Origin of the sequence: Streptomyces sp. NPDC048389 (assembly GCF_040706335.1) — a bacterium.
GTDB lineage: Bacteria > Actinomycetota > Actinomycetes > Streptomycetales > Streptomycetaceae > Streptomyces.
Genome location: NZ_JBEZKP010000005.1, coordinates 170,165 through 219,623, shown reverse-complemented (window position 1 = coordinate 219,623; position 49,459 = coordinate 170,165). Strand labels below are relative to the sequence as shown.

Genomic DNA, 49,459 nt, shown 5'->3' with positions numbered 1-49,459 from the left:
CTGTCCGTGCACAGCCCCGAAGACCTCGAACACGTCGCTCAGCAACTCAACGGCCGCCCACGCAAAACGCTCGGCTGGAAAACCCCAGCCGAGCGTCTGCGTGATCTACTGACGACCACGTAAGCCATCAGGTGTTGCGAGGACCCCGAGAATCCGCCCACTGGTGCCGGGCCCTTCCCCTGTGTACGGACGGTCAGCGGCTGTGCTGCGAGTCCGCCACCGTGACCTCGACGCGCTGGAACTCCTTGAGCTCGCTGTAGCCCGTCGTCGCCATCGCGCGGCGCAGGGCGCCGAAGATGTTCATCGAACCGTCGGGCGTGTGCGAGGGACCGATGAGGATCTCCTCCGTCGTGCCCTCGATGCCCAGGTCCACCAGCTTGCCGCGCGGCACGTCCTCGTGGACGGCCTCCATGCCCCAGTGGCGCCCCTTGCCCGGCGCGTCCGTGGCACGGGCCAGCGGCGAGCCGATCATGACCGCGTCGGCGCCGCAGGCGACCGCCTTCGGAAGGTCGCCGGACCAACCGACGCCGCCGTCCGCGATGACGTGGACGTACCGGCCGCCGGACTCGTCCATGTAGTCGCGGCGGGCCGCGGCCACATCGGCGACGGCGGTCGCCATCGGGACCTGGATGCCCAGCACGTTACGGGTGGTGTGCGCGGCGCCGCCGCCGAAGCCCACCAGCACACCCGCCGCGCCGGTGCGCATCAGGTGCAGGGCGGCGGTGTACGTGGCGCAGCCGCCGACGATGACCGGGACGTCGAGTTCGTAGATGAACTGCTTGAGGTTCAGCGGCTCGGCGGCGCCGGAGACGTGCTCGGCGGAGACGGTCGTGCCGCGGATGACGAAGATGTCGACGCCCGCGTCGACGACGGCCTTCGAGAACTGCGCGGTGCGCTGCGGGGAGAGCGCGGCGGCGGTGACGACACCGGAGTCGCGCACCTCCTTGATGCGCTGCCCGATCAGCTCCTCCTTGATGGGGGCCGCGTAGATCTCCTGCAGCCTGCGGGTGGCGTTCGCCTCGTCCATCTCGGCGATCTCGTCGAGCAGCGGCTGCGGGTCCTCGTAGCGGGTCCACAGGCCCTCGAGGTTCAGTACGCCCAGGCCGCCCATCTCGCCGATCCGGATGGCGGTCTGCGGGGAGACCACGGAGTCCATCGGAGCGGCCAGGAAGGGCAGCTCGAAGCGGTAGGCGTCGATCTGCCAGGCGATCGAGACCTCCTTCGGGTCCCGCGTACGCCGGCTCGGTACGACGGCGATGTCGTCGAACGCGTACGCCCGGCGGCCGCGCTTGCCGCGCCCGATCTCGATCTCAGTCACGTCTGTGGCCTTTCCTTCTGCATCTGCGCCAGGGCGCTACCAGTATCCCCGACGCACACGTGAGGGGCGGCCCCGGCAACCCCCGGGACCGCCCCTGGCACGCATGGGGCTACTTCCTGCTGTAGTTCGGCGCCTCGACCGTCATCTGGATGTCGTGCGGGTGGCTCTCCTTGAGACCCGCCGAGGTGATCCGCACGAAGCGGCCCTTGCTCTCCATCTCGTCGACGGCGGCCGCCCCGACGTAGCCCATGGTCTGGCGCAGGCCGCCGACCAGTTGGTGCAGCACGGCCGCGAGGGGACCGCGGTAGGGCACCTGGCCCTCGATGCCCTCGGGGACGAGCTTGTCGTCGGAGGCCACCTCCGCCTGGAAGTAGCGGTCCTTGGAGTACGAACGGCCCTGGCCGCGAGACTGCATCGCACCGAGCGAGCCCATGCCGCGGTAGGACTTGAACTGCTTGCCGTTGATGAAGAGCAGTTCACCGGGGGACTCCTCGCAGCCCGCGAGAAGGCTGCCCAGCATGACCGTGTCGGCACCTGCGGCGAGCGCCTTGCCGATGTCTCCGGAGTACTGCAGGCCGCCGTCGCCGATCACCGGGACGCCCGCGGCGCGGCAGGCCAGCGCGGCCTCGTAGATCGCGGTGACCTGGGGAACACCGATGCCGGCGACCACACGGGTGGTGCAGATGGAACCGGGTCCGACGCCGACCTTGACACCGTCCACGCCCGCGTCGATCAGGGCCTGGGCGCCGTCGCGCGTCGCCACGTTGCCGCCGATGACGTCGACGCCGACGCTCGACTTGATCTTCGCCATCCAGTTGAGGGCGTTGCTGTTGTGTCCGTGGGAGGTGTCGACGATCAGGAAGTCGACACCCGCACCGGCCAGCGCCTGGGCGCGCTCCAGCGCCTCCGGGCTCGCACCGACGGCTGCTCCGACGAGCAGACGGCCCTCCCCGTCCTTCGCCGCGTTCGGGTACTGCTCGGCCTTGACGAAGTCCTTGACCGTGATGAGGCCCTTGAGAATGCCGGCGTCGTCGACCAGCGGGAGCTTCTCGATCTTGTGGCGGCGCAGCAGCTCCATGGCGTCGACGCCCGAGATGCCGACCTTGCCGGTGACCAGCGGCATCGGGGTCATGACCTCGCGCACCTGGCGCGTGCGGACCGTCTCGAAGGCCATGTCACGGTTGGTGACGATGCCGAGCAGCTTGCCCGCGGCGTCGGTCACCGGCACACCGCTGATGCGGAACTTGGCGCACAGGGCGTCGGCCTCGGCGAGCGTGGCGTCCGGGTGCACCGTGATCGGGTCGGTCACCATGCCGGACTCGGAACGCTTGACCAGGTCGACCTGGTTCACCTGGTCCTCGATGGACAGATTGCGGTGCAGCACGCCCACACCGCCCTGGCGCGCCATCGCGATCGCCATGCGGGACTCGGTGACCTTGTCCATCGCCGCCGAGAGCAGCGGGATGTTCACCCGGACGTTCCTGGAGACACGGGACGAGGTGTCGACCGCGTTAGGAAGCACTTCCGACGCACCCGGCAGCAGAAGCACATCGTCGTAGGTCAGCCCGAGTGTCGCGAATTTCTCGGGCACTCCGTCGACGTTGGTCATGACACCTTCCCCAAATGGCCTTGATCCCTGCGAATGTCCATGCTAACGGCCCAAGGAGCCGTCTCATTCCACGATCAAGATCGATGAGCAGCTTTGGATGTTCACACGACAGGCGTCACGGGAGCCCTCGGTACTCATCAGCACTCACCGGGAGCCCTCGGGAATCACACGGAGGAGGCCGGCGACGGTGGGTCACTGCTCGGCCAGCGCCCGCAGCCGGCTGAGCGCACGGTGCTGTGCGACCCGGACGGCGCCCGGCGACATCCCCAGCATCTGGCCGGTCTCCTCCGCCGTCAGCCCGACGGCGACCCTGAGCACCAGCAGCTCCCGCTGGTTCTCCGGCAGATTGGCGAGCAGCCTCTTGGCCCACTCGGCGTCGTCGCTGAGCAGCGCCCGCTCCTCCGGACCGAGCGAGTCGTCGGGACGCTCGGGCATCTCGTCGGACGGCACGGCCGTCGAACCCGGATGGCGCATCGCCGCCCGCTGCAGATCGGCGACCTTGTGGGAGGCGATGGCGAAGACGAACGCCTCGAAGGGCCGCCCGGTGTCCTTGTAGCGCGGCAGGGCCATCAGCACCGCGACGCAGACCTCCTGAGCGAGATCCTCGACGAAGTGCCGTGCGTCACCGGGCAACCGGCTCAGACGCGAGCGGCAGAAACGCAGCGCGAGCGGATGCACATGCGCGAGCAGATCGTGCGTCGCCTGCTCGTCGCCGTCGACGGCACGGTGCACGAGTGCCCCGATGGCCCCCTGGGCGGTCACCGCCTCGTCGTCGCGCATCGGTCCATGGTGCCCTGGACCGCGATCATTTGCGGCACCGCGTCCCGTGTTGTGCACCGAAGCGTTATGAGCAGGTGCGCCGGAACTCATCTCCTGCGCCCTCCCCTCCCGCTCGACCGACTCGTCCCCGAGGAACTCCACACCCTCAAGGATGCGGCATCACGCGGGAAACGGATGCCCTCGGGCATCCGTCATCCCGCGCCGTCCCGTTCCTGCGGTCCTCAGCGGACCAGGCCCCAGCGGAATCCGAGCGCCACGGCGTGCGCCCGGTCCGAGGCGCCGAGCTTCTTGAACAGCCGCCTGGCGTGCGTCTTCACCGTGTCCTCCGAAAGGAAGAGCTCGCGCCCGATCTCCGCGTTGGAGCGGCCGTGGCTCATGCCCTCGAGGACCTGGATCTCCCGCGCGGTGAGCGTGGGCGCGGCGCCCATCTCGGCCGACCGGAGCCGGCGCGGCGCGAGCCGCCAGGTGGGGTCGGCGAGCGCCTGAGTGACCGTCGCGCGCAGCTCGGCACGCGACGCGTCCTTGTGCAGGTAGCCGCGGGCGCCCGCGGCGACTGCGAGCGCGACGCCGTCCAGATCCTCCGCGACGGTCAGCATGATGATCCGGGCGCCCGGGTCGGCGGAGAGCAGCCGGCGCACCGTCTCGACGCCGCCCAGTCCGGGCATGCGTACGTCCATCAGAATCAGGTCCGAACGATCGGCGCCCCAGCGGCGGAGGACTTCCTCGCCGTTGGCCGCGGTCGTCACGCGCTCGACACCGGGCACGGTCGCGACCGCGCGGCGGAGCGCCTCTCGAGCAAGCGGGGAGTCGTCGCAGACGAGGACGGATGTCATGGCCGCCCTCCGCAGCTGATGCGCGTCACCTTGAGCCTCCAGGCTGGGTACATTTCTTCACCTGTGCGGTTGAACGCTCTCGGACATGTGCCCGAGCGCTTGTTCCTTCAACCGCCTCCGCACTCTCAACGACGGTCACTCGAAAGAGTTACGGGTCACAGTCGGCACTTCCGCACGCTGCGTAAAGGGGCCGTTACGCGGGCGTGAGCACCGGTTCCACGGGGCTCGTGGGGTGGCGGGAGGTCCGCGAGGTTTCGTGGCCCACGGGCGGAGCACCCGTGCACCGGCTGACGCGGACCCTGCCCCATTCAGCGGCTTTTCTTCCCTTTTTCCGGTGTCTATGGCTAGATTCGCAATGAGTCATATTTACATCTACTTACACAGCAGATGTGCGGTCGTTGGCACGGTGCTGGTGCCGGATCCGGCGCACGTCCGGTCGGCGTCCCGCCCGTTTCCGACCCGGTCCTGTATCCGCCCAGCACGGTTTCAAGGGGACATGCGCCATGGCAGATTTCTCTCGCCTTCCCGGACCCAACGCCGATCTGTGGGACTGGCAGCTCCTCGCGGCATGCCGTGGGGTCGACAGCTCGCTCTTCTTCCACCCGGAAGGCGAGCGAGGCGCGGCGCGGAGCGCGCGCGAGAACTCGGCGAAGGAGGTCTGCATGAGATGCCCGGTGCGGGCGGAGTGCGCGGCGCATGCACTGGCCGTGCGGGAGCCCTACGGCGTCTGGGGCGGACTGACGGAGGACGAGCGCGAGGAGCTCATGGGACGAGCACGTCACCGGCTGATTCCCGCGACGAGTGCGGGGGGTGCGGCGCACGGCTGACACGCGTGCCGTGCACACCGATCGAAGAAACGTTCCTGCATCACTACGCGCCCTCCTGTCTCCTCGCGGCCGGTGACTCGACCCGACCGCCACCCGGTGGTACCGGCCCCCGGCCCACGAGGCCGGGGGGCGTGGCGGGTCGCAGCCCGTGACCCCGCTCGCCGGCTTCCACTTCGGACCCCCGGCGCCTCATGTGGCCACGGGGTCGGCTCTGCCCGCCGGCTGAGCGAAACCGCCGGCCCGGGGGCACGCGCGCCGCGCGGCACCGGCCCCGCCCCTCCCCGCACCGACCCTCGACGGGAGCTGAAGCCGCCGCCCCGGGGCAGGAGGACGCGCAGGACTCGGCCAGAGACGTAAGGCGGAGCAAGTCCTGGGCGGGGCAAGTACGGGCGAGCAGCGGACATGACCCCGCAGCGGCACCCGGACACCAACCGACACGGACCGGTCAGGTCGGACCAGGTGCACAACCCGGGCCCACCGGGATCAGCCGCCCCCGGCGCCGCCACACCCCGAGGCCGAGTGCCCGCGCGACTCCGCCCGCCCACCCCACCCGGCCATCACCGCACCCAGGCGCCAAGCGCCCGCGTAATCCCGCCCCACCGGGCCACCCCCGCACCGCCGCACCCGGAGGCCGAGCGCCCACGCCCGGGGGCACAACCCCCGCCCCAAGGGAGCGGCCGGAAACGTGGGGCCGGTCCGCCGCCCGCCCGAGGGCTACGCCGCCGCGCGGGAGAGTTCGGTCAGGGTCGCGGAGACCGCCGGTACATGGGCCAGGTCGGGCAGGGTGAGCGCCACGATCTCGCGGTCGACAACCGGTTCGACCGTCACCAGCCGGGCGCCCTTCGGCCGCACCGACTCCAGTGCCAGCTCGGGCAGTACCGCGACCCCGAGCCCCGCGCCCACCAGGCCGATCACCGCCGGGTAGTCGTCGGTGGCGAAGTCGATGCGAGGGGTGAAACCGGCTTCCTCGCAGGCATCCACGAGCTGGCGGCGGCAGCGCGGGCAGCCCGCGATCCACGATTCCCCCGCGAGATCGGCGATGGCGACCGATCCCGCGTCGGCGAGACGGTGCCCCTCCGGCACCAGCCCGACGAGCCGGTCGGTGAGCAGGGGCCGCACCTCCAGGTCGTCCCACTCCGACTCCGCGCCGGCCGTGCCGTACTGGAAGGCGAGTGCCACGTCGCAGTCGCCCTCGCGCAGCATCTCGACCGAACGCGGCGGCTCGGCGTCGACGAGGGAGACACGCGTGCCCGGGTGGGCCGCGCGCAGTGCGGCGAGCGCGGTGGGCACCAGGGTGGAGCTGCCGCTGGGGAACGAGACGAGGCGCACCCGGCCGGCCCGGAGCCCGGCGATCGCCGCGACCTCCTCCTCCGCGGCGGTGAGCCCGGCGAGGATGCCGGACGCGTGCCGGACGAGTGCTTCACCGGCCTGGGTGAGGCGCATCTCGCGGCCGGTCCGAATCAGCAGCGGGGTGCCCGCGGAGCTCTCGAGCGCCTTCATCTGCTGGCTGACCGCGGGCTGGGTGCAGCCCAGTTCGCGGGCGGCCGCGGAGAACGAGCCGGTGGCGGCGACGGCACGCAGGACGCGGAGGTGGCGGGCTTCGATCACCTTGCCAGCATAAGTGACACTTGGAGGCATCAGCGAGAATCCCGAGGAAACTTTGAGGGAGAGTCGATTAGCGTGCCGGTATGAAGCTCTTGACCGTGAACCTGGGGCGGCCCGAGGCCGTCGGCTATTCCGATGCGCCGGGAGGAACGACGGGGATCGACAAGCGCCCGGTCGACGGGCCCGTCCGGGTGGCGGATCCCGGTCCCAAGGGCCGGGGAGCGAGCGGCCTGGCGGGCGACGCGGTCTGCGACCTGCGCCACCACGGCGGGTCCGACCAGGCCGTCTACGCCTTCGCCCGTGAGGACCTCGACGCCTGGGAAAGGGAGTTGGGGCGCACCCTCACCAACGGCATGTTCGGCGAGAACCTGACCACCAGCGGCGTGGACATCACCGGCGCGAGGATCGGCGAGCGCTGGCGCGTCGGCGGTGCACTGGTGCTGGAGATCACCTCGGGCCGCATCCCGTGCCGTACGTTCGCGGGCCGGCTCGGCGAGCGCGGATGGGTCAGGCGCTTCACCGGGAACGGCGCCTCCGGCGCGTATCTGCGGGTGATCGAACCGGGCGAGATCCACTCGGGCGACCCCATCGAGATCGTGCACCGGCCTGCGCACGACGTCACGGTGGCGATGGCCTTCAGAGCGGTGACGACCGAGCGGACGCTGCTGCCCCGGGTACTCGCGGCCGGGGAGGCCCTCCACGGGGAACTGCTGAGTGACGCGCGCGCGTACGTCGCCGCATACGGCCCGGTGCCCGGAAGCGGGACGGTTCCGGGTAATACCTCCTGACCGCAGGCACGGGCCGGCGCACGGGGGGAAATCCCGTCGGGGCCGCGGACATCCTGCGCACCTCCCCCGAACTGTCCGCCGAACTCGGCGAGCTGGACCTTGCGGGCGCCTCCGGCCCCCGTAGGCGCCGGTTCTTCGGGCTGCGTACGTCGGGAATCAACAGCAGAGCCATGGCCATGGACCGGATCGACGGGACGGTCACCCGCGGTACGCCGGAGACCTGGGCCGTATGCAACGAGGACGGCGCTCCGCACAACTTCCAGGTGCAGGACGTGCAGTTCAGGGTGCTCGAGGCGGACGGCGGACGGCCGCCGCCGGAGCTGCGCGGCGCCAAGGACACGGTTCGCGTGCCCGTCGGGAGGACCGTGAAGCCCGCGACGCGGTACGCCGGGCCCGCCGATCCGGACACTCCGTACAGGTACTGCTGCCATCCGCCGTACCACGAGGACGGCGGCACGACAGGGCAGTTCGGGTCGTGGAGAAGGGGCGGCCGGCGGGGAAGGCCCGTACGCCGCACTCACACGCGGGGCATTAACGTGCCCGTATGACGACTGCACTGATCACGGGAGCGACCGCGGGCATCGGCGCCGCCTTCGCGCGGCGGCTCGCGGCCGACGGCCACAACCTGGTGCTGGTGGCCCGGGACACCGAACGGCTGCAGGCACAGGCCACCGAACTGCACGACGGCCACGGCATCGAGGCGGAGGTGCTGACGGCGGACCTGTCGGCGGAGGACGGCATCACCGCGGTCGAGCGCCGTCTCGCGGACCGCACCCACCCCGTCGACCTGCTGGTCAACAACGCGGGCTTCGGGAACAAGGGACAATTCCTGGACGTGTCCATGGCCGACGAACTGACGATGCTGAAGGTCCACTGCGAGGCGGTGCTGCGCCTGACGGCCGCCGCGGCGGAGCCGATGCGGGAGCGCGGCCGGGGCGGCGTGGTGAACGTGGCGTCGGTCGCCGCGTTCGTGCCCCGCGGCACCTACGGCGCGTCGAAGGCGTGGGTCGTGCAGTTCACGCAGGGCGCGGCCAGGGACCTGGCCGGGACGGGGGTGCGTCTGATGGCGCTGTGCCCCGGTTTCGTACGGACCGAGTTCCACCAGCGGGCGGGGATGGGCACGGACGGCATTCCCGGCTGGATGTGGCTGGACGCCGACAAGCTGGTGGCCTCGGCGCTGGCGGACCTGGCGAAGGGGAAGTCGCTCTCCGTCCCCGATCCTCGGTACAAGGCGCTGATGGGCGTGGTGAAGCTGACGCCGCGCGGACTGCTGGGCGGGCTCACGTCGAGGACGGGCCGGAAGTACGGCCCCCGGTAGTCCGGTCGTAGTCCGGTCGCCACGGCATCGCGCCGCACCGCACGGAGTGATGTGCGTCACTAAAATGGACGTATCTCGTCGGGGACCGCAGCGGCCCGGGAGGCGCCATGAAGTTCGTACAGATCATCGACTACAAGACCGACAGGTTCGACGACGTGAACGCGGTCATGGACCAGTGGGTCGAACAGACCAAGGGCAAGCGGACCACCGCCCACACCGTCACCGGAAAGGACCGCACCGAGAGCAACCACTACGTCGAGATCGTGGAGTTCCCCTCGTACGAAGAGGCGATGAGGAACTCGCGTCTGCCGGAGACGGACAAGATGTTCCAGGAGATGGTGGCGCTCTGCGACGGCATGCCGTCCTTCACCGACCTCGACGTGGTCCGTGAGGAGCAGATGAACTCGGCGACCGCCCGCCGCTTCTTCCACGAGATCGCCGGCGGCGGCAATCTGGAAGCCGTCCCGGAGGTGTTCGCGGCCGACTACATCGACCACGACATCGCCAACGAGGAGGACGCCGAGACCGGCATGGACGTCATCCGCCGGGACCTCACCATGTGGCGCGACGCCTTCGACTTCACCTTCGAGCTCGACCGGCAGATCACCGAAGGGGACGACGTGGTGACGCTGTGGACCTGGAGCGGGAGGCACAAGGGCGACTTCCAGGGCATCCCCGCCACCGGTGAGCAGTGCACCATGACCGGGACGACGATCTTCCGCTTCGAGGACGCGAAGATCAAGGAAGGCTGGTGGCACATGGACCTGCTGCGCCTGATGCGGCAGCTCGGCGCCGTGTGAGCCGCTGCCACGGCTGTGACACGGGAAGGTCCCCGTCCCGCGCTCGGCGGGACGGGGACCTCCTTGGCGCTTACCGCATCGGTCGACCGCGGATGCGTCAGTGGCTGTGGCCGTGACCGTGGCCGTGGCCCGCGTCACCCTCGTCCTCGGCCGGCTTCTCGACGACCAGGGTCTCGGTCGTGAGCAGCAGGGAGGCGATGGAGGCGGCGTTCTCCAGAGCGGAGCGCGTGACCTTGACCGGGTCGATGACGCCGGCCTTGACCAGGTCGCCGTACTCGCCGGTCGCGGCGTTGAAGCCGTTGCCCGCCTCGAGTTCGGCCACCTTGGCGGTGATGACGTAGCCCTCGAGGCCGGCGTTCTCCGCGATCCAGCGCAGCGGCTCGACGGCGGCGCGGCGGACGACGGCGACACCGGTGGCCTCGTCGCCCTCCTTGCCCAGGTTGCCCTCGAGCACCTTCACGGCGTGGACGAGCGCGGAGCCACCACCGGAGACGATGCCCTCCTCGACCGCGGCGCGGGTCGCGGAGATGGCGTCCTCCAGACGGTGCTTCTTCTCCTTCAGCTCCACCTCGGTGGCGGCGCCGACCTTGATCACGCACACGCCGCCGGCCAGCTTCGCGAGGCGCTCCTGGAGCTTCTCGCGGTCCCAGTCGGAGTCGGTGGACTCGATCTCGGCCTTGATCTGGTTGACGCGGCCGGCCACGTCCGCGGAGTTGCCGCCACCGTCGACGATGGTGGTGTCGTCCTTGGTGATGGTCACGCGGCGGGCGGTGCCCAGCACGTCGAGACCGGCCTGGTCGAGCTTGAGGCCGACCTCCTCGGCGATGACGGTGGCACCGGTGAGGGTGGCCATGTCGCCGAGCATCGCCTTGCGGCGGTCGCCGAAGCCGGGGGCCTTGACGGCCACCGCGTTGAAGGTGCCACGGATCTTGTTCACGACCAGGGTCGACAGGGCCTCGCCCTCGACGTCCTCGGCGATGATCAGCAGCGGCTTGGAGCCACCCGCCTGGATGACCTTCTCCAGCAGCGGCAGCATGTCCTGGATGGAGGCGATCTTGCCCTGGTGGATCAGGATGTACGGGTCGTCGAGGACGGCCTCCATACGCTCCTGGTCGGTCACCATGTACGGGGACAGGTAGCCCTTGTCGAAGGCCATGCCCTCGGTGAACTCCAGCTCCAGGCCGAAGGTGTTGGACTCCTCGACGGTGATGACACCGTCCTTGCCGACCTTGTCCATCGCCTCGGCGATGAGCTCGCCGACCTGCTGGTCCTGCGCGGAGAGCGCGGCCACGGCGGCGATGTCGGCCTTGTCCTCGATCGGCCGGGCGGTCGCGAGAAGCTCGTCGGAGACGGCCTTGACCGCGGCGTCGATGCCCTTCTTCAGGGCGGCCGGGGAGGCACCCGCGGCGACGTTGCGCAGACCCTCGCGGACCAGCGCCTGGGCCAGCACGGTGGCGGTGGTCGTACCGTCACCCGCGATGTCGTTGGTCTTGGTCGCCACCTCCTTCACCAGCTGGGCGCCCAGGTTCTCGTACGGGTCCTCGACCTCGACCTCGCGGGCGATGGTGACACCGTCGTTGGTGATGGTGGGAGCGCCGAACTTCTTGTCGATGACGACGTTGCGGCCGCGGGGGCCGATCGTCACCTTGACCGTGTCGGCAAGCTTGTTGACGCCGCGCTCGAGGGCGCGACGGGCGTCCTCGTCGAACTTCAGGATCTTCGCCATGGGAGCGGTTCAGCCCTCTCGGAAAGTCGTGTTCAAAGAACCGCGCCCCTCGCCGCCCGGCAATCCGCGGGGTGACCAGGGGCGCAGCTCAAAGCAATTCAGGTGAAGCCTGTGCTTACTTCTCGACGATCGCGAGCACGTCGCGGGCCGAGAGGACGAGGTATTCCTCGCCGCTGTACTTCACTTCGGTGCCGCCGTACTTGCTGTACAGCACGATGTCGCCGGCCTTCACGTCGAGCGGCAGGCGCTCGCCGTTCTCGAAGCGGCCCGGGCCCACTGCCAGGACGACGCCCTCCTGGGGCTTCTCCTTCGCAGTGTCCGGAATGACCAGGCCAGAGGCCGTGGTCTGCTCGGCGTCGAGCGGCTGGACCACAATGCGGTCCTCGAGCGGCTTGATGGCAACCTTGGAGCTGGCGGTCGTCACGATCCGACCTCCCCCTTCGGAGATCACGGGGTTAACTGATCTGAGGTGGCGACCAGGTCGATCCGTCGTCGCGGGTGCCGGACCTGCCCGTCGCTGTGTCTGGCACTCTCACTGGGTGAGTGCCAGACCCGAGACTATGACTGTGATTAGCACTCGGTCAAGCGGAGTGCCAATATGGCGCCGCGCGCCCTCGGGTCCCGGTACGGAAAACGCCGATATGACGCCTCCGGTTCCGGCCACGGCCTTTCCGGTTCCAGCTACGATCTCTTTCCGGTTCCGGGGTGCGCCACGGCTCCGGTTCCGGGGTGCGCCACGGCTCCGGCGGGGCCTGTCAGACGTAGTCCTCCAGCTTGGCCACCGCGTACCCCTTCGACGTCACCGTCTTCATCACCCGACGGATCATGTCCGGCATGGTGCCCTTCCACTCCTCCTTGCCGCGGAAGTGGGTGAGGATGATGTCGCCCGGGTGCAGGTCCCTGTCCCACTCGCGCCACTCCATGTGGTCGGGGAACGCCTCGGAGGCCCACAGCGGCACCGCCTCGATCCCGCACTTCTCGGCGACGCGCAAGGTGTCCTTGTTGTAGTTCCCGTACGGCGGGCGCATCAGCCGGGGGCGGGTGCCGTACCTCTTCTCCAGTTTGTCCTGCTGGCCGCAGATCTCACGCTTCTGCTCGCTGTACGAAAGCCCCGGCAGATACGGGTGGTTGAGCGTGTGGTTGTGCAGGGCCACCCCCCGGTCCCGCATCTTCTCGAAGTAGCCGTAGTCGTCGTTGATCACGTAGTCGCTGAGGAAGGCGCTGTAGGGGATCTGCAGCTCGGACATCATCCGCAGCAGCTCCGGGTCCTTCTCGGCGCCGTCGTCGATCGTCAGGAAGACGATCTTCTCCTTGGTCGGAACAGTGGTGAACACCGGCGGCAGACCCTCACCGCCCTTCACCTCGAAGCCCTTGCGGGTGGTGATCTTCGGTTTGACGGCGGGCGGTGGGGGCGGCGCGAGCGGGGTCTGCGCCAGCCCCCACTTCTTCGCGGCGGCGGCGCGGGCCTTCTGGCTGCGCCTGACCTTCTCGACGTACGCGGAGAGCGCCCCGGCGGGGCCGGCTGCTTCCTGCCCCTCCGGCTTCCGCGCGTCCGGCTTCTTGACCTCCGGGCCCTGCTGCGCGGGCTGCCCGGTGGCGGCCTCTGCGGGGCGTGAGGCTTCCGCGGCCCCCTCGGCCGCACAGCCGGAGCCGAGAGCGGCGACCACGAGAGCGGCGAGAGCCGCACGGGCCCGATACGCTCCCAAATTTTCTTTTTGTCGTACTAGCTGCATGGCGACGCATCCTGTCAGCGCCCCGCCCGCTCACCGGCCCGACACCTCCGGCCTGCGCGCACCATCCCCCGCCTGGCCCACAATGGCCCGGTGAACGACCTCGACCCACTCGCCGCCTTCGCCGCACTGCGCACCGGGGAAGGCGAGGCGCTGCTGGCCTCGCTCGCCTCCTACGACCCGGCCCGGGAACTGTCCGTCGCGACGCGCCTGCGCCGCGACCACCCGGCGGCCATGGTCTCCGCGGCCCTCGGACAGGCACGGCTGAGACAACGGGCCGTGGCCAAGTTCGGCGAGGAGGACGCCCGCCGGATGTTCTTCACCCCGAACGGCGTCGAACAGTCCACCCGCCGCTCGGTCGCCGACCACCGCGCCGCGCGCTTCGCCGAACTCGGCGTGCGCAGCGTCGCGGACCTGTGCAGCGGCATCGGCGGGGACGCGATCGCACTGGCCCGGGCCGGCATCTCGGTCCTCGCCGTCGACCGCGACCCGCTCACGGCGGAGGCCGCACGCGCGAACGCCGAAGCGCTGGGCCTCTCCGGCCTGATCGAGGTCCGCTGCGCTGACGTCACCGACATCGGCACCACGTCGTACGACGCGGTGTTCGTCGACCCCGCCCGCCGGGGCGGCCGAGGCCGGATCTTCGACCCGGAGGCGTACTCCCCGCCCCTGTCCTGGGCCGTCGGCGCGGCCCGTACCCGCCCCCACGCCGCGCTGAAGGTCGCACCGGGCATCCCCCACGAGGCGGTCCCCGAGGGAGCGGAGGCGGAGTGGATCTCGGACGGCGGCGATGTGAAGGAGGCCGTGCTCTGGTTCGGCACCGCCCCGTCCGCGGTCCGCGCCACCCTCCTCCCGGGCCCGCACACCCTGACCGGCCGCGGCCTGCCGAACCCGCCGGTCCGGCCCGTCGGCCGCTATCTGTACGAGCCGGACGGTGCGGCGATCCGCGCCCACCTGGTCGCCGAGGTCGCCGAGGACGTGTCCGGCGGCCTGCTCGACGAGACGATCGCGTACATCACCTCCGACACCCTTCGCCCGACGCCGTACGCCACGGCCTATGAGATCAGCGACGAACTGCCCTTCAACCTGAAGAAGCTGAAAGCGCTGCTGCGGGAACGCGGGATCGGCAACCTCACGGTGAAGAAGCGCGGCTCCGCCGTCGAACCGGAAGAGGTCCGCCGAAAGGTCAAGCCCCAGGGCCGGAACGCGGCAACGGTCTTCCTGACCCGGGTGGCGGGCGCCCCGACGATGCTCGTCGGCCGCCCTGTGTGACGGGTCGGCCCGTTCCCCGCACCGCCCCGCGAACCCCCGTCAGCCGTGCGCACCGCCCCGCGAACCCCCGTCAGCGGTGCGTTCCGCCCCGTGCCGCGGACGGGAGCACCGGAGGCGACACCAGCCGGAGCGCCCAGCGGTAGTGGCTCACGGCCTTCATGACGCCGAGCAGGCCGGTGAGCCAGAGGATCAGCCCCAGCCCCGTCGGCAGAACCACCCCGGCCAGGGAGCCGCCCCGTCCTGCGCCACCGGTCAGGGCGGTGGTGGAGAGCCACAGGCCGTACGCGCCCAGCAGGAACGACGGCAGGAACCAGAACAGGCTCATGGCCGGGGCGCCGTAACGGGCGTCGCCGGCCGCGTCGTGCGCGAGCGCACTCCACTGCCGCAGCCGCCCGCGCAGCTCCGCCTCATGGGCGACGCCGAAGCCGACGGCCAGGCCCGTCGGGACCATGCACGCGAGTCCGACGAAGCCGAGGACCGCACCGAAGAAGTGGCTGAACAGGTCCTGCCCTTCCTCGAACGCCAGCAGGGCCGCGCAGAAGACCGCCCATCCGACGGCGAACCCGGCCACCACCAGCCACAGCAGCACCAGCCGCTGCGGGGCGATACTCATCCGGAAGAGCTCGTCCATCGCCCGGCTCCGGTCCGCGAGCAGGGTCTCCCGGTCGGGCCAGCAGCCTGTGTCGGCAGGCGGCGGCGGAGGCGGCAGGACACGGCGCGGCATGCCGACGAGGCTACCGGGCGGAAGCAGCGGCCCGGCCGGCAGCAGTTCCCGTTCACGGGCGCCGCGGGGTCGGCGAGGCCGCGACGCTCGAACTCCGCCGTGCCTCCTCCCGTCGGCCGAGCCGGGCAGCAGGTCACCGCGGACACCCGGCGGCAAGTGGTGGTCCTGGAGCGCCGGCCCGTCGGCGAGGACGTCGGCTGCGCCGGGCCGGGCTCCGGGGGCCGTCCGCCGCGCCGGCCGCCGCCCGGTTCGGGCCGACCACCGGGAACGGCGTCAGGGCCGCCAACCGGCCCGTGCAGGACGGCGATCGTCGCCCGTTCCGCGTCCCCGTACCGGGCGGGCGGCCCGCGCATGCCACGCCGCGATCGGGGCCTCCACGGCATAGGGGCGTCAAGGGCGTCAGGGGGCGTCAGGGGCCTTGTGGGCCGCTGCCGAGGAGTCTCAGCCGAGCGATTCGAAACGCCAGCGGTGCACCGGCCGGGTGATCAAATCGTCGGCCGGTTCGGGAAGTTCGGGCAGGTCGGCGGCCATGTCGGCGGCGTCCCACCAGGTGATGACCAGGACCCGGTCCTGCCCCGCCCGCAGGATCTCGCGGCGCAGCGGCTCGCGCGCGAGCTCCTGGGCGCGGGCCCACTCCAGCAGCTCCGCGCCCCGGTCGGGCACGGCGCGGGCCTCCCACATCAGCGCGACGACGGTCATGAGTACAGGTTGTCCTTGCTGACCTCGTGCACATGGTCGTGGTCGTGCGCGCCGGGCACATGGGGGTCCGTCACCGGCAGGGAGGAGTCCGCCGACAGCTCCCAGTCCGAGGCGGGCCGGTTGCGGGCGACCATCTCCGCGCCCAGCGCGGCCACCATCGCCCCGTTGTCGGTGCACAGCTTCGGCCGCGGCACCCGCAGCCTGATCCCGGCCCGCTCGCACCGCTCCTGGGCAAGGGCCCGCAGCCGGGAGTTGGCCGCCACGCCGCCGCCGATCATCAGGTGGTCGACACCCTGGTCCCGGCAGGCCCGCACCGCCTTCCGGGTCAGCACGTCGACGACCGCCTCCTGGAAGGAGGCCGCCACGTCCCGCACCGGCACCTCCTCGCCCGCCGCCCGCTTGGCCTCGATCCAGCGCGCCACGGCCGTCTTCAGACCGGAGAAAGAGAAGTCGTACGCCGGGTCCCTGGAGCCGCTCAGTCCGCGCGGGAACGCGATCGCCTCCGGGTCGCCCTCCTTCGCCAGCCGGTCGATCACCGGGCCGCCGGGGAAGCCCAGGTCCAGCACCCGCGCGATCTTGTCGAACGCCTCGCCGGCCGCGTCGTCGATCGTCGCGCCCATGGGCCGTACGTCGGCGGTGATGTCGGGCGCGAGCAGCAGCGACGAGTGGCCGCCGGAGACCAGCAGGGCCATCGTCGGCTCGGGCAGCGGGCCGTGCTCCAGCTGGTCGACGCAGATGTGCGAGGCCAGGTGGTTGACCCCGTACAGCGGCTTGCCCAGGGCGTACGCGTACGCCTTCGCCGCCGAGACGCCGACCAGCAACGCGCCGGCGAGGCCGGGGCCCGCCGTGACCGCGATGCCGTCGAGGTCCCGTGCGGAGAGGCCGGCGGTCTTCAGAGCGCGCTCGATCGTCGGAACCATCGCCTCCAGGTGGGCGCGCGAGGCGATCTCCGGCACGACGCCGCCGAAACGGGCGTGGGTGTCGACGCTCGAGGCGACCTCGTCGGCGAGCAGGGTCGTGCCGCGGACGATGCCGACGCCGGTCTCGTCGCAGGAGGTCTCGATGCCGAGTACGAGCGGTTCGTCAGCCATCAGTTGGTCTCTGTTCCTTGTACGGTCAGTCGCATGACGAGGGCGTCGATATTGCCGGGCTGGTAGTAGCCGCGGCGGAATCCGATGGGCTCGAAGCCGAAGCGCTCGTACAGCTTCTGGGCCCTGGTGTTGTCCACGCGCACTTCGAGCAGCACCTCGTCGCACTCGAAGGCGGTGGCGTGCTGCAGCAGGTCGGTCAGCAGCCGGGAGCCGAGGCCGGTGCCCCACTCGCTCCTGTCGACGGCGATGGTCTGCACGTCGCCGAGGCCGCCGGCCGCCGCGAGGCCCGCGTAGCCGACGATCGTGCCGCCCTCGCTCTCCGCCACCACATAGCGGCGGGTGGCCCGCGGGCCGCGGGAGTGCGCGAGCTCGGACCAGAACATGCCTGGCGACCAGGCGTCTTCCGGGAACAGCTCGTGTTCGAGCTCCAGCACCGGTTCCAGATCCCACCAGCGCATCTCGCGCAGTTCAGGAAGGCCGCCGCACAGCGGCGCCGACGAGGGGCGGCGGTCGCTGGGGGAACCTCCCGGGCGAAGCTCTGGGGGAGGGTGGGCGGCGCTCACTTGGGGGTGACCACCTTGTAGTTCTTGGGCACCTGCGCGTCCGGCCGCCGCAGGTACAGCGGCTGCGGCGGCAGGAACTCCTCGCCGGCCGCCAGCTTCTCGGCCGCGAGCGCCGCCAGCGCGGAGGCGCTCACGTGCTCGGGACCGCGGGCGTCCGGGAACGTCTCCGGGTACAGCAGCGCGCCCGCGCCGACCGCCGGCAGCCCCGCGACCCGCTCCGCGATCTCCGCGGGACGGTCCACGGCGGCGTCCGAGGCACGGGTGCGGGCGTTCTCGTACCGCGCCCAGTAGACCTCCTTGCGCCGCGCGTCGGTCGCCACCACGAACGGCTCGTCGAGCCCGGCCTCGTACGCCAGACCGTCCAGCGTGCAGACCCCGTGCACGGGCACCCCGAGCGCCGAGGCGAAGGTCGCGGCCGTGACCAGTCCGACCCGCAGGCCCGTGTACGGCCCGGGGCCGACACCGACCACGACACCGGTGACGGCGTCGAGCTTCACACCGGCCTCCGCGAGCACCCTGTCGACGGCGGGCAGCAGCAACTCCCCGTGCCGGCGCGCGTCCACGCGGCTCGACGCGGCGACGACGGAAGTGCCGTCGTGGAGGGCGGCGGTGACGGCGGGCGTGGCGGTATCCATGGCGAGCAAGAGCACGCGAACAGCCTACGGCTCCGGCGAGGGAGCCATGGCGGCACCGTCGAACGGAACCACGGTGCTACCGTCACCCCGAGTACACACATTCGGGGATCCGAGAGGTGAGCAGGGTGGCACGGAGCAGCTCGGGACTCGTGGCCGGGCTCACTGCGGCAGCATTGGCCGTCGTCGGTTTCCTGGCCTACCAGGCGTCGGCGAACGTCCCCGCGAACCTTGATGCCTCGAAGCGGCCGGGCGCCGGCCCGTCGGCGACGGCCCCGGGCCCCGCGGCCTCGCAGAAGACGAAGGACGCGCAGGCCGTCCCGGCCCGATCCGGCACGGGGATGCGCGTCGTGTACGCACTCGCCGACCGGCGGGTGTGGCTCGTCGACGCGAACGAGAAGGTGCGGCGGACCTTCGAGGTCATGCCCTCCACCGTCAGCCCGGAGCCCGGCTCCTACACGGTCACCTCACGCTCCGGCGGTGTGTCCGGGTCCGACGGCGTGCCGGTCGAGCACGTGGTGCGGTTCGCGAGCGTGGACGGCGTGACCGTCGGCTTCAGCGCGGCGGTCGACGGCTCGATGGCCAGCCCCGACCCGACGAAGAAGACGGGCGGCGTGCGGATGAAGCCGGCCGACGGGGACGCGCTGTGGGTGTTCGCGACGATCGACTCGAAGGTGGTCGTGGTCCCGTAGCTCCGCGACTCACCCGTACGGGTGGGTGCGTACGAGCCCGTAGACCCTGGTTCGAATCAGGCGGCGTCGCGTTGCGCGTCGCGTCGGTCGCCGTCGGCGATCGTGCGGGGCGGGGTCGACACGGCGCTGGCCGCGGCACACGACGCCAGCAGGTCCCTCATCGACACGGCCGGGGCCGAGGGGGCCGGGGCGGCCGCCGGCCGCACGGGCCCGGACGGCTGCGTCCGACGCGACCGCGCTTCACGCTCCGCGCTGTGCTCCGCCGCATGCTCCGCTGCGTGCTCCGATGCCGGCATGGACGCCTCCTGGGGCTCGAGGGCGGGCGAGGTTAGGTAGACCTAACCCGGTCTCGATACCATGTCATCACGGGCGGCGCCGTGGGCGCAACACTTTCCCGACGTCATGTCGGAAACGTCGGCGGCGGGTGCCGCTGCGCGGGGCGTTTCCCCCGCCCCGCCCCTTCCCGAAACCGGGGCTACGCCCCCGCCCCGGCGTCTTGATCGCCGACGGGGCGCATCAAGCCCGGCCGACGATGGAGGCCACCGCGCGAAGCCCGGCACGCCCGACCAGCGGCACGGAGCCCCGATGGACCGCCCCAGGGCTGAGGGCGAAGGACGGAACGCACAGCACGGCAGCCGGAGGCCACGGGCACAGCACGAGGACACAGCACAGCAGCCGGAAGCCACCAGCGCAGCACGCAGACACAGCACAGCAGCCGGAAGCCACCAGCGCAGCACGCAGACACAGCACAGCAGCCGGAAGCCACGGGCACAGCACGGCAGCCGGGGGAACGGCGGCCGGAAGCCACAGCGCGCAGCGCGGCAACCGGACGGCACAGCGCGCAAGCGCAGAGGGCGGGTCCGGGCGGAGCCCGGTTCCGGGAAGAGGCAGGCAGGGGGAGCAAGCCCCGCGCAGCGGCACCCCACCCGCACCCGCCCCACGAACGCGCCACCCCGCCCCGGACGCCGCACGCGCCCGGCCCGGCGCCCCGGCGCCAAGCGACACCGACCGGCCCCGCACGGGGGAACGCAACCGGTACCGGGACACGCCCGGAAGCGTGGAGCCGATACGGCGCCCGCCGGAGCGCTACGCCGAGGCCGCCGACAGGTCCGCGTCCGCCCAGCGGACCCCGTGGCCGGCGAGCGTCACCATCCGCCGGTCGTCGTCCGTGTCGCCCACCACCCGGTCGATGATCACGTGCAGGCGGTCCTCCGAGAGGTCCTCGACCTTGCCGTCGCCCCACTCCACGACCACCACCGACTCGGGCAGCGACACGTCGAGGTCGAGGTCCTCCATCTCGTCGAGGCCGCCGCCCAGCCGGTACGCGTCGACGTGCACCAGTGCGGGGCCGCCCGTCAGCGACGGATGGACGCGGGCGATGACGAACGTCGGGGACGTGACGGCGCCGCGCACGCCGAGCCCCTCTCCGAGGCCGCGGGTCAGCGTCGTCTTGCCTGCGCCCAGCTCACCCGTGAGCATCACCAGGTCACCGGGGCGCAGCAGCTTGGCGAGGCTGCGCCCCAGGTCCTGCATCCGCTCCGGGGAATCGACCGAGAGACGTACGGAGGAGGCGGCGGCGGTCTCAGCCGCCGGGCTGTGCGGTGCTTCCATACCGACCAACGGTAGCCGCTGCCGGCACCGCCCCGACCCGGACCAGGAGGTCCGCGAGCCGGTCCGTGACCGCCTCCGGGTGCTCCAGCATCACCAGGTGCCCGGCGTCCGGGACGATGACCAGCTCGGCGCCGCGCAGCACGTCTCCGATGGCCTCGCTGTGCGTACTCGGCGTGACCAGGTCCTTGTCACCCGCGAGGACGAGTACCGGCAACTCCTGGAAGACGTCGAGCGCTTCGCCCTTGTCGTGCTCGGCGAAGGCCGGGTAGAACTCGGCGACCACGTCGATCGGCGTGGACTCGATCATCCGTTCCGCGAACCTGGCCACCGCGGGGTCGACGTCCTTCGAGGAGAAGGAGTACCGCTTGATGAGCCCCGCGAACAGGTCGGCGGTGGCCCTGCGACCCCGTTCGACGAGTTCGGCCTGGGAGCCGAGGGCGCGCAGCACGCCCGGCAGCACGCGCCGGACCGCGTTCACCCCGGCCACCGGCAGGCCGTAGCTGACCTCGCCGAGCCTTCCCGAGGAGGTGCCGACGAAGGCCGCGCCGACCACGCGTTCCCGTACCAGCTCCGGATGGTGGGCTGCGAGGGCCATCATCGTCATACCGCCCATGGAGTGGCCGACCAGGACCAGCGGTCCTTCGGGCGCCGCCGCGTCGATGACGGCCTTCAGGTCCCGGCCCAGCTGGTCGATGGTGACCGGCCGGCCGCCGGAACCGGCCTGCGACGTGCCCCGCGCCGAGCGGCCGTGACTGCGCTGGTCCCAGTGGACCGTACGGACCAAGCCGCGCAGCGCGGCGCGCTGGAAGTGCCACGAGTCCTGGCTCAGGCAGTAGCCGTGGCAGAACACGACCGTCATCGGCGCCGGCGTCTTGCGCCCGAAAAGCCTGCGGCGACGCGGAGCGGCGGCTTCCGGGTCGACCTCGTCGACTTCGTAGTAGAGCGCCGTGCCGTCGTCGGCCAGCGCCTTCCCCGGGGTGCCCCGCAGAGCGCCGTACGGGCCTGCCGCGTCGAGCGCGAGACGGGCCTTCCTGCGGATCCCGCGGCCGACGGTGAGCCGTTCGAGCGCCACACCCGCGGCGGCGCCCGCCGCGACCACGCCTACCGCCGCACCGGCGAACCCGGCGCGCCGCCAGTTGCCCGCTGCCGCTGCGGCTGCCGCGGCTGCGGCTGCGGCTGCGGCTGCGGCTGCGTCGACGGCGGCCTCGGCCGCGTCCCCCGTACCGGTCTCGCTCACCGTGCCGCTCTCCTAGTCGTGGGGGTGCTCGCCGGGGCGCCCGGAGCTGTCGGAACCCCCGGAACGCTCAGGACCCTCGGAAGTTTCGTTCAGGTAGACGCGCGGAACCCGCGTGCCGATGCGGGTGACGATCTCGTACGCGATGGTGTCCGCGGCCTGTGCCCAGTCCTCGGCGGTCGGCTCGCCCCGGTCGCCCGGCCCGAACAGCACGGCCTCCGAACCCTCCGGGATCCGCTGCCCGCCGAGGTCCACGACGAACTGGTCCATCGCGACCCGTCCGGCGACCCGCCGCCATTCGCCCGCGACCAGGACCGGTCCGCGGCCGGAGGCGTGGCGCGGAATGCCGTCCGCGTAGCCGACGGGGATCAGGCCGAGGGTGGTCTCGTCGTCGGTGACGTAGTGATGGCCGTAGCCGACTCCGTGGCCGGCGGGGACGTGCTTGACGAGGGCGACGGAGGCGGTGAGCGTCATCACGGGGCGCAGCCCGAAGTCGGCGGGCGTTCCCAGCTCCGGGCCGGGCGAGATGCCGTACATCGCGATGCCGGTCCGTACGAGGTCGAAGTGGGCCTCCGGGATCGTGAGAGTCGCCGGGGAGTTGGCCATGTGGCGTACTTCCGGCTCGACACCGGCCTTCTCCGCGTGGTCGACCATGTCGTGGAAGACGCCCAGCTGGGCGGCGATCGAGGGATGGCCGGGCTCGTCGGCGCACGCGAAGTGGGACCACAGTCCGGTGACGTGGACGAGACCGGCCTCCTCTGCGGTGCGGGCGGCGGCGACCAGTTCGGGCCAGTCGGCGGGCTGGCAGCCGTTGCGCCCGAGGCCGGTGTCGGCCTTGAGTTGGATACGGGCGGGGCGGCCCGCCTCCTTGGCCGCCGCGGTCACCTCTACAAGTGCCCACATGCCGCTCACCGACATGTCGAGGTCCGCTTCGATGCCCTCACGCCAGGGGCCGCCGGGTGTCCACAGCCAGCACATGATCCGGCCGGGCACACCCGCGTCACGCAGGGTCAGCGCCTCGTGGGGCGTGGCCGTGCCGAGCCAGGTCGCGCCCGCCGCGAGCGCCGCGCGGGCGCAGGGCACCATGCCGTGGCCGTACGCGTCCGACTTCACCACGGCCATCAGCGCGGACCGGGGTGCGCGGGCGCGCAGAGCACGCACGTTGGCGCGCAGGGCCGCGAGGTCGATCTCGGCCCGTGCGCGCGGTGGTGCGGTTCGGCGGGGCGGTGCTGTGTGGCTCATCGCGCTTAGTCTCTCAGAGCCGCGCGGCCGGATCCGTGCGGTGGGCGGTCGCGTGCGTCACGGCGCGGGGCGCCGTCGGTGTCGGATTCTCCGGGCGGGCCGCAGTCGGGCGCCGCGGCCACGGCGACGCCCGGCGTACGTCGGATCGACGTGCGCGGATCGACGGGCGACGGGCGCCGGGCCGGCAGAGGAGAGGCGACGGACGGCAGGCGCGGTAGCGGACCGGCGGCGGGCGACGGGCCGATGGGCGACACGCGAAGGCCGGCAAGCAGGTGGCGGGCAGGCGGCCCTGTCGTCAATCGGCGCGCACGTCGCGCCACGCCGCCGGGAGTGCCGCCGCGACCTCCATCGCCGTGATCGGCGCACCCGTCGCGGCCGCGTGACGGGCCGCCAGGCCGTGCAGATACGCGGCGGCCGAGCCTGCGTCCCGCGCGTCGAGTCCGGCGGCGAGCAGCGAACCGGCCAGCCCGGACAGCACGTCACCGCTGCCGGCCGTGGCCAGCCACGGAGTGCCCATCGGGTTGACCCGGACCGGCGAACGCTCCCGGTCGGGCGCGGCGACCAGGGTCGTCGACCCCTTGAGCAGCACCGTGGCCCCGAAACGCGCGGCGAGTTCGCGCACGGAGTCCAGCCGCGCGGCCTCCACCGCCTCGCGCCCGACGCCGAGCAGTGCCGCCGCCTCCCCGGCGTGGGGAGTCAGCAGAGTGGCGGCCCGGCGGTCCCGTACGGTCCCGGCGTCCAGCAGACGCAGCCCGTCCGCGTCGACGAGCACCGGCACGTCGGAGTCGAGTACCTCCCGTACCGCGTCCGCGTCGTCGCCGAGCCCCGGGCCGACGACCCACGCCTGGACGCGGCCCGCCTTGTGCGGTGGACCCGCGTGCACCAGGGTCTCGGGGAAGCGGGCGATCACCGCGTCCGCCGCCGGACCGACGTACCGCACGGCTCCCGCGCCGCCGCGCAGCGCGCCCGCGACCGACAGCACGGCCGCGCCCGGATAGCGCGCGGACCCGGCGGCCACGCCCACGACACCGCGCCGGTACTTGTCGCTCTCGGCTGCCGGTACCGGCAGCATCCGGCCCAGGTCGGCGTGTTGGAGGGCCTCCAACTCCGGCAGGGACGGCAGGTGGTCCTCCAAACCGATGCCCACGAGCCGTACGGTGCCCGCGTACTCCTTGCCCGGATCGACGAGCAGCCCCGGCTTGTACGTGCCGAACGTGACGGTCGCGTCCGCGCGCAGCGCCTCGCCCCGCACCTGGCCCGTGTCGGCCTCGATCCCGCTGGGCAGGTCGACGGCGACGACTACGGCGTCCGAGCCGCGGGCGGCGCGGGCCACGGGAACGGCGTCCTTGCGCAGCCCGCCCCGTCCTCCGATGCCGGTGATCCCGTCCAGCACCAGGTCGGCGGAGGACAGCGCCTCGAACGGATCGTCGGCGACATGCCCGCCGGCGGCGAGCAGCGCCGCAAGACCGCCGTGGTGGACGCGGTCGCGCGCGAGCGGCACGGCGACGACGCCCGCGCCGCGGCGGGCCAGCCGGGCACCGGCGTACAGGGCGTCGCCGCCGTTGTCGCCGCTGCCGACGAGCAGCACGATCCGCGCGCCGTACACCCTGCCCAGCAGTCCCGCACACGCCGCGGCCAGCCCGGCGGCGGCGCGCTGCATCAGCGCGCCCTCCGGCAGCCGGGCCATCAGCTGTGCCTCGGCGTGTCTTACCGTCTCGACGCTGTACGCGGTACGCATGCCCCGAGTCTGCCGCACCCGCCCTCGGGGGCGCCCGGTTCGCAACGGGCCGTTCCCCCGCCCCGCCCCCTTCACGGACCGGGGCTCCGCCCCGGACCCGTGTCGCCGGGCGAGCGTGCCGGTCCACCCGGACCCGGGTATCGCGCTTCGCGCGATGGCCGCAGGCTCCTCGTACGGCCAGGCGGCGTGGGAGGAGCCTCGCGGGCTGGAAATGCCGCCGCGCGGCGCACCGGCCCGCCGGAGGCACCCGCCGGGCGGCAGGTGTCGCGCCACCGGATCAGTCTCATCAGGGGCACTCCACGCCCGCCAGGGCACAGGGGAGCATGCGGCACGGGCCGGGGGCGGAACCAGACCGGCACGGGCCCGGGGGCGGAACCAGACCGGCACGGGCCCGGGGGCGGAACCAGACCGGCACGGGCCCGGGGGCGGAACCAGACCGGCACGGGCCCGGGGCGGAACCAGACCGGCACGGGCCCGGGGCGGAACCAGACCGGCACGGGCCCGGGGGCGGAACCACCAAGGGACCGGCGCACCGAGCCCCGCCGACGTTCGAGGCGCGCGTCCGGGCGGAGCCCGGTTCGGCCAGGGCGGGCGGGGGAACGGCTTCGCGCAGCGGCCCCCGGCCTACCCCTCCGCGATGACCACCGCCGACGCGATGCCCGCGTCGTGGCTGAGCGACACATGCCAGGAGCGGACGCCGAGTTCCGCCGCGCGCGCGGCGACGGTGCCGTGGACACGCAGGAGCGGGCGTCCCGAGTCCTCCACGCACACCTCGGCGTCCGTCCACAGCAGGCCCCCCGGCGCGCCGAGCGCCTTCGCCAGGGCCTCCTTCGCGGCGAACCGCGCCGCCAGAGAGGCATACCCCCGCTGCTCCCCGCTCGGAAGCAGCAGCTCCTGTCTCAGGAAGAGCCGCTCGGCCATGCCCGGCGTCCGCTTCATGGACGCGGCGAAACGGTCGATCTCCGCCACGTCGATCCCCACCCCGATGATCATCCGGCCTCACTCCACCGTCACGGACTTCGCCAGGTTCCGCGGCTGGTCCACCTCGTTGCCGCGGGCCGTCGCCAGCTCGCACGCGAAGACCTGCAGCGGCACCGTCGCGACCAACGGCTGGAGCAGCGTCGGTGTCACGGGGATCCGGACCAGATGGTCGGCGTACGGCACCACCGCCTCGTCCCCCTCCTCCGCGATCACGATGGTCCGGGCGCCGCGGGCCCGGATCTCCTGGATATTGGACACGATCTTGTCGTGCAGCACGGAGCGGCCCCGCGGCGAGGGGACGACGACGACCACCGGAAGGTCCTCGTCGATCAGTGCGATCGGCCCGTGCTTGAGCTCGCCCGCCGCGAATCCCTCCGCGTGCATGTAGGCAAGCTCCTTGAGCTTCAGCGCACCCTCCAGCGCCACGGGGTAGCCCACATGGCGTCCGAGGAACAGCACCGTCTTCTTGCCCGCCAGCGAGCGGGCCAGCTCCCGCACCGGCTCCATGGTCTCCAGGACCCGGTCGATGTGGCCGGAGATCTGCGCCAGATCGCGGACGACGGCCCGGATCTCGTCCGCCCACTTGGTGCCGCGGACCTGTGCCAGGTAGAGCGCCACCAGGTAGCAGGCGACCAGCTGCGTCAGGAACGCCTTGGTGGACGCGACGGCGACCTCCGGTCCGGCGTGCGTGTAGAGCACGGCGTCGGACTCCCTGGGGATCGTCGACCCGTTGGTGTTGCAGATGGCGAGGACCCTGGCGCCCTGTTCACGCGCGTGGCGCAGCGCCATGAGGGTGTCCATGGTCTCGCCGGACTGCGAGATGGCGATCACCAGCGACCGCTGGTCGAGGATGGGGTCCCGGTAGCGGAACTCGCTCGCCAGCTCGACCTCGCACGGGACACGCGTCCAGTGCTCGATGGCGTACTTGGCGATGAGGCCCGAGTGGAAGGCCGTCCCGCAGGCGACGATGACGACCTTGTCCGCCTCGCGCAGCACGGACTGCGGGATGCGCACCTCGTCGAGGGTCAGCGCCCCGGACGCGTCGATACGGCCGAGGAGCGTGTCGGCGACCGCCTTGGGCTGTTCGGCGATCTCCTTGAGCATGAAGTAGTCGTAGCCGCCCTTCTCGGCGGCGGAGGCGTCCCAGTCGACATGGTACGAGTGGACCTCCGCGGGCTCCCCGCCGAAGCCGGTGACCGTCACGCCGTCGCGGCGCAGCTCCACCACCTGGTCCTGGCCCAGTTCGATCGCGGACCGCGTGTGGGCGATGAACGCGGCCACGTCCGACGCGAGGAAGGACTCGCCCTCACCGACACCCACCACCAGCGGCGAGTTCCGCCGGGCGCCCACCACCACGTCCGGCTCGTCCGCATGGACCGCGACCAGCGTGAACGCCCCCTCCAGCCGTCTGCACACCATCCGCATCGAGTCCGCGAGGTCCCCGGTGGAGGAGAACGACTCGGCGAGCAGATGGGCGACGACCTCGGTGTCGGTCTCCGACTCCAGGTCGTGGCCGCGCTCGGCGAGCTCGGCGCGCAGGACGGCGAAGTTCTCGATGATGCCGTTGTGCACGACGGCGACGCGACCCGCGTTGTCCAGGTGCGGATGCGCGTTGACGTCCGTCGGACCGCCGTGGGTGGCCCAGCGGGTATGGCCGATGCCGGTGGAGCCGCTCGGCAGCGGACGTTCGACCAGTTCCTTCTCCAGATTGACGAGCTTGCCCGCCTTCTTCGCCGCGGCGAGCCCCCCGTCGACGAGTACCGCGACTCCGGCCGAGTCGTAGCCGCGGTACTCGAGCCGCTTCAGCCCGGCGATGACCACATCGAGCGCCGACTGTCCGCCGACGTAACCCACGATTCCGCACATACCAACCCTTTCGTGGCCACCCGTTGGGCGAGCAGTGGAGCCGCTCACCACTTCGGCGCCCCTTTGTGAGCCTATGAGGAGTTTCTCCCTCCGGAGCCCGCACAGCGAGTGCCACGACGAGCGCATTCGCGGGACCGGTATGCCGTCGCCCCATGATCCCAGAACCGGTGCGACGGCCCTCGCCGCCGCCTGCCGGGCCACCGCACCCGACCCGCACTCCTCGGACGCACCACCTGCTCGCGCCGCTCACGATGCGCGTTGCTCTGCTTCGGTGAAGGCTGATCACGGACGGGCGGCCGGGCAACGGCCGAACTACCGAGCGGCCGAACTGCCAACCGGCCGAGCGGCCAAGCGGCCTTCCGGCCGAGCGGCCGGAAGAGAACGACAGGAAGGCAGCATCATGGCTTCAGGCACTCCCACGACGTCGCACGGCACGAAGAACGGCTCCGCGACGGGCTGGATGATGTTCGCCGCTGTGCTGATGGTCCTCGGCGGAGCCCTGACCCTTCTGCAGGGGATCGCGGCGATCGCCGAGGACGATGTGTTCGTCGCCACCGACGACTACATCTTCCGGTTCAACCTCACGGGCTGGGGCTGGGTCCATCTGATCCTCGGCATCGTCATCCTGCTCGCGGGCGTCGCCCTGTTCAGCGGGGCGGTGTGGGCGAGGGTCGTCGGCGTGGCACTCGTGGGCCTGGGACTGATCGCGAACTTCCTGTGGCTTCCCTACCACCCCTTCTGGTCGATCGTGCTGATCGCCATCGACGTCTTCGTCATCTGGGCGCTCTGCACCGCCCCACGCTCGGCACGCCGCTGACATGTCCGCGGTCGCATCGTGCGGGTCGAGCGCCCGGCCACCGGACCGCTCACGGCACCACGGGCGCGAAGGGCACCGGCTGAAGCCGGACCGCCGGAAGGAATGACGCGATGGCGGAGCGCAGCGCTCGGTCTGCGTCGGCAGACGGCCCGGCGGGCCCACAGGAGCCGGAGCAACTGCGCGCCGTACTGCGCAGCCCCGGCTACCGCAAGGCGCTGATCTTCAGTGGACTGATCGGCATTCCCGTGTCGCTCGCCGCGTTCTGGCTGCTCGCCGCCCTGCACGAGCTCGAGCACCTGTTCTGGTCGTCACTGCCGAGGGCACTGGGCTGGGACACCCCACCGGCCTGGTGGCCGCTGCCCCTCCTGCTGATCGCCGGCATCGTCGTGGGGGCGGTCGTCACCCGTCTGCGCGGGGCGGGCGGCCACGTCCCCGCCGGCGGGCTCCACGCGGGCGCGCCGGCTCCGGCCGCGCTGCCCGGAGTGGTCCTGGCAGCGGCCAGCCTGCCTCTGGGCGCGGTCCTCGGCCCCGAGGCGCCCCTGATCGCCCTCGGCGGCGGGTTGGCCCTGCTCTTCCGGGACCTCGCCCGCGCCCCCGCGACACCGCGGAGCAACGCCCTGCTGGGCGCGGCCGGTGCGGCGGCCGCCGTCTCAGCCATCTTCGGCAACCCCCTGGTCGCCGCGGTGCTCCTGATCGAGGTGGCGGGGGTGGGCGGCCCTCAACTCGTCGCCGTGATGCTCCCCGCACTCCTCTCGAGCGGCGTGGGCTCGCTGATCTTCACCGGACTGGGGCGCTGGACCGGCCTGAAGACCGGGAGTCTCGGGCTGGACATCGCCGGCCCCGTCCCGCGCCTGGACATCGGTGACGTGCTGTGGGCGGTGGTGCTGGGCGTCGTCGTCGGTGCGCTCGTGCGACTGGCGGTGGCCGGCGGGCGGTTGACCGCGGCGTTCGTGGCGGCACGGCCGTTCCGCAGGACGGTGGCCTGTGCCGTGGCGGCCGGCGGCTGCGCGACCCTCTACTCGGTCACCACCGGACGCTCACCGGCGGAGGCGGCCCTGTCCGGACAGGCGACACTGGCCCACATGGCGTCCGCCCCCGCCGCCTGGGGCATCGGCGCCCTGCTGGCCCTGCTGGTCTTCAAGACCGCCGCCTACGCGCTCTGCCTGGGCAGCCTGCGAGGAGGCCCGATCTTCCCCGCTCTCTGCCTGGGCGGTGCCGCCGGTCTTCTCCTCTCGCCCCTGCCGGGTCTGGGGGTCGTACCGGGAACAGCCGCGGGCATGGCAGCGGCCGCCGTCAGCGCCCTCCGGCTGCCGGTCAGCAGCGTCGTGCTGGTGGTCCTGCTGCTGGGGAGCCCGGGCATGACGCCGGTGGTGATCCTCGCCGCCGTGGTCGCCTTCGTCACGACGGAGCTGATGCCGACCGGGCCCGCGCTCGAACCGGCCGCCGGTGCCCTGTCCGGACGCGGGGACGACGGCGCCGCGGCCAAGGGCTGAGCAGCACCCGAGCAAGGGCCTGGTCCTTCGTGGTCGCACCACCGCGCACCCCCGCGGGCCGCACCACCCCGGGCCCCGCGCGCCGCACCACCGCGCACCCTTGGGATCGCACGGCGCACGCGGGCCACGGGGTCAGGGGGCAGGGGAGTCAGCCGAGCTTGGCCACCTGGGCGTCGACGACGGCAGCCGGCAGGGGGAGCGGCTCACCCTCGGGAGCCATGATGTTGAACGAGGAGAACGTCGTGAAGGTGCTGCCCTCGCGCACGACGGCCAGGTTGAACGGCAGCTTCTCACCGTCCTGCTCGGAGGGCATCGTCCATGCCACGGCCTCGTCGCCGCCCGAGACCTTCGCCTCGGTCAGCTTGAGGACCTTCTGCTCCGCGCCGGACATCGTCATCGTGAAGCCACCGGCGCAGGCCGTGGCCGCGGACTTGAGCGCCGAGAACGCGTCGGCCGCGCCCCGGCTCTCGTAGGACGAGAGCGCGACCAGCGACGTGGTGATGTCGAAGGCACCCTCCATCGCGCCGTCGATCTCCTCGTCCGTCAGGTCGTCGAGGCCCTTGCCGGCTGCCTTCGCGTCGGGCTCCGCGGTGACCCTCCGCTTCACGGTGGCGACGGGCTCGCCCAGGGGCACACCGGCGAGCGCCCTGGCGACCGGCTCGCACTCGGCCTTGTCGGTCGTGACGTCCTTGGCGGCCATGTCGTCCTGCGGTCCGGCCTTGATCACCTTGTGGGCCTCGACGTCACCCTGGGCGAGCGCGGCCTTCTCCAGCTCGGCCGCGGACAGCGCCTTGGCCGCGGGCTTGGCGGCAGCGGACTCATCGCCCTTGCCCTTGGTCTCGTCCTTCGTCCCTCCGCCGGAACCCTCGCCACCACAGGCGCTGACGAGCAGAACCAGGGATGCCGCAGCGGCGGCCAGGGCAGTACGGCGTACGGCGGTGCTTCGCATGTGCAGACGTCCTCGTGTGATACGCAGCGACCCCTCCCGAGGCGGCGGCTCACGACCGGCCGATCCCGTGTCGCTGCTGGTGAGCCGTACTCTAGCCCGGAGCTCGGACATCGCCCGAGCCGTCATGCCTCGGCCCGGTGCGCCCGCATCGCCAAGGGAGAGAACGCCGGCGTGATGCCCGCCGCCCACACCGGCGACCACATCACCGGCTCTGCCCCCGGGACCGCCGAGGAGCAGCCCGCGGAACGCGTTGACGGACGGTCACCGGCGACCGTGACGCACGCCACCGGCAAGCCGGCCGGAACCGGCCTGCCCCGCCTCCCCGCGTGACCGAGCACACGGCCCACAACCGTGCCGTACGCACGACAATGGGCATGTGATCACTTCGCCGCCACGGAGCACCCACCGCCGGGCCGAGCACGCGTCGACCCCCTATGTCGACCTCACCCGCGCGGAGTGGAGCGCCCTGCGCGAGAAAACTCCGCTGCCCCTCAGCGCCGAGGAGGTCGAGCAACTCCGCGGGCTCGGCGACGTCATCGACCTCGACGAGGTCCGCGACGTCTACCTGCCGCTCTCCCGGCTGCTGAACCTCTACGTGCAGGCCACCGCCGGGCTGCGCGGCGCCCTCAACACGTTCCTCGGCGACGCGGGGAACGGCCACGGCGAGCAGCGCGGCACACCCTTCGTCATAGGGGTCGCCGGCTCCGTCGCGGTCGGCAAGTCGACCGTCGCCCGGCTCCTCCAGGCGCTGCTCGCCCGCTGGCCCGAGCACCCGCGGGTCGAGCTGGTGACCACCGACGGGTTCCTGTTCCCCATGAAGGAACTGCAGGCCCGGGGGCTGACGTCGCGCAAAGGCTTCCCCGAGTCGTACGACCGCCGGGCGCTGACCCGTTTCGTGGCCGACATCAAGGCCGGCAAGGACGAGGTCACCGCCCCGGTCTACTCGCACATGATCTACGACATCGTCCCGGACGAGCGCCTGACCGTGCGCCGCCCGGACATCCTGATCGTCGAAGGGCTCAACGTCCTGCAGCCGGCGCTTCCCGGCAAGGACGGCCGGACCAGGGTCGGCCTCGCCGACTACTTCGACTTCAGCGTGTACGTGGACGCCCGGCCGGAGGACATCGAGACCTGGTACCTCAACCGGTTCCGCAAGCTGCGGGCGACGGCGTTCCAGAATCCTTCCTCCTACTTCAGGAAGTACACCCAGGTCTCGGAGGAGGAGGCGCTCGACTACGCCCGCACCATGTGGCGGACCATCAACAAGCCCAATCTGCTGGAGAATGTGGCGCCCACGCGCGGCCGCGCGGCGCTGGTGCTGCGCAAAGGGCCCGACCACAAGGTGCAGCGGCTGTCGCTGCGCAAGCTCTAGCGCGCCGGCTCAACGGGCCGAGGCCGCCGCCCCGTACAGGACCGCGCCCGGCCCGCGACGTGAAGTCGCCGACCGGGCGCGGGCGTTGCCGGGACGCGGGCTCAGCCCAGCGTGGACTTCACCACGTCGGCCAGCCGCCCCGCGACGGTACGCGCCTGCTCGATGTCCGCGGCCTCGACCATGACCCGCACCAGCGGTTCCGTCCCCGACGGACGCAGCAGCACCCGCCCGGTGGAGCCGAGCTCGCGCTCCGCCTCGCCGACCGCCTGCGACAGCTCGGCGGAGGTCCGCACCCGGGACCTGTCGACGTCCGGCACATTGATGAGCACCTGCGGCAGCCGCTGCATCACTCCGGCCAGCTCGGCCAGCGAGCGGCCGGTCGCCGCGAGGCGGGACGCCAGCATGAGGCCGGTCAGCGTGCCGTCGCCGGTCGTGGCGTGGTCGAGCACGATCACATGGCCGGACTGCTCGCCGCCGAGCCCGAAGCCGTGCTCCTTCATGGCCTCCAGAACGTAGCGGTCGCCGACCGCCGTCTGCACCAGTTCGACGCCCTCGCGCTCCATGGCGAGCTTGAAGCCCAGATTGGACATGACCGTGGCGACGACGGTGTTGCCGCGCAGGGTGCCCGCCTCGCGCATGGCGAGCGCCAGCACGGCGAGGATCTGGTCGCCGTCGACCTCCTCGCCCCGCGCGTCGACCGCGAGGCAGCGGTCCGCGTCGCCGTCGTGCGCGATACCGAGGTCGGCGCCGTGCTCGACGACGGCGGCCTTCAGCAGGTCCAGGTGGGTCGATCCGCAGCCGTCGTTGATGTTGAGACCGTCCGGCTCCGTGCCGATCGTCACGACCTCGGCGCCGGCGCGTGCGAACGCCTCCGGCGAGACCCGGGAAGCGGCGCCGTGCGCCTCGTCGAGGACGACCTTGAGACCGTCGAGCCGGTGCGGGAGTACGGCGATGAGGTGGGCGACGTACTTGTCGAAGCCCTCGTCGTAGTCCCTCACGCGGCCCACACCCGCGCCCGTCGGCCGGTCCCACGGCTCGCCGGTCCGGTGCTGGTCGTAGACGTGCTCGATACGGTCCTCGAGCTCGTCGGCCAGTTTGTGACCGCCGCGGGCGAAGAACTTGATGCCGTTGTCCGGCATGGCGTTGTGGCTGGCGGAGAGCATCACGCCGAGGTCGGCGCCGAGCGCACCGGTGAGGTAGGCCACCGCCGGGGTCGGCAGCACACCGACGCGCAGCACGTCGACACCCGCGCTCGCCAGGCCCGCCACGACGGCTGCCTCCAGGAACTCTCCGGATGCGCGCGGGTCGCGGCCGACCACCGCGGTCGGGCGATGGCCCGCGAACGTGCCCGCTTCGGCGAGCACATGCGCCGCGGCGACGGACAGGCCGAGCGCGAGTTCCGCCGTCAGATCCGCGTTGGCGACGCCGCGTACACCGTCCGTACCGAAGAGTCGTCCCACTGTTGTCCTCCGAGAATGCTGATTGCTCGAAACTGGTACGCCCGAGGCGGGCGATAGACGAACGCCCCGGCAGCACGGAGTGCCGCCGGGGCGAACGAGAAGCCGTACAGGTGTCTGCAGGCCGGCTTGCGCTTAGCGCTTGCTGTACTGCGGAGCCTTACGGGCCTTCTTGAGACCGGCCTTCTTGCGCTCGACCGCACGGTCGTCGCGGGAGAGGAAGCCGGCCTTCTTGAGTGCGCCGCGGTTGTTGTCCACGTCCGCCTCGTTCAGCGCACGGGCCACGCCGAGGCGCAGGGCGCCGGCCTGGCCGGAGACGCCGCCACCCGAGATGCGGGCGATGACGTCGTAGCGGTTGTCGAGCTCGAGCACCTTGAAGGGCTCGTTGACTTCCTGCTGGTGCACCTTGTTCGGGAAGTAGCCCTCGAGGGTGCGACCGTTGATCTTCCACTTGCCGGTGCCCGGAACGATCCGGACACGGGCGATGGCGTTCTTGCGACGGCCCAGGCCGGCGGCCGGCTGCGGCTCGCCGAAGCGGGACGCCACGGACTCGGAGGTGTACTCACCCTCGACCGGAACCTCGGTCTCGGTGGTGTACTGCTCGACGTCAACCTCTTCGAGCGGGGTCTCGGCGGTGGTCTCAGCCACGATTCTCCTCAGATTCTTTTCGTCTTAGGGGGTGGCCGGACTTACTGCGCGACCTGGGTGATCTCGAACGGGACCGGCTGCTGGGCAGCGTGCGGGTGGTTCTCGCCCGCGTAGACCTTCAGCTTCGAGAGCATCTGACGGCCCAGGGTGTTCTTGGGGAGCATGCCCTTGATGGCCTTCTCCACGGCCTTCTCGGGGCTCTTCTCGAGCAGCTCGTCGTAGCGGACGGAACGCAGACCACCCGGGTAGCCGGAGTGGCGGTACGCCATCTTCTGGGTCCGCTTGTTGCCGGACAGGTGCACCTTCTCCGCGTTGACGATGATGACGAAGTCACCGGCGTCGACGTGGGGGGCGTAGATCGGCTTGTGCTTGCCCCGGAGAAGGGTAGCGGCGGTGGTCGCCAGACGGCCCAGGACGATGTCCTGCGCGTCGATGATGTGCCACTGACGCGTCACATCGCCGGGCTTGGGGCTGTACGTACGCACGGTCGTAGCCTTCGCTTCTTCAGTGAGTGTGGTCCTGACAAGGCCACCCGGACGATCACGACAGCCCTGGAGGCGCACGGGGACGCAACCCGTACACCTGCCGCTGGTCATCGGCCCGGTGGACCGGCGTAAGGGCCCCTCACGTGAGATAGAGCAAGCCAATACGCATAACGAACCAGCAGAATACCCGCCGTGGCCCTGGCGGGTCAAAACAGGTCCCCGCCGCCGTCCGCGAGCGGCCGCTGCGCGGTGCGCGCCCCTCCCCGCCCCTGCCCTGAACCCGGTGCCCGCCCCGGGCCGGCTCGCCGCGCGTACCGACGCACTCCGCGGCGCCGTCTCGTTCGAACGCGACCCGCTCGGCCAGGTGATACGCAAGGGCGGCTCGACGGCCGTCGGACCCTGGTCCGCTCCCCGGGCCGGGTTCGGGGCTCCATCCCGGGGCCCGGTACCGCGTCGCGCGGTGGCCTCGAACGCCGGCCGGGCCGCTTCACGGCCTCGCCGGTGTTCACGGCGCGGGGGCCGGGGCGAAGCCCCCCGCAACCGGGGCCCGGGCGCCGGGTCGCGCGAGAGCTACCGCGCGCGCACCACGCGCCGCTCGTCCCACACCGGCTCCGGCGTCTCCCGGACCACCCCGTCCGAGCCGAAGACCAGATAGCGGTCGAAGGAACGCGCGAACCAGCGGTCGTGCGTGACCGCGAGCACCGTGCCGTCGTACGCCTCCAGGCCCTCCTGCAGCGCCTGGGCCGACTCCAGGTCCAGGTTGTCCGTCGGCTCGTCGAGCAGCAGCGCCGTCGTCCCCGCCAGCTCCAGCAGCAGGATCTGGAAGCGGGCCTGCTGCCCGCCCGACAGCTTCTCGAACGGCTGGTCCCCCTGGCGCTCCAGCTCGTACCGCCGCAGCACCGACATCGCCCCGCCCCGGTCCTTGGCGTGCTCCGTCCACAGAATGTCGACGAGCGTGCGGCCCAGCAGCTCGGGGTGCGCGTGGGTCTGGGCGAAGTGCCCGGGGACGACCCGCGCGCCCAGTTTCCACTCCCCCGTGTGGGAGACCTCCTCCCCCGCCAGAAGCCGCAGGAAGTGGGACTTGCCCGAGCCGTTGGACCCCAGCACGGCCACGCGCTCTCCGTAGAAGACCTCCAGGGAGAACGGCTTCATCAGCCCGGTGAGCTCCAGCCCGGTGCAGGTGAGCGCACGCACACCGGTCCGTCCGCCCCGCAGCCGCATCCTGATGTCCTGCTCCCGCGGCGGCTCCGGCGGCGGACCGGCCTCCTCGAACTTCCTGAAGCGCGTCTGCATCGCCCGGTACCTCGACGCCATGTCCGGGCTGTTCGCCGCCTGCTGCCTCAACCGCAGCACCAGCGCCTTCAGCCTGGCGTGCTCCTCGTCCCAGCGGCGCTTGAGCTCCTCGAAGCGCGCGAACCGCTCCCGCCGCGCCTCGTGGAACGTGCCGAAACCGCCGCCGTGCACCCACACGTCCGACCCGGCGGGTCCCGGCTCCACCGCCACGATCCGCTCCGCGGCCCGTGCCAGCAGCTCCCGGTCGTGGGAGACGAACAGGACCGTCTTACGGGTCTCCTTCAGCCGGTCCTCGAGCCAGCGCTTGCCCGGCACGTCCAGATAGTTGTCCGGCTCGTCGAGCAGCAGGACCTCGTCGGGGCCGCGCAGCAGCGCCTCCAGCACCAGCCGTTTCTGTTCGCCGCCGGACAGCGTCCGCACCTGACGCCACTGCGCCTTCTCGTACGGCACTCCGAGCGCCGCCATGGTGCACATGTCCCAGAGGGTCTCCGCCTCGTACCCGCGCGCCTCGGCCCAGTCGCTCAGCGCCTGGGCGTACCGCATCTGCGCGGCCTCGTCGTCCACGGTCATGATCGCGTGCTCGGCGGCGTCGACGGCGACGGCCGCCTCCCTGATCCGGGGCTGGGCCACCGAGACCAGCAGATCCCGCACCGTCCGCTCGTCCCTCACCGAGCCGACGAACTGCCGCATCACCCCGAGACCGCCGCTGACCTGCACCGAACCTCCGTGGGGCTGGATCTCCCCCGCGATCAGCCGCAGCAGTGTGGTCTTGCCGGCGCCGTTGGCCCCCACCAGCGCCGCCACCGCGCCCTCGCCCACCCGGAACGAGACGTCCGCGAGGAGCGGACGGCCGTCCGGCAGGTAGTACTCGAGATGCCCGGCCTCTACATGTCCCATGGGGCCGATTGTGAGGGCAGCAACCGTCCCCGCCCAACAGGTTTAGGATGCGCGGCATGAGCTTTGGGCAGGGGGGGCCTCAGTGGGGCTCCGGCCGGCAGGACCAGAACCCGTACAACCAGGGCCAGTACGGACAGAACCAGTACGACCACGGCCAGACGCCGTACGGGCAGACGCCGTACGGCCGGGACTCCGCCGACCCGTTCGGCAGCCGGTCGGACAGTGACGCCGGCACGCCCGACTGGGCCGCGCTCGCCGAGGCGTCCGCCGCCCGCACCCGGCGCAAGCGCTGGCTGATGGTCGGCGGCGGCGCGCTGGCGACCGCGCTGATCGCCGGTGCCGTGGCGACCGCCATCGTCTCGTCCAACGACGACGGTGCCGAAAACGCCGCCGACAAGAACAGCAGTCAGCTCCCCGCGCCGCCCGACCTGCCGCGGAACAGCACCGCGCCGGAGCCGTCCTTCTCGTCCGTGGCCCCGCTGCCGCCGCCGGACCCGAAGGACTTCATATCCGACCGGAAGAAGGACACGCTGCCGCTGAGCGCGGAGACCCTCTTCCCCGGCAGGGCACTGACGATGGGCGACCGCGTCTACGACAAGGGCGCCCTGGCCCGCACCGGCAACTGCGCGTCCGCGGTCAAGGGCGCCCTTGTCGGCGCGCTGGAGAACAACGGCTGCGAGCAGGTCTTCCGTGCCACCTACAGCAAGGACGGCATCGCCGTCACGGTCGCCGTGGCCACCTTCGAGAACGCGACGAAGGCGAAGAAGGCGCTCCAGCAGGCGTCGGGCAGTGTCGTACCGCTGCCGGGCGCGGGCGTGCCCGCCTTCTGCAAGGGCGGGCCGGTCTGCCGCTCCACCTTCAACGCCTACGGCCGCTACGCCTACTTCACGACCACCGGCTACACCGAGGCCAAGTCCGTCACCAAGGGCGACACCAAGGCGTTCCAAACGGGCGACGACCTCGGCGAGTTCACGTTCCGTCAGATCGTGCGCCGGGGCGAGGCGCAGGCGTCAGCCGCAGCCTCCGCAGCCGCCCGTTAGCGGCGCGAGCGGTGCCGCGGGCAGCGAACGCCGGTTGCGCGCCTCCTTGTTGCGGGCGGCCAGCAACGCGTCGGCCGGGTAGCCGACCTCCTCCAGCGTCAGCCCGTGCGGCCGTACGACGTGCACGGCCGAGTCCCGCACTCCGGCGGCCAGGACCTGGGCGGGCCACTCGGCCGGCCGGTGCCCGTCGCCCACGAACAGCAGGGCGCCGACGAGCGAACGCACCATGTTGTGGCAGAAGGCGTCGGCCTTCACGGTCGCGGTGACGACGCCCGACGGGTCCCGCTCCCACGACAGCTGCTGCAGTGTGCGGATGGTCGTCGCCCCGTCGCGCTTCTTGCAGTACGCGGCGAAGTCGTGCTCCCCGACCAGGCCGGCCGCGGCCTCGTTCATCGCCGCCACGTCCAACGGCCGGTCGTGCCACAGCACATGACCGCGGAGCAGCGGGTCCACGCCCCCGGGGGCGTCGGTCACCCGGTACGCGTACCGCCGCCAGATCGCGGAGAAGCGCGCGTTGAACCCCTCGGGTGCCTCGGCCGCCCTCCAGATCCGCACATCGCGCGAGAGCCGCCCGGCGAGCCGCTTCAGCAGCTTGTCGCGGTGCTCGGCCCAGACCTCCTCCGGCAGGTCCACGTGCGCCACCTGCCCGCGTGCGTGCACCCCGGCGTCCGTACGCCCTGCGACGGTCAGTTCGTACGTCGCCCGCGAGCGCGTCACCGTGCGCAGCGCGTCCTCGATCTCGCCCTGGACGGTCCGCCGGCCGCCGGCCTGCTTGGCCCAGCCGGAGAAGTCCTTGCCGTCGTACGAAAGATCCAGCCGCACCCGGACGTGCCCGGGCTCCACCTCGTCGCTCACGCGACCCATCCTCTCCACTCACGAGAAACGGGCCCGCCCCCGACAGGGAACGGGCCCGCTCGACGAACCTGGGATCAGGCTCAGGCGTTCTTCTCGCCGTCACCAGCCGCTTCCGCGGCGGGCTCGGCGGCTTCCTCGGCCGGAGCCTCGGCAGCCTCGTCGGACTTGGCCTCGACAGCCTCGTCCTTCTTGAGGGCGTCTTCCTTGACCGCGCGCTTGGTGGCGGCCTCGGCCTCGGCCACGGTCGCCTTCTTCGCGATCTCGCCCTCGACGAGCTCGATCACGGCCATCGGGGCGTTGTCGCCACGACGGTTGCCGATCTTGGTGATACGGGTGTAGCCACCCGGACGCTCGGCGTAACGCGGAGCGATCTCGGTGAAGAGCGTGTGCACGATGCCCTTGTCCGTGATCGTCTGCAGCACCAGGCGACGGTTGTGGATGTCGCCCTTCTTCGCCTTGGTGATCAGGCGCTCGGCGACCGGACGCAGGCGGCGGGCCTTGGCCTCGGTCGTGGTGATGCGGCCGTGCTCGAACAGCGACTTCGCCAGGTTCGCGAGAAGCAGCTTCTCGTGAGCGGCGCTGCCACCGAAACGGGCTCCCTTGGTGGGACGCGGCATGGGGTTTCTCCTTGTGATCTGCACCGGCCGTGTCAGGTACCGGTGTCAGTGCCCTCCTGGCGGTCGCCGGAGGGTGTGCGGGGGGACGACGCCCCCCGCAAGCCTTCTCAGTACTGCTCGGTCTCGACGAAGCCCGCGTCCGCGTCGTCGTCGGCGCCGAAGGCGTCGGCGGCGGCGGTCGGGTCGAATCCGGGCGGGCTGTCCTTGAGCGCCAGGCCCATGCCGGCCAGCTTCGCCTTGACCTCGTCGATCGACTTCGCACCGAAGTTGCGGATGTCGAGCAGGTCGGCCTCGGAGCGCGCCACGAGCTCACCCACGGAGTGGATGCCCTCACGCTTGAGGCAGTTGTACGAACGAACGGTGAGTTCGAGCTCCTCGATCGGCAGCGCCAGGTCGGCGGCGAGGGCGGCGTCCGTCGGGGACGGGCCCATGTCGATGCCCTCGGCGTCGATGTTGAGCTCGCGGGCCAGACCGAACAGCTCGACCAGGGTCTTGCCGGCGGACGCCATGGCGTCACGCGGGCGCATGGCCTGCTTGGTCTCGACGTCGACGATCAGCTTGTCGAAGTCGGTGCGCTGCTCGACTCGGGTCGCCTCGACCTTGTAGGTGACCTTGAGGACCGGGGAGTAGATGGAGTCGACCGGGATGCGGCCGATCTCCTGGCCCACCTGCTTGTTCTGCACGGCGGAGACGTAGCCGCGACCGCGCTCGACGGTCAGCTCCATCTCGAGCTTGCCCTTGCCGTTGAGCGTGGCGAGCACCAGGTCGGGGTTGTGCACCTCGACACCGGCCGGCGGGGCGATGTCCGCGGCGGTCACCAGGCCGGGGCCCTGCTTGCGCAGGTACATCACGACGGGCTCGTCGTGCTCCGAGGAGACGACGAGCTGCTTGATGTTGAGGATGAGGTCGGTGACGTCCTCCTTGACGCCCGGCACGGTGGTGAACTCGTGCAGGACACCGTCGATGCGGATGGACGTGACGGCCGCACCCGGGATCGAGGAGAGAAGCGTACGGCGGAGGGAGTTGCCGAGCGTGTAGCCGAAGCCCGGCTCCAGGGGCTCGATGACGAACCGCGAGCGGTACTCGTCGACGACCTCTTCGGTCAGCGAGGGGCGCTGAGCGATAAGCATGGTGTGTTTCCTTCAGTCGTGGACGCCCGCTATTTGACGTCCTCTGATACAGGGTACGGGCGGTACGCCCCTTTCGGGTCGTACCGCCCGGAACACCTGGTCAAGCAGACAAGCAGCCGTGCGTCAGACGCGGCGGCGCTTGGGGGGACGGCAGCCGTTGTGCGGCGTGGGGGTGACGTCCTGGATCGAGCCGACCTCGAGGCCGGTGGCCTGGAGGGAGCGGATCGCGGTCTCACGGCCGGAGCCGGGACCCTTGACGAAGACGTCGACCTTGCGCATGCCGTGCTCCTGCGCGCGGCGGGCGGCCGACTCGGCGGCCATCTGCGCGGCGAAGGGGGTGGACTTGCGCGAGCCCTTGAAGCCGACGTGGCCGGCGGAGGCCCAGGAGATCACGTTGCCGGTCGGGTCCGTGATGGACACGATCGTGTTGTTGAACGTGCTCTTGATGTGCGCGTGGCCGTGAGCGACGTTCTTCTTTTCCTTGCGGCGCACCTTCTTGGCAGCGCCCTGACGACCCTTGGGGGGCATCTATAACTCCTACGGGAGGTGGTCGGTCCTACAGCGAAGACCGTGGACAGTCGTCCGCTGTGGACTACTTCTTGCCCGGCTTCTTCTTACCGGCGATGGCGCGACGCGGGCCCTTGCGGGTACGGGCGTTCGTGCTGGTGCGCTGGCCGTGGACCGGCAGGCCGCGGCGGTGACGCAGACCCTGGTAGCAGCCGATCTCGACCTTGCGGCGGATGTTGGCCTGGACGTCGCGACGGAGGTCGCCTTCCGTCTGGAAGTTGGCGTCCACGTACTCGCGGATCTTGATCAGATCCTCTTCGGCCAGGTCACGAACGCGGACGTTCGGGTCGACACCGGTGGCGGCGAGGGTCTCCTGGGACCGGGTGCGCCCGATGCCGAAAACGTAGGTAAGGGCGACCTCAATACGCTTGTCGCGCGGGAGGTCAACGCCTTCAAGGCGTGCCATTCATGGCTCCTGATGTAGTCGGAGGTCTTCCGCAGAGCCGTTCCGTGGCCGCCGCCCCTTGAACAGGAGAGGGAGGTACGGACCAGGTCCCCGGCCTCCACCGGAGGTGTCGCCGACCATGACGGTCAGGCGGGCTCTGCGTATGTACGTGCTTACGTGCGTCGCGCGATGAACTGCGAGTGCAGGTGGTCGTGCGTCAGCCCTGGCGCTGCTTGTGGCGCAGGTTGTCGCAGATGACCATGACCCGGCCGTGACGGCGGATCACCTTGCACTTGTCGCAGATCTTCTTGACGCTCGGCTTGACCTTCATGGGATGTGAGGTTCTCCGGGTCAGTGCCGACACCCCGCGAAGGGGTCGACAAGATCTACTTGTACCGGTAGACGATCCGGCCACGCGTCAGGTCGTACGGAGAGAGCTCCACGACGACCCGGTCGTCCGGGAGGATACGGATGTAGTGCATCCGCATCTTGCCGGAGATGTGCGCGAGGACTTTGTGACCGTTCTGGAGCTCCACCTTGAACATGGCGTTCGGGAGAGACTCGATCACGGTGCCCTCGATTTCGATGGCACCTTGCTTCTTGGCCACGCTTCGCCCTTCGAATCGGCTACCTTGATCGACTCCCGTTCCGGGTGCGGACACACGGATGCACGAGAGCCGACGCATCAGTCTACGTCAGGCCCATCGAAAAGACGAATCCGCCAAGTCTGCCCAACGAACAAGATCGTTGAACGCTGCTCAGGCCAGCGGATCGGGCGCCGCGGTCACGCCCAGCTCGGCCAGCTTCGCCCTGCCGCCGTCGCGGGCCGTGAGGACCAGCGGCCCCTCCTCCGTCAGCGCGACCGAGTGCTCCCAGTGGGAGGACCACGTGCCGTCGGTGGTGACGACGGTCCAGTCGTCGGCGAGGACCTCCGTGCGCGCCGTGCCGAGAGAGACCATCGGCTCGATCGCGAGGCAGAAACCGGGCACCAGCTTCGGGCCGCGACCGCGCTTGCGCGAGACGTAGTTCAGCAGGTGCGGGTCCATGTGCATCTCGGTGCCGATGCCGTGGCCGCCGTAGTCCTCGATGATCCCGTACTTGCCGGTCGCGGGGCGCGGCTGCCGGCGGATGTAGGTCTCGATGGCGCGGGAGATGTCGACGAGCCGGTTGCCGCTCCTCATGGCGGCGATCCCGGCCCACATCGACTCCTCGGTCACCCGGGAGAGCTCGAGGAGCTCCGGAGCGTGACCGGTGCCCACGAAGGCGGTGTAGGCGGCGTCGCCGTGCCAGCCGTCGATGATCGCGCCGCAGTCGATGGAGATGATGTCGCCGTCCTTGAGGACGGTCTTGTCGTCCGGGATGCCGTGGACGACGACCTCGTTGACGGAGGCACAGATGGTCGCGGGGAAGCCGCCGTAGCCGAGGAAGTTCGACTTGGCACCGTGGTCGGCGAGCACCTTGCGGGCGACCTCGTCGAGGTCCTTGGTCGTGGCGCCGGGCACCGCGGCCTTGCGGGTCGCCTCGTGGATGGCGGCGACGACCAGTCCCGCCTCGCGCATCTTCGCGATCTGCTCGGGGGTCTTGATCTGCACCATGTGCGGCTCGCGCCTTTCTCAACAACGGGTTCTGGGTCAATCAACGATACGGCCGCGGCGTCCGAAGGACACCGCGGCCGTAACTCACAGACTTGTGCGGACGAAGCTCGGGGCTAGGCGGCCTTGTCCACCTTCAGCGCCTCCATGGCACGGTCGGTCACATCGTTGACCTTGCCGAGCGCGGAGATGGTGACCACCAGGTTCTGGGCCCGGTAGTAGTCGATGATCGGCTCGGTCTGCGTGTGGTAGACCTCGAGCCGCTTGCGCACCGTCTCCTCGGAGTCGTCGTCGCGCTGGTACAGCTCGCCGCCGCACTCGTCGCAGACGCCCTCGGTCTTGGGCGGGGTGTACGTCGCGTGGAAGACGTGCGCGCTGTTGTTGCGGCACACGCGCCGGCCCGCGATCCGCTTGACGACCTCGTCCTCGGGGACCTCCAGGTCGAGAACCGCGTCCAGCTTGACGCCCTCGCCGGAGAGCATCCCGTCCAGTGCCTCGGCCTGCCCCACGTTCCGCGGGAAACCGTCCAGCAGGAAGCCGTTCACCGCGTCCGGCTGGGACATGCGGTCCTTGGCCATCCCGATGGTCACCTCGTCCGGGACCAGGTTGCCGGCGTCCATGTACGCCTTGGCCTGCTTCCCCAGCTCCGTACCCTGAGAGATGTTGGCGCGGAAGAGGTCGCCCGTGGAGATGTGCGGGATCGACAGGTTCTTGGCGAGGAACGCGGCCTGCGTTCCCTTGCCGGCACCGGGCGGTCCGACGAGGACGATTCGCATCAGCGGAGGAACCCTTCGTAATTGCGCTGCTGGAGCTGGCTCTCGATCTGCTTCACGGTCTCCAGACCCACACCCACGATGATGAGGATGCTCGTCCCGCCGAACGGGAAGTTCTGGTTCGCGCCGAAGCCCGCCAACGCCATCGTCGGGACAAGAGCGATCAGGCCCAGATACAGCGAGCCCGGCCACGTGATCCTGTTGAGCACGTAACTGAGGTACTCGGCAGTAGGTCGACCGGCCCGGATACCCGGGATGAAGCCACCATACTTCTTCATATTGTCGGCGACTTCTTCGGAGTTGAACGAGATCGCCACATAGAAGAAGGCGAAGAACACGATCAACAGGAAGTACGTGGCGACATAGAGGGGCTTGCCGTCGATGAAGTACTGCTGGATCCATGTACCCCAGGCGGAAGTGCTTCCGCCCGCACTGAATTGGACCACGAGCATCGGGATGTAGAGCAGCGACGAGGCGAAGATCACAGGGATGACACCCGCCTGGTTGACCTTCAGTGGAATGTAGGTCGACGTGCCGCCGTAGGACCTGCGACCGATCATCCGCTTCGCGTACTGGACCGGAATTCTGCGCTGTGCCTGCTCCACGAAGACGACCAGGCCGACCATCACGAACCCGACCAGCATGACCACGGCGAACTCGATCCAGCCGCCGGCGAGCTTGCCCTGCTGCTTGATGGCCCACAGGGCGCCCGGGAATCCGGCCGCGATCGAGACGAACATCAGGATGGACATGCCGTTGCCGATGCCGCGGTCCGTGATCAGCTCACCGAGCCACATGACCGCCGCCGTGCCCGCCGTCATCGTGATCACCATGGTGACGATCACGAAGATCGACTTGTCGGGGACGATCCCACTGGCGACCGGGCAGCCCGTGAACAGCGCACCGCTCCGGGCCGTGGCGACCAGGCCGGTGCCCTGCAGCACCGCGAGGGCGACCGTGAGGTAGCGCGTGTACTGCGTGATCTTCGCCGTTCCCGACTGCCCTTCCTTCTTCAGGGCTTCCAGCCGGGGGATGACCACCGTCAGCAGCTGCAGGATGATGCTCGCGGTGATGTACGGCATGATGCCGAGCGCGAACACCGTAATCTGCAGCAGGGCGCCGCCACTGAACAGATTGGCCAGACCGAGGAGGTTGTTGCCCTTCGCGGTCTGATCGACACAGATCTGTACGTTCTGGTAGTCGACACCAGGAATCGGAACGGCAGCGCCGAGCCGGTACACCGCGATCATGGCGAGGGTGAAGAGCAGTTTCTTGCGCAGGTCGGGCGTCTTGAACGCCCGGGCGAACGCGGTGAGCACGGTGCCTCCTGCGACCCCCGCGTTGCGCGCGAGAGGTAACGGTTTGGTAAGTGAGTAGATACCGAACACGGCAGCCCGCGCCACGAGCGCAGACTGCCGGGACTCTAACAGCGGCTACCATACCCGGCCCCACGGCGAGCGTGAAACGTCGCCGGGCCCGTCAACCCCGTCCCGGTCACCGGTGGCCCTCCCGGTGTCGGACATCCGACTTCGGTCGGGGACCCGTCCCGGCCAGGAGCCGTGATGACACGGCATGCCGCCCCCATACGACTGTTCGATCAGTTCCGGACCCACCGGCCGGAACCGCTCGTCGCAACGACCGTCATTCCGGCGGACCACCCGCGAAGAGGGCACTCACCGTCGTGGGCGTCGCCCCGCCGACGGGCGCCATCACCGCCACGGCCGGGACCGCAGGACCTCCGGACCGCCGGAGTCCGCCGCGCCGCAGGCCGCCACCTCGCGGTGCACCCGCCGCGGAAGGAGAACACGGCGAGCACCCGCCGGTGGCGCGGAGCCGGCGGGAGACGCCACGGGAATGCGTAGGACGTGCACCGACCTCGGCGGCCCCTGTCCGGCCGGATCGTCCAGATCAAGCGACCGGCCGGCGCGATCAGCTCCGCGATCAGCGGCACCCGGATCAGCCGGTGCTCCGCTCTCCCGCGGTGGCGAGCGGGCAGCCGACTTGCAGGCCCTCCACCGGGCGTCCTGAACCGGAACGTCAGGCTGCTCAGTTGACTGTGCATGTGCAACCGGCGCTGCTACGCCTTGATCACCCGGCGGCGGGCCGGAGGAACGACGCCCGCCCTCGGCAGCGATCGGGAAGTGGGGGAACGAGCACGCCACACCATGCGCAGGCCCTTGTCCTCGTCGTCGACGGCACCCGACCCGCGCGCTCGGCATCATCCGGATCGCCGAGGAGTTCTCGTACGTGAAGGCGATCAGCACCTGCGCCTTCAGCGGCCTGGGCGGGGCGGTCGACCGCGCCTTCCCGGACCTCGTCCTGCTCGGCGCGGCCGACTCACCCGACGGCGACCCGACCACCGTCGTCCGGCCGCGGGTGGGGAACCGCGCCGTCCGCTTCATGTCCGTCGGCCATCCGGCCCGTACACGCATCACGCCGTCCAGCGTCCCGGCCGGTTTCCACGGATTCCTGCCCGGCACGGCTCCGCCGGAGGACTGCGACCGCGCCCTGTCCGACGCCCTCGCGGGATGCACGCACGGCTCCCGCGACATGGCGGAGGAGCCGATCGAGTACCGCACGAGTTCCCTCAGCCGGCACCCGCGGGAACGGCAGGGTCTCGACCCCCTGCCCGACGGGATGAGCAACCGCCGCATCGCGGCTCCCCGGGCATCAAGGGGACCACGGTGAAGAGGTACGTGAGCCGGCCACCGGCCAAGCGCGAGGTCGGAAGCGCGCTCCAGGCATCCCTCAGGTCCCGGGGGCCCGCCACGACCGCGGCCCGACGGCCGCCATGCACGCAAAAAGCCCGGCCGGCTCCCCGAGGGGAACCGGCCGGGCTCAGTGCTGTCGAACCGGGCTCAGACGAGCTCGGTGACGGTGCCGCCGGCGGCGGCGATCTTCTCCTTGGCGGAGCCGGAGACGGCGTCGACCGTCACCTGCAGCGCCACGGAGATCTCGCCCTGGCCGAGGACCTTGACGAGGCTGTTCTTGCGCACGGCACCCTTGTCGACCAGGTCGGCAACGGTGACCTCGCCACCCTCGGGGTAGAGGGCCGCGAGCTTGTCCAGGTTCACGACCTGGTACTCGGTGCGGAACGGGTTCTTGAAGCCCTTGAGCTTCGGGAGACGCATGTGGAGGGGCATCTGCCCACCCTCGAAGCGCTCCGGAACCTGGTAGCGGGCCTTGGTGCCCTTGGTGCCACGACCTGCCGTCTTACCCTTCGACGCCTCACCACGACCGACACGGGTCTTGGCGGTCTTGGCGCCCGGGGCGGGACGGAGGTTGTGGACCTTCAGCGGGTTGTTCTCCGCCATGTCAGTCGACCTCCTCGACCGTCACGAGGTGGCGGACGGTCTGCACCATTCCGCGGAACTCGGGGCGGTCCTCCTTGACGACCACGTCGTTCAGGCGCTTGAGCCCGAGCGAACGCAGGGTGTCACGGTGGTTCTGCTTGCTGCCGATGTACGACTTCGTCTGCGTGATCTTGAGGCGAGCCATTACGCACCCGCTCCCGCACGCGCACGCAGCAGAGCCGCGGGGGCGACGTCCTCGAGGGGCAGACCACGGCGAGCCGCGATCTCCTCGGGACGCTGCAGGCCCTTGAGGGCCGCCACGGTCGCGTGCACGATGTTGATCGCGTTGTCCGAGCCGAGCGACTTCGACAGGATGTCGTGCACGCCCGCGCACTCGAGCACGGCACGCACCGGGCCACCGGCGATAACACCGGTACCGGGGGAAGCCGGCTTGAGCAGGACGACGCCGGCAGCCTTCTCACCCTGGATCGGGTGAGGGATCGTGCCCTGGATACGGGGGACCTTGAAGAAGTTCTTCTTGGCCTCCTCAACACCCTTGGCGATGGCGGCCGGCACCTCCTTGGCCTTGCCGTAACCGACGCCTACCGTGCCGTCACCGTCACCCACCACGACGAGCGCGGTGAAGCTGAAGCGACGACCACCCTTGACAACCTTGGCGACGCGGTTGATCGCGACAACGCGCTCAACGTACGCGGTCTTCTCGGTGGCAGCTGCGCCACCGTCGCGACCCTTCCGGTCCCGCCGCTCGCCGCCACCGGCACCGCTTCCGCGGCGCTGGGGTCCAGCCATTGGAATTACCTCTCTCTGTTACGTCCGTTAGTCCCGGAACCGGGGCTCAGAACTTCAGCCCGGCCTCGCGGGCGGCGTCAGCCAGAGCGGCAATGCGCCCGGCGTACCTGTTGCCACCACGGTCGAACACGACAGTCTCGACGCCTGCGGCCTTGGCGCGCTCGGCGACCAGGGCGCCGACCTGCTTGGCCTGCGCGGACTTGTCACCCTCGCCACCGCGGATCGAAGTGTCCAGGGTCGACGCCGACGCAAGGGTGTGACCCTTGAGGTCGTCGATGACCTGAGCAACGATGTTGCGGTTGGAACGCGTCACGACGAGGCGCGGACGCTCCGCCGTACCCGACACGTTCTTGCGGATGCGGACGTGACGGCGCTGCTTCGCGGCGCGCTTGTAGGCGTCGCCCTTAGCGATCTTCGTGCCGTATGCCATTGCTTACTTACCCGCCTTTCCGACCTTGCGGCGGATGACCTCGCCCGCGTACTTGACGCCCTTGGCCTTGTACGGGTCGGGCTTGCGCAGCTTGCGGATGTTAGCGGCGACCTCGCCGACCTTCTGCTTGTCGATGCCCTCGACCGAGAACTTGGTCGGCGACTCGACCTTGAAGGAGATGCCCTCGGGCGCCTCCACCAGGATCGGGTGGCTGTAGCCGAGCTGGAACTCCAGGTTGGAGCCCTTCGCGGCCACGCGGTAACCGACACCGCTGATCTCGAGCGCCTTCGTGTATCCCTGGGTCACACCGGTGATCATGTTCGCCACCAGCGTGCGGGACAGGCCGTGCAGGGCCTTGTTCTGACGCTCGTCGTTGGGACGGGTGACGTTGAGCACGCCCTCCTCGCCCTTAACAATCTCGATCGGCGCGGCGACGGTGTGCGTGAGGGAGCCCTTGGGACCCTTCACCGCGACCGTGCGGCCATCGATGGTGACGTCCACACCGGCGGGAACCTGGATGGGGAGCTTGCCGATTCGCGACATGAGCTATTCCTCCGTTCCCGACTACCAGACGTAGGCGAGGACTTCCCCACCCACGCCCTTCTTCTGTGCCTGCTGGCCGGTCAGGAGACCGTGGGACGTGGAGATGATCGCCACGCCCAGGCCGCCGAGAACCTTCGGCAGGTTGGTGGACTTCGCGTAAACGCGCAGACCCGGCTTGGAGATGCGCTTGATGCCAGCGATCGAACGCTCACGGTTCGGGCCGAACTTCAGCTCCAGGACGAGGTTCTTGCCGACTTCGGCGTCCTCGACCTTCCAGCCGGTGATGAAACCCTCCTGCTGGAGAATCTCGGCGATGTGCGACTTGATCTTGCTG

Annotated in this window: 54 protein-coding genes and 1 pseudogene (1 of these 55 only partly in view); 14 read left to right on the top strand and 41 right to left on the bottom strand. The window is 70.9% G+C overall.

Features of this window, described 5'->3' with window-relative positions:
• Window positions 1-123, top strand: a pseudogene (locus AB0903_RS06495) (IS30 family transposase); the annotation flags it as partial.
• A gap of 70 nt (window positions 124-193) precedes the next feature.
• Here the strand turns inward: AB0903_RS06495 and AB0903_RS06490 are convergent.
• The 4 genes from AB0903_RS06490 to AB0903_RS06475 form a co-directional block, all read right to left on the bottom strand.
• Window positions 194-1,318 carry a GuaB3 family IMP dehydrogenase-related protein gene (locus AB0903_RS06490; RefSeq protein WP_366699572.1) on the bottom strand — a complete coding sequence of 375 codons (1,125 nt, stop codon included), beginning with the start codon at window positions 1,316-1,318 and terminating at the stop codon, window positions 194-196.
• A gap of 109 nt (window positions 1,319-1,427) precedes the next feature.
• Entirely contained in the window at window positions 1,428-2,927 is a 1,500-nt protein-coding gene (guaB, locus tag AB0903_RS06485) for an IMP dehydrogenase (protein ID WP_366699570.1), read from the bottom strand.
• A gap of 192 nt (window positions 2,928-3,119) precedes the next feature.
• Window positions 3,120-3,707 carry a sigma-70 family RNA polymerase sigma factor gene (locus AB0903_RS06480; protein WP_100108644.1) on the bottom strand — a complete coding sequence of 196 codons (588 nt, stop codon included), beginning with the start codon at window positions 3,705-3,707 and terminating at the stop codon, window positions 3,120-3,122.
• Window positions 3,708-3,928: 221 nt separating this feature from the next.
• Window positions 3,929-4,540 (bottom strand): response regulator transcription factor, encoded by a 612-nt coding sequence (locus AB0903_RS06475; RefSeq protein WP_003948568.1) that lies wholly within the window; start codon window positions 4,538-4,540, stop codon window positions 3,929-3,931.
• A gap of 503 nt (window positions 4,541-5,043) precedes the next feature.
• On the opposite strand from AB0903_RS06475, the gene AB0903_RS06470 reads away from it, so the two are divergent.
• On the top strand, window positions 5,044-5,367 hold the full coding sequence (locus AB0903_RS06470) for a WhiB family transcriptional regulator (RefSeq protein WP_366699568.1): 324 nt from the start codon (window positions 5,044-5,046) through the stop codon (window positions 5,365-5,367).
• A gap of 714 nt (window positions 5,368-6,081) precedes the next feature.
• On the opposite strand, the gene AB0903_RS06465 is transcribed toward AB0903_RS06470, so the two are convergent.
• Window positions 6,082-6,975 (bottom strand): LysR family transcriptional regulator, encoded by an 894-nt coding sequence (locus tag AB0903_RS06465; RefSeq protein WP_366699566.1) that lies wholly within the window; start codon window positions 6,973-6,975, stop codon window positions 6,082-6,084.
• An 80-nt stretch (window positions 6,976-7,055) separates the two neighbouring features.
• On the opposite strand from AB0903_RS06465, the gene AB0903_RS06460 reads away from it, so the two are divergent.
• The 4 genes from AB0903_RS06460 (at window position 7,056) to AB0903_RS06445 (ending at window position 9,878) form a co-directional block, all read left to right on the top strand.
• Window positions 7,056-7,760: an MOSC domain-containing protein gene (locus AB0903_RS06460; RefSeq protein WP_366699564.1), complete on the top strand. Its 705-nt coding sequence runs from the start codon at window positions 7,056-7,058 to the stop codon at window positions 7,758-7,760.
• A gap of 170 nt (window positions 7,761-7,930) precedes the next feature.
• Complete coding sequence (locus AB0903_RS06455) at window positions 7,931-8,308, top strand: multicopper oxidase domain-containing protein (RefSeq protein ID WP_366699562.1); 378 nt, start codon at window positions 7,931-7,933, stop codon at window positions 8,306-8,308.
• Entirely contained in the window at window positions 8,305-9,078 is a 774-nt protein-coding gene (locus AB0903_RS06450; RefSeq protein ID WP_366699560.1) for an SDR family oxidoreductase, read from the top strand. Before AB0903_RS06455 ends, AB0903_RS06450 begins: the two co-directional genes overlap by 4 nt.
• A gap of 107 nt (window positions 9,079-9,185) precedes the next feature.
• The gene (locus AB0903_RS06445; protein ID WP_366699558.1) at window positions 9,186-9,878 is read left to right on the top strand and encodes an ester cyclase; all 693 of its coding nucleotides are present in this window, start codon (window positions 9,186-9,188) and stop codon (window positions 9,876-9,878) included.
• A gap of 97 nt (window positions 9,879-9,975) precedes the next feature.
• On the opposite strand, the gene groL is transcribed toward AB0903_RS06445, so the two are convergent.
• From groL to AB0903_RS06430, 3 genes are all read right to left on the bottom strand, one after another.
• Window positions 9,976-11,604 carry a chaperonin GroEL gene (gene groL / locus AB0903_RS06440; protein WP_366699556.1) on the bottom strand — a complete coding sequence of 543 codons (1,629 nt, stop codon included), beginning with the start codon at window positions 11,602-11,604 and terminating at the stop codon, window positions 9,976-9,978.
• 115 nt (window positions 11,605-11,719) lie between these two features.
• Entirely contained in the window at window positions 11,720-12,028 is a 309-nt protein-coding gene (gene groES / locus AB0903_RS06435) for a co-chaperone GroES (protein ID WP_366699554.1), read from the bottom strand.
• Between the two features lie 331 nt (window positions 12,029-12,359).
• A complete protein-coding gene (locus AB0903_RS06430; protein WP_366699552.1) occupies window positions 12,360-13,337 on the bottom strand; it encodes a polysaccharide deacetylase family protein in 978 nt (325 codons plus the stop codon).
• A 63-nt stretch (window positions 13,338-13,400) separates the two neighbouring features.
• Between AB0903_RS06430 and AB0903_RS06425 the strand changes: the two genes are divergently transcribed.
• Window positions 13,401-14,606: a class I SAM-dependent methyltransferase gene (locus tag AB0903_RS06425; protein WP_366699587.1), complete on the top strand. Its 1,206-nt coding sequence runs from the start codon at window positions 13,401-13,403 to the stop codon at window positions 14,604-14,606.
• Window positions 14,607-14,676: 70 nt separating this feature from the next.
• Here AB0903_RS06425 and AB0903_RS06420 read toward each other — a convergent pair whose 3' ends face one another.
• From AB0903_RS06420 to tsaB, 5 genes are all read right to left on the bottom strand, one after another.
• Window positions 14,677-15,330, bottom strand: a complete 654-nt coding sequence (locus tag AB0903_RS06420; RefSeq protein ID WP_366699550.1) for a hypothetical protein — start codon at window positions 15,328-15,330, stop codon at window positions 14,677-14,679.
• A 441-nt stretch (window positions 15,331-15,771) separates the two neighbouring features.
• Entirely contained in the window at window positions 15,772-16,029 is a 258-nt protein-coding gene (locus tag AB0903_RS06415; protein ID WP_366699548.1) for a hypothetical protein, read from the bottom strand.
• Window positions 16,026-17,120 carry a tRNA (adenosine(37)-N6)-threonylcarbamoyltransferase complex transferase subunit TsaD gene (gene tsaD / locus AB0903_RS06410; protein WP_366699546.1) on the bottom strand — a complete coding sequence of 365 codons (1,095 nt, stop codon included), beginning with the start codon at window positions 17,118-17,120 and terminating at the stop codon, window positions 16,026-16,028. The genes AB0903_RS06415 and tsaD overlap by 4 nt, the downstream gene beginning before the upstream one ends.
• Window positions 17,120-17,578, bottom strand: a complete 459-nt coding sequence (rimI, locus tag AB0903_RS06405; protein WP_366699544.1) for a ribosomal protein S18-alanine N-acetyltransferase — start codon at window positions 17,576-17,578, stop codon at window positions 17,120-17,122. The genes tsaD and rimI overlap by 1 nt, the downstream gene beginning before the upstream one ends.
• 101 nt (window positions 17,579-17,679) lie before the next feature.
• Window positions 17,680-18,333: a tRNA (adenosine(37)-N6)-threonylcarbamoyltransferase complex dimerization subunit type 1 TsaB gene (gene tsaB, locus AB0903_RS06400; protein ID WP_366699542.1), complete on the bottom strand. Its 654-nt coding sequence runs from the start codon at window positions 18,331-18,333 to the stop codon at window positions 17,680-17,682.
• 110 nt (window positions 18,334-18,443) lie between these two features.
• On the opposite strand from tsaB, the gene AB0903_RS06395 reads away from it, so the two are divergent.
• Window positions 18,444-19,007, top strand: a complete 564-nt coding sequence (locus tag AB0903_RS06395) for a L,D-transpeptidase (protein ID WP_366699540.1) — start codon at window positions 18,444-18,446, stop codon at window positions 19,005-19,007.
• A gap of 56 nt (window positions 19,008-19,063) precedes the next feature.
• Here AB0903_RS06395 and AB0903_RS06390 read toward each other — a convergent pair whose 3' ends face one another.
• The 7 genes from AB0903_RS06390 to glmS all read right to left on the bottom strand — a co-directional run bounded on the left by AB0903_RS06390 (window position 19,064) and on the right by glmS (window position 27,679).
• On the bottom strand, window positions 19,064-19,303 hold the full coding sequence (locus AB0903_RS06390) for a hypothetical protein (protein ID WP_366699538.1): 240 nt from the start codon (window positions 19,301-19,303) through the stop codon (window positions 19,064-19,066).
• Between the two features lie 790 nt (window positions 19,304-20,093).
• A complete protein-coding gene (gene tsaE / locus AB0903_RS06385) occupies window positions 20,094-20,618 on the bottom strand; it encodes a tRNA (adenosine(37)-N6)-threonylcarbamoyltransferase complex ATPase subunit type 1 TsaE (protein WP_366699536.1) in 525 nt (174 codons plus the stop codon).
• Complete coding sequence (locus tag AB0903_RS06380; protein WP_366699534.1) at window positions 20,590-21,855, bottom strand: alpha/beta hydrolase; 1,266 nt, start codon at window positions 21,853-21,855, stop codon at window positions 20,590-20,592. The genes tsaE and AB0903_RS06380 overlap by 29 nt, the downstream gene beginning before the upstream one ends.
• 12 nt (window positions 21,856-21,867) lie before the next feature.
• A complete protein-coding gene (alr, locus tag AB0903_RS06375; protein ID WP_366699532.1) occupies window positions 21,868-23,094 on the bottom strand; it encodes an alanine racemase in 1,227 nt (408 codons plus the stop codon).
• A gap of 295 nt (window positions 23,095-23,389) precedes the next feature.
• Window positions 23,390-24,832 (bottom strand): NAD(P)H-hydrate dehydratase, encoded by a 1,443-nt coding sequence (locus tag AB0903_RS06370; protein WP_366699530.1) that lies wholly within the window; start codon window positions 24,830-24,832, stop codon window positions 23,390-23,392.
• Between the two features lie 624 nt (window positions 24,833-25,456).
• Entirely contained in the window at window positions 25,457-25,825 is a 369-nt protein-coding gene (locus AB0903_RS06365) for a holo-ACP synthase (RefSeq protein ID WP_366699528.1), read from the bottom strand.
• 6 nt (window positions 25,826-25,831) lie between these two features.
• Window positions 25,832-27,679 carry a glutamine--fructose-6-phosphate transaminase (isomerizing) gene (glmS, locus tag AB0903_RS06360; protein ID WP_366699526.1) on the bottom strand — a complete coding sequence of 616 codons (1,848 nt, stop codon included), beginning with the start codon at window positions 27,677-27,679 and terminating at the stop codon, window positions 25,832-25,834.
• A gap of 400 nt (window positions 27,680-28,079) precedes the next feature.
• On the opposite strand from glmS, the gene AB0903_RS06355 reads away from it, so the two are divergent.
• Both AB0903_RS06355 and AB0903_RS06350 read left to right on the top strand, forming a co-directional pair.
• Entirely contained in the window at window positions 28,080-28,496 is a 417-nt protein-coding gene (locus tag AB0903_RS06355; RefSeq protein ID WP_366699524.1) for a hypothetical protein, read from the top strand.
• A gap of 110 nt (window positions 28,497-28,606) precedes the next feature.
• Complete coding sequence (locus tag AB0903_RS06350) at window positions 28,607-29,989, top strand: chloride channel protein (RefSeq protein ID WP_366699522.1); 1,383 nt, start codon at window positions 28,607-28,609, stop codon at window positions 29,987-29,989.
• A 148-nt stretch (window positions 29,990-30,137) separates the two neighbouring features.
• On the opposite strand, the gene AB0903_RS06345 is transcribed toward AB0903_RS06350, so the two are convergent.
• Window positions 30,138-30,938, bottom strand: a complete 801-nt coding sequence (locus AB0903_RS06345) for a hypothetical protein (RefSeq protein ID WP_366699520.1) — start codon at window positions 30,936-30,938, stop codon at window positions 30,138-30,140.
• Between the two features lie 171 nt (window positions 30,939-31,109).
• Between AB0903_RS06345 and AB0903_RS06340 the strand changes: the two genes are divergently transcribed.
• Both AB0903_RS06340 and coaA read left to right on the top strand, forming a co-directional pair.
• Entirely contained in the window at window positions 31,110-31,268 is a 159-nt protein-coding gene (locus AB0903_RS06340) for a hypothetical protein (protein WP_366699518.1), read from the top strand.
• A gap of 46 nt (window positions 31,269-31,314) precedes the next feature.
• Entirely contained in the window at window positions 31,315-32,310 is a 996-nt protein-coding gene (gene coaA, locus AB0903_RS06335) for a type I pantothenate kinase (RefSeq protein WP_366699516.1), read from the top strand.
• Between the two features lie 101 nt (window positions 32,311-32,411).
• On the opposite strand, the gene glmM is transcribed toward coaA, so the two are convergent.
• The 4 genes from glmM to AB0903_RS06315 form a co-directional block, all read right to left on the bottom strand.
• On the bottom strand, window positions 32,412-33,770 hold the full coding sequence (gene glmM, locus AB0903_RS06330; protein WP_366699514.1) for a phosphoglucosamine mutase: 1,359 nt from the start codon (window positions 33,768-33,770) through the stop codon (window positions 32,412-32,414).
• A 132-nt stretch (window positions 33,771-33,902) separates the two neighbouring features.
• Window positions 33,903-34,415 carry a 30S ribosomal protein S9 gene (gene rpsI, locus AB0903_RS06325; RefSeq protein WP_366699512.1) on the bottom strand — a complete coding sequence of 171 codons (513 nt, stop codon included), beginning with the start codon at window positions 34,413-34,415 and terminating at the stop codon, window positions 33,903-33,905.
• A 41-nt stretch (window positions 34,416-34,456) separates the two neighbouring features.
• Window positions 34,457-34,900 carry a 50S ribosomal protein L13 gene (gene rplM / locus AB0903_RS06320; protein WP_366699510.1) on the bottom strand — a complete coding sequence of 148 codons (444 nt, stop codon included), beginning with the start codon at window positions 34,898-34,900 and terminating at the stop codon, window positions 34,457-34,459.
• A gap of 570 nt (window positions 34,901-35,470) precedes the next feature.
• Window positions 35,471-37,090, bottom strand: coding sequence for an ATP-binding cassette domain-containing protein (locus AB0903_RS06315; protein ID WP_366699508.1), 1,620 nt, complete (start codon window positions 37,088-37,090; stop codon window positions 35,471-35,473).
• Between the two features lie 56 nt (window positions 37,091-37,146).
• On the opposite strand from AB0903_RS06315, the gene AB0903_RS06310 reads away from it, so the two are divergent.
• A complete protein-coding gene (locus AB0903_RS06310) occupies window positions 37,147-38,130 on the top strand; it encodes a hypothetical protein (RefSeq protein ID WP_366699506.1) in 984 nt (327 codons plus the stop codon).
• Here the strand turns inward: AB0903_RS06310 and truA are convergent.
• The 10 genes from truA to secY form a co-directional block, all read right to left on the bottom strand.
• Window positions 38,101-38,985, bottom strand: a complete 885-nt coding sequence (gene truA, locus AB0903_RS06305; RefSeq protein ID WP_366699504.1) for a tRNA pseudouridine(38-40) synthase TruA — start codon at window positions 38,983-38,985, stop codon at window positions 38,101-38,103. The two genes, AB0903_RS06310 and truA, sit on opposite strands and share 30 nt — an antisense overlap.
• 80 nt (window positions 38,986-39,065) lie before the next feature.
• Window positions 39,066-39,602, bottom strand: coding sequence for a 50S ribosomal protein L17 (gene rplQ, locus AB0903_RS06300; protein ID WP_366699502.1), 537 nt, complete (start codon window positions 39,600-39,602; stop codon window positions 39,066-39,068).
• Between the two features lie 107 nt (window positions 39,603-39,709).
• Window positions 39,710-40,732: a DNA-directed RNA polymerase subunit alpha gene (locus AB0903_RS06295; RefSeq protein WP_003956430.1), complete on the bottom strand. Its 1,023-nt coding sequence runs from the start codon at window positions 40,730-40,732 to the stop codon at window positions 39,710-39,712.
• 123 nt (window positions 40,733-40,855) lie between these two features.
• A complete protein-coding gene (rpsK, locus tag AB0903_RS06290) occupies window positions 40,856-41,260 on the bottom strand; it encodes a 30S ribosomal protein S11 (protein WP_003948617.1) in 405 nt (134 codons plus the stop codon).
• A 64-nt stretch (window positions 41,261-41,324) separates the two neighbouring features.
• Window positions 41,325-41,705, bottom strand: a complete 381-nt coding sequence (gene rpsM / locus AB0903_RS06285) for a 30S ribosomal protein S13 (protein WP_366699500.1) — start codon at window positions 41,703-41,705, stop codon at window positions 41,325-41,327.
• 196 nt (window positions 41,706-41,901) lie between these two features.
• Entirely contained in the window at window positions 41,902-42,015 is a 114-nt protein-coding gene (rpmJ, locus tag AB0903_RS06280) for a 50S ribosomal protein L36 (RefSeq protein WP_003956441.1), read from the bottom strand.
• A 55-nt stretch (window positions 42,016-42,070) separates the two neighbouring features.
• Window positions 42,071-42,292 (bottom strand): translation initiation factor IF-1, encoded by a 222-nt coding sequence (infA, locus tag AB0903_RS06275; protein ID WP_003956442.1) that lies wholly within the window; start codon window positions 42,290-42,292, stop codon window positions 42,071-42,073.
• Window positions 42,293-42,442: 150 nt separating this feature from the next.
• Window positions 42,443-43,279 (bottom strand): type I methionyl aminopeptidase, encoded by an 837-nt coding sequence (gene map / locus AB0903_RS06270; protein WP_366699498.1) that lies wholly within the window; start codon window positions 43,277-43,279, stop codon window positions 42,443-42,445.
• Window positions 43,280-43,392: 113 nt separating this feature from the next.
• Entirely contained in the window at window positions 43,393-44,052 is a 660-nt protein-coding gene (locus AB0903_RS06265) for an adenylate kinase (RefSeq protein WP_366699496.1), read from the bottom strand.
• Entirely contained in the window at window positions 44,052-45,368 is a 1,317-nt protein-coding gene (gene secY / locus AB0903_RS06260) for a preprotein translocase subunit SecY (RefSeq protein WP_366699494.1), read from the bottom strand. The genes AB0903_RS06265 and secY overlap by 1 nt, the downstream gene beginning before the upstream one ends.
• A gap of 928 nt (window positions 45,369-46,296) precedes the next feature.
• On the opposite strand from secY, the gene AB0903_RS06255 reads away from it, so the two are divergent.
• Complete coding sequence (locus AB0903_RS06255; RefSeq protein ID WP_366699490.1) at window positions 46,297-46,737, top strand: hypothetical protein; 441 nt, start codon at window positions 46,297-46,299, stop codon at window positions 46,735-46,737.
• Window positions 46,738-46,907: 170 nt separating this feature from the next.
• Here AB0903_RS06255 and rplO read toward each other — a convergent pair whose 3' ends face one another.
• The 6 genes in view from rplO to rpsH are tightly spaced (at most 46 nt apart) and all read right to left on the bottom strand, a layout consistent with a single transcriptional unit that may run on beyond the window.
• Window positions 46,908-47,363, bottom strand: coding sequence for a 50S ribosomal protein L15 (rplO, locus tag AB0903_RS06250; protein ID WP_264246569.1), 456 nt, complete (start codon window positions 47,361-47,363; stop codon window positions 46,908-46,910).
• 1 nt (window position 47,364) lies between these two features.
• A complete protein-coding gene (gene rpmD / locus AB0903_RS06245; protein ID WP_053682614.1) occupies window positions 47,365-47,547 on the bottom strand; it encodes a 50S ribosomal protein L30 in 183 nt (60 codons plus the stop codon).
• The gene (rpsE, locus tag AB0903_RS06240) at window positions 47,547-48,152 is read right to left on the bottom strand and encodes a 30S ribosomal protein S5 (protein ID WP_366699487.1); all 606 of its coding nucleotides are present in this window, start codon (window positions 48,150-48,152) and stop codon (window positions 47,547-47,549) included. Before rpsE ends, rpmD begins: the two co-directional genes overlap by 1 nt.
• A 46-nt stretch (window positions 48,153-48,198) precedes the next feature.
• Window positions 48,199-48,582 (bottom strand): 50S ribosomal protein L18, encoded by a 384-nt coding sequence (gene rplR, locus AB0903_RS06235; protein WP_366699485.1) that lies wholly within the window; start codon window positions 48,580-48,582, stop codon window positions 48,199-48,201.
• 3 nt (window positions 48,583-48,585) lie between these two features.
• On the bottom strand, window positions 48,586-49,125 hold the full coding sequence (gene rplF, locus AB0903_RS06230) for a 50S ribosomal protein L6 (protein WP_005313535.1): 540 nt from the start codon (window positions 49,123-49,125) through the stop codon (window positions 48,586-48,588).
• Between the two features lie 21 nt (window positions 49,126-49,146).
• Window positions 49,147-49,459, bottom strand: partial view of a 30S ribosomal protein S8 gene (gene rpsH / locus AB0903_RS06225; protein ID WP_005313538.1) — the 3' portion only. Its footprint extends 86 nt past the window's final position; 313 of the gene's 399 nt are visible here — the last part of the coding sequence; its start codon lies off the right edge, out of view; its stop codon occupies window positions 49,147-49,149.

Coding starts and splice junctions, on each gene's coding strand:
- guaB (WP_366699570.1), bottom strand. CDS start 2,927: ATGACCAACGTCGACGGAGTGCCCGAGAAATTCGCGACACTCGGGCTG.
- AB0903_RS06480 (WP_100108644.1), bottom strand. CDS start 3,707: ATGCGCGACGACGAGGCGGTGACCGCCCAGGGGGCCATCGGGGCACTC.
- AB0903_RS06475 (WP_003948568.1), bottom strand. CDS start 4,540: ATGACATCCGTCCTCGTCTGCGACGACTCCCCGCTTGCTCGAGAGGCG.
- AB0903_RS06470 (WP_366699568.1), top strand. CDS start 5,044: ATGGCAGATTTCTCTCGCCTTCCCGGACCCAACGCCGATCTGTGGGAC.
- AB0903_RS06460 (WP_366699564.1), top strand. CDS start 7,056: ATGAAGCTCTTGACCGTGAACCTGGGGCGGCCCGAGGCCGTCGGCTAT.
- AB0903_RS06455 (WP_366699562.1), top strand. CDS start 7,931: ATGGCCATGGACCGGATCGACGGGACGGTCACCCGCGGTACGCCGGAG.
- AB0903_RS06450 (WP_366699560.1), top strand. CDS start 8,305: ATGACGACTGCACTGATCACGGGAGCGACCGCGGGCATCGGCGCCGCC.
- AB0903_RS06445 (WP_366699558.1), top strand. CDS start 9,186: ATGAAGTTCGTACAGATCATCGACTACAAGACCGACAGGTTCGACGAC.
- groL (WP_366699556.1), bottom strand. CDS start 11,604: ATGGCGAAGATCCTGAAGTTCGACGAGGACGCCCGTCGCGCCCTCGAG.
- AB0903_RS06430 (WP_366699552.1), bottom strand. CDS start 13,337: ATGCAGCTAGTACGACAAAAAGAAAATTTGGGAGCGTATCGGGCCCGT.
- AB0903_RS06420 (WP_366699550.1), bottom strand. CDS start 15,330: ATGCCGCGCCGTGTCCTGCCGCCTCCGCCGCCGCCTGCCGACACAGGC.
- AB0903_RS06415 (WP_366699548.1), bottom strand. CDS start 16,029: ATGACCGTCGTCGCGCTGATGTGGGAGGCCCGCGCCGTGCCCGACCGG.
- tsaD (WP_366699546.1), bottom strand. CDS start 17,120: ATGGCTGACGAACCGCTCGTACTCGGCATCGAGACCTCCTGCGACGAG.
- rimI (WP_366699544.1), bottom strand. CDS start 17,578: ATGCGCTGGTGGGATCTGGAACCGGTGCTGGAGCTCGAACACGAGCTG.
- AB0903_RS06390 (WP_366699538.1), bottom strand. CDS start 19,303: ATGCCGGCATCGGAGCACGCAGCGGAGCATGCGGCGGAGCACAGCGCG.
- tsaE (WP_366699536.1), bottom strand. CDS start 20,618: ATGGAAGCACCGCACAGCCCGGCGGCTGAGACCGCCGCCGCCTCCTCC.
- alr (WP_366699532.1), bottom strand. CDS start 23,094: ATGAGCCACACAGCACCGCCCCGCCGAACCGCACCACCGCGCGCACGG.
- AB0903_RS06370 (WP_366699530.1), bottom strand. CDS start 24,832: ATGCGTACCGCGTACAGCGTCGAGACGGTAAGACACGCCGAGGCACAG.
- AB0903_RS06365 (WP_366699528.1), bottom strand. CDS start 25,825: ATGATCATCGGGGTGGGGATCGACGTGGCGGAGATCGACCGTTTCGCC.
- glmS (WP_366699526.1), bottom strand. CDS start 27,679: ATGTGCGGAATCGTGGGTTACGTCGGCGGACAGTCGGCGCTCGATGTG.
- AB0903_RS06355 (WP_366699524.1), top strand. CDS start 28,080: ATGGCTTCAGGCACTCCCACGACGTCGCACGGCACGAAGAACGGCTCC.
- AB0903_RS06350 (WP_366699522.1), top strand. CDS start 28,607: ATGGCGGAGCGCAGCGCTCGGTCTGCGTCGGCAGACGGCCCGGCGGGC.
- AB0903_RS06345 (WP_366699520.1), bottom strand. CDS start 30,938: ATGCGAAGCACCGCCGTACGCCGTACTGCCCTGGCCGCCGCTGCGGCA.
- AB0903_RS06315 (WP_366699508.1), bottom strand. CDS start 37,090: ATGGGACATGTAGAGGCCGGGCATCTCGAGTACTACCTGCCGGACGGC.
- AB0903_RS06310 (WP_366699506.1), top strand. CDS start 37,147: ATGAGCTTTGGGCAGGGGGGGCCTCAGTGGGGCTCCGGCCGGCAGGAC.
- rplQ (WP_366699502.1), bottom strand. CDS start 39,602: ATGCCGCGTCCCACCAAGGGAGCCCGTTTCGGTGGCAGCGCCGCTCAC.
- AB0903_RS06295 (WP_003956430.1), bottom strand. CDS start 40,732: ATGCTTATCGCTCAGCGCCCCTCGCTGACCGAAGAGGTCGTCGACGAG.
- rpsK (WP_003948617.1), bottom strand. CDS start 41,260: ATGCCCCCCAAGGGTCGTCAGGGCGCTGCCAAGAAGGTGCGCCGCAAG.
- rpsM (WP_366699500.1), bottom strand. CDS start 41,705: ATGGCACGCCTTGAAGGCGTTGACCTCCCGCGCGACAAGCGTATTGAG.
- rpmJ (WP_003956441.1), bottom strand. CDS start 42,015: ATGAAGGTCAAGCCGAGCGTCAAGAAGATCTGCGACAAGTGCAAGGTG.
- map (WP_366699498.1), bottom strand. CDS start 43,279: ATGGTGCAGATCAAGACCCCCGAGCAGATCGCGAAGATGCGCGAGGCG.
- AB0903_RS06265 (WP_366699496.1), bottom strand. CDS start 44,052: ATGCGAATCGTCCTCGTCGGACCGCCCGGTGCCGGCAAGGGAACGCAG.
- rplO (WP_264246569.1), bottom strand. CDS start 47,363: ATGGCGGAGAACAACCCGCTGAAGGTCCACAACCTCCGTCCCGCCCCG.
- rpmD (WP_053682614.1), bottom strand. CDS start 47,547: ATGGCTCGCCTCAAGATCACGCAGACGAAGTCGTACATCGGCAGCAAG.
- rpsE (WP_366699487.1), bottom strand. CDS start 48,152: ATGGCTGGACCCCAGCGCCGCGGAAGCGGTGCCGGTGGCGGCGAGCGG.
- rplR (WP_366699485.1), bottom strand. CDS start 48,582: ATGGCATACGGCACGAAGATCGCTAAGGGCGACGCCTACAAGCGCGCC.
- rplF (WP_005313535.1), bottom strand. CDS start 49,125: ATGTCGCGAATCGGCAAGCTCCCCATCCAGGTTCCCGCCGGTGTGGAC.